General features: G+C 46.7%; 57 protein-coding genes and 4 pseudogenes (2 of these 61 cut by a window edge). 31 read left to right on the top strand and 30 right to left on the bottom strand.

Annotated elements, in window-relative coordinates:
* A protein-coding gene (locus tag K6V30_RS21210; RefSeq protein WP_010538784.1) for an AraC family transcriptional regulator crosses the window boundary here: on the bottom strand, positions 1-245 show its 5' portion. 595 nt of this gene lie to the left of the window's left edge; the window shows 245 of its 840 coding nt (coding positions 1-245); the start codon lies at positions 243-245; its stop codon lies off the left edge, out of view.
* Between the two features lie 2 nt (positions 246-247).
* Positions 248-730: a cytidine deaminase gene (gene cdd / locus K6V30_RS21205; RefSeq protein WP_010538783.1), complete on the bottom strand. Its 483-nt coding sequence runs from the start codon at positions 728-730 to the stop codon at positions 248-250.
* A 111-nt stretch (positions 731-841) separates the two neighbouring features.
* Between cdd and K6V30_RS21200 the strand changes: the two genes are divergently transcribed.
* From K6V30_RS21200 to K6V30_RS21110, 19 genes are all read left to right on the top strand, one after another.
* Positions 842-1,747: a glucosaminidase domain-containing protein gene (locus K6V30_RS21200; protein ID WP_010538782.1), complete on the top strand. Its 906-nt coding sequence runs from the start codon at positions 842-844 to the stop codon at positions 1,745-1,747.
* A 198-nt stretch (positions 1,748-1,945) separates the two neighbouring features.
* A complete protein-coding gene (locus tag K6V30_RS21195) occupies positions 1,946-3,337 on the top strand; it encodes an NAD(P)/FAD-dependent oxidoreductase (protein WP_055270804.1) in 1,392 nt (463 codons plus the stop codon).
* A gap of 241 nt (positions 3,338-3,578) precedes the next feature.
* Positions 3,579-4,826: an efflux RND transporter periplasmic adaptor subunit gene (locus K6V30_RS21190; protein WP_055270802.1), complete on the top strand. Its 1,248-nt coding sequence runs from the start codon at positions 3,579-3,581 to the stop codon at positions 4,824-4,826.
* Between the two features lie 71 nt (positions 4,827-4,897).
* On the top strand, positions 4,898-5,563 hold the full coding sequence (locus K6V30_RS21185) for an ABC transporter ATP-binding protein (protein WP_010538779.1): 666 nt from the start codon (positions 4,898-4,900) through the stop codon (positions 5,561-5,563).
* A 31-nt stretch (positions 5,564-5,594) separates the two neighbouring features.
* Positions 5,595-6,221 (top strand): GIN domain-containing protein, encoded by a 627-nt coding sequence (locus K6V30_RS21180; protein WP_055270800.1) that lies wholly within the window; start codon positions 5,595-5,597, stop codon positions 6,219-6,221.
* Between the two features lie 37 nt (positions 6,222-6,258).
* Entirely contained in the window at positions 6,259-7,548 is a 1,290-nt protein-coding gene (locus tag K6V30_RS21175) for an ABC transporter permease (RefSeq protein WP_010538777.1), read from the top strand.
* A gap of 32 nt (positions 7,549-7,580) precedes the next feature.
* On the top strand, positions 7,581-8,834 hold the full coding sequence (locus tag K6V30_RS21170) for an ABC transporter permease (RefSeq protein WP_010538776.1): 1,254 nt from the start codon (positions 7,581-7,583) through the stop codon (positions 8,832-8,834).
* A gap of 84 nt (positions 8,835-8,918) precedes the next feature.
* Entirely contained in the window at positions 8,919-11,528 is a 2,610-nt protein-coding gene (locus K6V30_RS21165) for a sensor histidine kinase (RefSeq protein ID WP_055270798.1), read from the top strand.
* Positions 11,529-11,659: 131 nt separating this feature from the next.
* On the top strand, positions 11,660-13,138 hold the full coding sequence (locus K6V30_RS21160; protein ID WP_010538774.1) for a TolC family protein: 1,479 nt from the start codon (positions 11,660-11,662) through the stop codon (positions 13,136-13,138).
* A gap of 68 nt (positions 13,139-13,206) precedes the next feature.
* The gene (locus K6V30_RS21155) at positions 13,207-14,556 is read left to right on the top strand and encodes a sigma-54-dependent transcriptional regulator (protein ID WP_055270796.1); all 1,350 of its coding nucleotides are present in this window, start codon (positions 13,207-13,209) and stop codon (positions 14,554-14,556) included.
* Between the two features lie 15 nt (positions 14,557-14,571).
* Positions 14,572-15,864, top strand: coding sequence for a sensor histidine kinase (locus K6V30_RS21150; RefSeq protein WP_055270794.1), 1,293 nt, complete (start codon positions 14,572-14,574; stop codon positions 15,862-15,864).
* Between the two features lie 100 nt (positions 15,865-15,964).
* Entirely contained in the window at positions 15,965-18,517 is a 2,553-nt protein-coding gene (locus K6V30_RS21145; protein ID WP_055270792.1) for a DUF5686 and carboxypeptidase-like regulatory domain-containing protein, read from the top strand.
* A gap of 108 nt (positions 18,518-18,625) precedes the next feature.
* Positions 18,626-19,915, top strand: coding sequence for an inositol-3-phosphate synthase (locus K6V30_RS21140; RefSeq protein WP_008762240.1), 1,290 nt, complete (start codon positions 18,626-18,628; stop codon positions 19,913-19,915).
* A gap of 86 nt (positions 19,916-20,001) precedes the next feature.
* Positions 20,002-20,481: a phosphatidylglycerophosphatase A family protein gene (locus K6V30_RS21135; RefSeq protein WP_010538770.1), complete on the top strand. Its 480-nt coding sequence runs from the start codon at positions 20,002-20,004 to the stop codon at positions 20,479-20,481.
* A gap of 14 nt (positions 20,482-20,495) precedes the next feature.
* On the top strand, positions 20,496-20,960 hold the full coding sequence (locus tag K6V30_RS21130) for a GtrA family protein (protein ID WP_010538769.1): 465 nt from the start codon (positions 20,496-20,498) through the stop codon (positions 20,958-20,960).
* A gap of 40 nt (positions 20,961-21,000) precedes the next feature.
* Complete coding sequence (locus K6V30_RS21125) at positions 21,001-21,669, top strand: CDP-alcohol phosphatidyltransferase family protein (protein WP_010538768.1); 669 nt, start codon at positions 21,001-21,003, stop codon at positions 21,667-21,669.
* Between the two features lie 36 nt (positions 21,670-21,705).
* Positions 21,706-22,623 (top strand): phosphoinositol dihydroceramide synthase, encoded by a 918-nt coding sequence (locus tag K6V30_RS21120; protein WP_029425630.1) that lies wholly within the window; start codon positions 21,706-21,708, stop codon positions 22,621-22,623.
* Positions 22,623-23,615, top strand: coding sequence for a lysylphosphatidylglycerol synthase transmembrane domain-containing protein (locus K6V30_RS21115; RefSeq protein WP_022301944.1), 993 nt, complete (start codon positions 22,623-22,625; stop codon positions 23,613-23,615). Before K6V30_RS21120 ends, K6V30_RS21115 begins: the two co-directional genes overlap by 1 nt.
* A 106-nt stretch (positions 23,616-23,721) precedes the next feature.
* Complete coding sequence (locus tag K6V30_RS21110) at positions 23,722-24,894, top strand: iron-containing alcohol dehydrogenase (RefSeq protein ID WP_010538765.1); 1,173 nt, start codon at positions 23,722-23,724, stop codon at positions 24,892-24,894.
* Between the two features lie 517 nt (positions 24,895-25,411).
* Here K6V30_RS21110 and K6V30_RS21105 read toward each other — a convergent pair.
* Positions 25,412-25,675, bottom strand: a complete 264-nt coding sequence (locus K6V30_RS21105) for a hypothetical protein (protein WP_025813562.1) — start codon at positions 25,673-25,675, stop codon at positions 25,412-25,414.
* A 295-nt stretch (positions 25,676-25,970) separates the two neighbouring features.
* On the opposite strand from K6V30_RS21105, the gene K6V30_RS21100 reads away from it, so the two are divergent.
* The 9 genes and pseudogenes from K6V30_RS21100 (at position 25,971) to K6V30_RS21060 (ending at position 30,542) form a co-directional block, all read left to right on the top strand.
* Positions 25,971-26,186: a hypothetical protein gene (locus K6V30_RS21100; RefSeq protein WP_004348429.1), complete on the top strand. Its 216-nt coding sequence runs from the start codon at positions 25,971-25,973 to the stop codon at positions 26,184-26,186.
* A gap of 11 nt (positions 26,187-26,197) precedes the next feature.
* Complete coding sequence (locus tag K6V30_RS21095) at positions 26,198-26,419, top strand: hypothetical protein (RefSeq protein ID WP_004348431.1); 222 nt, start codon at positions 26,198-26,200, stop codon at positions 26,417-26,419.
* A 13-nt stretch (positions 26,420-26,432) separates the two neighbouring features.
* Positions 26,433-26,849, top strand: a complete 417-nt coding sequence (locus tag K6V30_RS21090) for a PcfK-like family protein (protein WP_007487599.1) — start codon at positions 26,433-26,435, stop codon at positions 26,847-26,849.
* Positions 26,846-28,177 (top strand): annotated as a pseudogene (locus K6V30_RS21085) (PcfJ domain-containing protein). Before K6V30_RS21090 ends, K6V30_RS21085 begins: the two are co-directional and overlap by 4 nt.
* A 24-nt stretch (positions 28,178-28,201) precedes the next feature.
* Positions 28,202-28,459, top strand: a complete 258-nt coding sequence (locus K6V30_RS21080; protein ID WP_007487603.1) for a hypothetical protein — start codon at positions 28,202-28,204, stop codon at positions 28,457-28,459.
* Positions 28,460-28,478: 19 nt separating this feature from the next.
* Positions 28,479-28,709 (top strand): DUF3873 domain-containing protein, encoded by a 231-nt coding sequence (locus K6V30_RS21075; protein WP_007487606.1) that lies wholly within the window; start codon positions 28,479-28,481, stop codon positions 28,707-28,709.
* A complete protein-coding gene (locus tag K6V30_RS21070; protein ID WP_004348437.1) occupies positions 28,706-28,951 on the top strand; it encodes a DUF6956 domain-containing protein in 246 nt (81 codons plus the stop codon). Before K6V30_RS21075 ends, K6V30_RS21070 begins: the two co-directional genes overlap by 4 nt.
* A gap of 52 nt (positions 28,952-29,003) precedes the next feature.
* On the top strand, positions 29,004-29,312 hold the full coding sequence (locus tag K6V30_RS21065) for a hypothetical protein (protein WP_004348438.1): 309 nt from the start codon (positions 29,004-29,006) through the stop codon (positions 29,310-29,312).
* A gap of 159 nt (positions 29,313-29,471) precedes the next feature.
* Positions 29,472-30,542, top strand: coding sequence for a hypothetical protein (locus K6V30_RS21060; RefSeq protein ID WP_004348439.1), 1,071 nt, complete (start codon positions 29,472-29,474; stop codon positions 30,540-30,542).
* Between the two features lie 297 nt (positions 30,543-30,839).
* On the opposite strand, the gene K6V30_RS21055 is transcribed toward K6V30_RS21060, so the two are convergent.
* The 22 genes and pseudogenes from K6V30_RS21055 to K6V30_RS20950 form a co-directional block, all read right to left on the bottom strand.
* Positions 30,840-31,367 carry a glycoside hydrolase family protein gene (locus K6V30_RS21055; RefSeq protein ID WP_004348440.1) on the bottom strand — a complete coding sequence of 176 codons (528 nt, stop codon included), beginning with the start codon at positions 31,365-31,367 and terminating at the stop codon, positions 30,840-30,842.
* Complete coding sequence (locus tag K6V30_RS21050) at positions 31,364-31,867, bottom strand: DUF3872 domain-containing protein (RefSeq protein WP_004348441.1); 504 nt, start codon at positions 31,865-31,867, stop codon at positions 31,364-31,366. Before K6V30_RS21050 ends, K6V30_RS21055 begins: the two co-directional genes overlap by 4 nt.
* A 28-nt stretch (positions 31,868-31,895) precedes the next feature.
* Positions 31,896-32,765, bottom strand: coding sequence for a toprim domain-containing protein (locus K6V30_RS21045; protein ID WP_004348442.1), 870 nt, complete (start codon positions 32,763-32,765; stop codon positions 31,896-31,898).
* 7 nt (positions 32,766-32,772) lie between these two features.
* The gene (locus tag K6V30_RS21040; RefSeq protein WP_004348443.1) at positions 32,773-33,348 is read right to left on the bottom strand and encodes a conjugal transfer protein TraO; all 576 of its coding nucleotides are present in this window, start codon (positions 33,346-33,348) and stop codon (positions 32,773-32,775) included.
* Positions 33,349-33,350: 2 nt separating this feature from the next.
* On the bottom strand, positions 33,351-34,340 hold the full coding sequence (traN, locus tag K6V30_RS21035) for a conjugative transposon protein TraN (protein WP_004348444.1): 990 nt from the start codon (positions 34,338-34,340) through the stop codon (positions 33,351-33,353).
* 48 nt (positions 34,341-34,388) lie between these two features.
* The gene (traM, locus tag K6V30_RS21030; RefSeq protein WP_004348445.1) at positions 34,389-35,735 is read right to left on the bottom strand and encodes a conjugative transposon protein TraM; all 1,347 of its coding nucleotides are present in this window, start codon (positions 35,733-35,735) and stop codon (positions 34,389-34,391) included.
* Positions 35,716-36,003: a TraL conjugative transposon family protein gene (locus K6V30_RS21025; RefSeq protein WP_004348446.1), complete on the bottom strand. Its 288-nt coding sequence runs from the start codon at positions 36,001-36,003 to the stop codon at positions 35,716-35,718. The genes traM and K6V30_RS21025 overlap by 20 nt, the downstream gene beginning before the upstream one ends.
* A gap of 39 nt (positions 36,004-36,042) precedes the next feature.
* A complete protein-coding gene (gene traK / locus K6V30_RS21020; RefSeq protein WP_004348447.1) occupies positions 36,043-36,666 on the bottom strand; it encodes a conjugative transposon protein TraK in 624 nt (207 codons plus the stop codon).
* Between the two features lie 31 nt (positions 36,667-36,697).
* Complete coding sequence (gene traJ / locus K6V30_RS21015) at positions 36,698-37,702, bottom strand: conjugative transposon protein TraJ (RefSeq protein ID WP_002560977.1); 1,005 nt, start codon at positions 37,700-37,702, stop codon at positions 36,698-36,700.
* Positions 37,703-37,706: 4 nt separating this feature from the next.
* Positions 37,707-38,120, bottom strand: a pseudogene (locus K6V30_RS21010) (DUF4141 domain-containing protein); the annotation flags it as partial.
* 115 nt (positions 38,121-38,235) lie between these two features.
* Positions 38,236-40,041, bottom strand: coding sequence for a reverse transcriptase/maturase family protein (locus K6V30_RS21005; protein ID WP_025066979.1), 1,806 nt, complete (start codon positions 40,039-40,041; stop codon positions 38,236-38,238).
* A 565-nt stretch (positions 40,042-40,606) separates the two neighbouring features.
* Positions 40,607-40,819: pseudogene (locus K6V30_RS21000) on the bottom strand (DUF4141 domain-containing protein); the annotation flags it as partial.
* 23 nt (positions 40,820-40,842) lie between these two features.
* Positions 40,843-41,223: a DUF3876 domain-containing protein gene (locus K6V30_RS20995; RefSeq protein ID WP_004348448.1), complete on the bottom strand. Its 381-nt coding sequence runs from the start codon at positions 41,221-41,223 to the stop codon at positions 40,843-40,845.
* A 266-nt stretch (positions 41,224-41,489) separates the two neighbouring features.
* A complete protein-coding gene (locus tag K6V30_RS20990; RefSeq protein ID WP_055270625.1) occupies positions 41,490-43,313 on the bottom strand; it encodes a reverse transcriptase domain-containing protein in 1,824 nt (607 codons plus the stop codon).
* A 581-nt stretch (positions 43,314-43,894) separates the two neighbouring features.
* Positions 43,895-46,282, bottom strand: a pseudogene (locus K6V30_RS20985) (TraG family conjugative transposon ATPase); the annotation flags it as partial.
* Positions 46,279-46,611: a DUF4133 domain-containing protein gene (locus tag K6V30_RS20980; RefSeq protein ID WP_004291514.1), complete on the bottom strand. Its 333-nt coding sequence runs from the start codon at positions 46,609-46,611 to the stop codon at positions 46,279-46,281. The pseudogene K6V30_RS20985 and the gene K6V30_RS20980, both read right to left, overlap by 4 nt.
* 10 nt (positions 46,612-46,621) lie before the next feature.
* A complete protein-coding gene (locus K6V30_RS20975; protein WP_002560983.1) occupies positions 46,622-46,939 on the bottom strand; it encodes a DUF4134 domain-containing protein in 318 nt (105 codons plus the stop codon).
* 201 nt (positions 46,940-47,140) lie between these two features.
* On the bottom strand, positions 47,141-47,869 hold the full coding sequence (locus K6V30_RS20970) for a hypothetical protein (RefSeq protein WP_007487622.1): 729 nt from the start codon (positions 47,867-47,869) through the stop codon (positions 47,141-47,143).
* 15 nt (positions 47,870-47,884) lie between these two features.
* The gene (locus K6V30_RS20965) at positions 47,885-48,238 is read right to left on the bottom strand and encodes a DUF3408 domain-containing protein (protein WP_004348451.1); all 354 of its coding nucleotides are present in this window, start codon (positions 48,236-48,238) and stop codon (positions 47,885-47,887) included.
* A 2-nt stretch (positions 48,239-48,240) separates the two neighbouring features.
* Positions 48,241-48,681, bottom strand: a complete 441-nt coding sequence (locus K6V30_RS20960; protein WP_004291503.1) for a DUF3408 domain-containing protein — start codon at positions 48,679-48,681, stop codon at positions 48,241-48,243.
* Between the two features lie 2 nt (positions 48,682-48,683).
* Positions 48,684-49,445 carry a ParA family protein gene (locus K6V30_RS20955; protein WP_004348452.1) on the bottom strand — a complete coding sequence of 254 codons (762 nt, stop codon included), beginning with the start codon at positions 49,443-49,445 and terminating at the stop codon, positions 48,684-48,686.
* Between the two features lie 36 nt (positions 49,446-49,481).
* Positions 49,482-49,733: a hypothetical protein gene (locus tag K6V30_RS20950; protein WP_009037593.1), complete on the bottom strand. Its 252-nt coding sequence runs from the start codon at positions 49,731-49,733 to the stop codon at positions 49,482-49,484.
* 420 nt (positions 49,734-50,153) lie between these two features.
* Between K6V30_RS20950 and mobA the strand changes: the two genes are divergently transcribed.
* From mobA to mobC, 3 genes are read left to right on the top strand one after another with little or no spacing between them, the layout of a single operon-like run.
* Positions 50,154-50,582, top strand: coding sequence for a conjugal transfer protein MobA (gene mobA / locus K6V30_RS20945; protein WP_004291488.1), 429 nt, complete (start codon positions 50,154-50,156; stop codon positions 50,580-50,582).
* Entirely contained in the window at positions 50,561-51,808 is a 1,248-nt protein-coding gene (gene mobB / locus K6V30_RS20940; RefSeq protein WP_004348454.1) for a conjugal transfer protein MobB, read from the top strand. Before mobA ends, mobB begins: the two co-directional genes overlap by 22 nt.
* Positions 51,809-51,838: 30 nt before the next feature.
* Positions 51,839-53,848 carry a conjugal transfer protein MobC gene (mobC, locus tag K6V30_RS20935; protein ID WP_004348455.1) on the top strand — a complete coding sequence of 670 codons (2,010 nt, stop codon included), beginning with the start codon at positions 51,839-51,841 and terminating at the stop codon, positions 53,846-53,848.
* Between the two features lie 52 nt (positions 53,849-53,900).
* Here mobC and K6V30_RS20930 read toward each other — a convergent pair whose 3' ends face one another.
* The 5 genes from K6V30_RS20930 to K6V30_RS20910 all read right to left on the bottom strand — a co-directional run.
* Positions 53,901-54,656, bottom strand: coding sequence for a hypothetical protein (locus K6V30_RS20930; protein WP_004293874.1), 756 nt, complete (start codon positions 54,654-54,656; stop codon positions 53,901-53,903).
* Complete coding sequence (locus tag K6V30_RS20925) at positions 54,625-55,104, bottom strand: Panacea domain-containing protein (RefSeq protein WP_004293873.1); 480 nt, start codon at positions 55,102-55,104, stop codon at positions 54,625-54,627. The genes K6V30_RS20930 and K6V30_RS20925 overlap by 32 nt, the downstream gene beginning before the upstream one ends.
* A gap of 103 nt (positions 55,105-55,207) precedes the next feature.
* Entirely contained in the window at positions 55,208-55,813 is a 606-nt protein-coding gene (locus K6V30_RS20920) for an RteC domain-containing protein (protein WP_004293872.1), read from the bottom strand.
* A gap of 238 nt (positions 55,814-56,051) precedes the next feature.
* Positions 56,052-56,474 carry a dihydrofolate reductase family protein gene (locus K6V30_RS20915; RefSeq protein ID WP_004293871.1) on the bottom strand — a complete coding sequence of 141 codons (423 nt, stop codon included), beginning with the start codon at positions 56,472-56,474 and terminating at the stop codon, positions 56,052-56,054.
* Positions 56,475-56,753: 279 nt separating this feature from the next.
* Positions 56,754-57,671: the 3' portion of a sigma-54-dependent transcriptional regulator gene (locus K6V30_RS20910; protein ID WP_004293870.1), read on the bottom strand. The gene runs 405 nt beyond the window's last position; the window shows 918 of its 1,323 coding nt (coding positions 406-1,323); the start codon falls outside the window, past its right edge — the gene reads right to left on this strand; it ends in the stop codon at positions 56,754-56,756.

The following is a 57,671-nucleotide window of genomic DNA, read 5'->3' as shown; positions in this document are numbered from 1 at the left end:
TTGAATAGCAAAGTCATATATTCACCTTCTATTGATTTAAATTCAAGATGTTGCAGATGAGTCAGTGAGATTACATCGTCTTTTGAAAGCACCATTTCCTGATGGTCAATTTCTACAGTGATGCTTCCTTGCCGGACCCATATAAACTTATAGAGTCCTTTTTCTTTTTGCAAAGCCTTCTCTGTCAGATATGAATCTGTGAGTGCGAGTGTTCCTTTTAGTTTGGTGTGATACTGTTGTAACATATTTATTCCTCCATAGCTGATGCGTCAAATGATAGTGGCAGTAAGTCGCCGATGCTTTTTACTTCGTAGATACATTCTTTGCCATATAGCAGAATGCGGATCGGTTGTCCGTAGCGTTTCTCCGTCTCCAGAATAACCTGGCGGCAGGCGCCGCAAGGAGGAATAGGTTTTTCTATAAAATCCTTTTCGGTTCTTGCTGCAATAGCGAGGGTCTTGATCGGTTGGTCGGGATACTGCGAGTTAGCATAAAACAGGGTAGTACGTTCCGCGCAAAGCCCTGACGGATAAGCTGCATTCTCCTGATTGGTTCCTGTCACAATGGTCCCGTCGTTCAGCAGTGCGGCGGCGCCTACTGAGAAATGTGAATAGGGAGCGTAGCTGCGGGCAGTTGCTTCCATGGCTGTTTTCATTAATGACTGGTCAGCCTCATTCAGTTCATCGTATTGATATACTTTAATTATAGCGGTAATTGTGAGGTCCTTCATATAGGTAAATAGGTTAGTTCTACATTATTAATGTTACAAAGTTAGAAAAGAGATTGATAATCCCAATTATTTTTCAGATTTTTGTGACCAATAATCCACATATCAATCAAAATGGAGAACAAATTGTATAGACTGGTCTTTTTAACTGTCCTTATTTTCTTTGCCGTAGGGGTACAGGCGCAAAGACGGAATGCACGTTATGTAGAATATATAAATAAGTATAGTGACTTGGCTGTGGAGCAGATGAAACTCCATAAAATTCCCGCAAGTATCACGCTGGCACAAGGATTGCTGGAGAGTGGGGCTGGAAACAGTCAGTTGGCACGTAAGAGTAATAACCACTTTGGTATAAAGTGTGGTGGCAGTTGGCGCGGGCGCACCGTTCGTCATGATGATGACGCGCGTAATGAATGTTTTCGGGCATATAGCCATCCCCGTGATTCGTACGAAGACCATTCTGATTTTTTGCGGAGAGGCGCTCGTTATGCCTTTCTTTTTAAACTGGACATCACTGATTACAAGGGATGGGCACGCGGACTGAAAAAAGCGGGATATGCCACCGATCCTTCCTATGCCAATCGTCTGATTACGATTATCGAAGATTACGATTTATATAAATATGACAGCAAAGGCGTTTACTCGGAGCGCAAACTGCGAAAGAACCCTTGGCTGCTGAGTCCGCATCCGGTATATATTGCCAATGATATCGCTTATATCGTAGCCCGTAGCGGAGATACCTTCAAAGATTTGGGTAAAGAATTTGATATCAGCTGGAAGAAATTGGTGAAATATAATGATTTGCAGCGTGATTATACACTCGTGGACGGAGATATTATTTACCTGAAGAGTAAAAAGAAGAAGGCGTCCAAGCCTCACACCGTATATATTGTAAGAGATGGAGACTCCATGCATGGCATTTCGCAGAAATATGGTATCCGTCTCAAAAATCTGTATAAGATGAACCGTAAGGACGGAGAATATATTCCGGAGGTAGGAGATCGTCTGCGTCTTCGCTAGAAGGCTGTTATATCCGTTTTTCTCCGGCACCGATGAAGCTATGCTCCGGCACCGGGGAACACCCCCTTCGGCACCGATGAGGAGGTGCTTCGCCACCGGGGAAGAAATTGCTGCCTTTTTTCTTTGCAAAAGTACTGCCGTATGAAAACTAAATGTCCTGCCCGTATGTTATTATGTATGATAAAACATGATTAATATATGAGTCTTAATATTGCAAAGGACAGTAAGAAACGTGTCGTCATAGTAGGCGGTGGTTTCGGTGGCTTGAAACTGGCTAATAAGCTGAAAAAATCAGGCTTTCAAGTGGTGTTGATAGATAAGAATAACTATCATCAGTTTCCTCCGTTAATTTATCAGGTGGCTTCGGCAGGTATGGAACCGACTTCCATTTCCTTCCCTTTCCGTAAGATATTCCAGCATCGGAAAGATTTTTATTTCCGGATGGCGGAAGTACGTGCCATTTTTCCCGAAAAGAACCTGATACAGACTTCCATAGGTAAGGCAGAATACGATTATCTTGTGCTGGCGGCAGGTACTACGACCAATTTCTTCGGTAATAAGCATATTGAAGAAGAAGCCATGCCTATGAAAAATGTATCCGAGGCTATGGGATTGAGAAATGCTCTTTTGGCCAATCTGGAACGTGCGGTAACTTGCTCCAACAAACAGGAGCAACAGGAATTACTGAACGTTGTGGTCGTTGGTGGCGGAGCTACAGGGGTGGAAGTTGCAGGAGTACTTTCGGAAATGAAGAAATTTGTATTGCCGAATGATTATCCCGATATGCCCAGTAGTCTGATGCATATTTATCTGATAGAGGCCGGTCCACGGTTACTCGCCGGAATGTCGGAGGACTCATCGAGCCATGCGGAACAGTTCCTGCGCGAAATGGGAGTCAATATTCTTTTGAATAAGCGTGTTACGGATTATCGTAACCATAAAGTGACACTTGAAGATGGCAGTGAGATTGCTACCCGTACTTTCATTTGGGTAAGCGGAGTCACCGGAGTTTCTTTTGGAAATATGAATGTAGCTGCTATCGGTCGTGGAGGCCGTATCAAAGTAGATGCTTTTAACAGGGTAGAAGGTACGGATAATATATTTGCGATTGGTGACTTGTGTATCCTTTCCGGTGACGAAGATTATCCGAACGGACATCCCCAATTGGCACAGGTTGCCATTCAGCAGGGAGAATTGCTGGCAAAGAATCTGATCCGTCTTGAAAAAGGAAAAGAGATGAAGCCTTTTCATTATCGCAATTTGGGCTCGATGGCAACCGTTGGCCGTAATCGTGCCGTAGCTGAATTCAGTAAAGTGAAAATGCAAGGATGGTTTGCTTGGGTGATGTGGCTGGTAGTCCATCTGCGTTCTATTCTTGGAGTACGAAATAAAGTCGTGGTATTGCTGAACTGGGTATGGAATTACTTTACGTACGATCAGTCTATGCGTATGATAGTCTATGCCCGTAAAGCGAAAGAAATCCGCGACAGGGAAACAATAGAAGCTACAACTCATTGGGGCAAAGAACTCATACAAGAGCCGCAACCGGTAAAACAGGAGCCGCAGTCAGCCGAACCGAAAAAGGAATAATGCCGTTTTGCGATGGTGACGCTATCTAGTCGTGATAGTGACGCCATCATAAGAGGATAGTGACGCTATGATAACAGGATGGCGTCACTATATTTTTGAGCGGTGAATTCGTACAGGGTGTCCGATATCGGACACCCTGTTTTTGTTACTATCCATTGTTAATCAGATGATTATGATTTTGGCATAGATTTGGTATAATAAAAGGCAAAACAACTGAATGTGAAATTGTAAATACTTAGATATGGACAGAGAAATTCCGAAAGAGGTGCGCAATAAAGAACGCAATAAAAAAATCATCCGTTATTCATCAATAGGAGCAGCAGGTATTATTCTTGTCGGCGTACTTATATCAATCATGCGGACAGGAGTGGAAAAGAAGGATCTGGTACTTTCTACGGTTGACAAAGGGATGATTGAAGTTAGTGTCAGTGCATCCGGCAAAGTAGTTCCCGCATTTGAAGAAATTATCAATTCACCTATCAACAGCCGCATCGTCGAGGTGTACAAAAAAGGTGGGGACAGTGTGGAAGTAGGTACTCCGATTTTGAAACTCGATCTTCAGAGCACGGAAACAGAATATAAGAAACTGCTTGACGAAGAGCAGATGCGCCGCTATAAGCTGGATCAGCTCCGTGTTAATAATCAGACGAAACTTTCTGATATGGCGATGCAGATTAAGGTTTCCGCCATGAAGTTGAGTCGTATGAAAGTAGAACTTCGAAATGAACATTATCTGGATAGTCTGGGAGCAGGAACCACAGATAAAGTGCGTCAGGCAGAATTGAGTTATAACGTAGCACAGCTGGAATACGAGCAGCTTCAACAGCAATATAAGAACGAAAAAGAAGTAGCGGCAGCCGAATTGAAAGTACAGGAACTGGATTTCAATATCTTTCGTAAAAGTCTTGCCGAAATGAAGCGTACACTGGACGATGCCCAGATTCGTTCTCCGCGTAAAGCTATTCTTACCTATATTAATAATCAGATTGGTGCCCAGATATCCCAAGGCGGACAGGTAGCTGTCATTTCAGATTTAAGCCATTTTAAAGTAGAAGGTGAAATAGCTGATACGTATGGCGACCGGGTTGCTGCCGGAGGAAAAGCGGTTGTGAAGATAGGTAATGACAAACTGGAAGGAACGGTCAGCAGTGTGACACCTTTGTCTAAAAACGGAGTTATTTCCTTTACAGTGCAGTTGAAAGATGATAATAACCATCGTTTACGTTCGGGGCTGAAAACGGACGTTTATGTGATGAACGCCGTGAAAGAAGATGTAATGCGGATGGCGAACGCTTCTTTCTATGTAGGACGTGGTGAGTATGAGCTTTTTGTTCAGACGGCAGACGATGAGTTGGTGAAACGTAAAGTTCAACTAGGAGATTCAAACTTTGAATATGTGGAAGTGGTGAGTGGTTTGCAGCCGGGAGATGTAGTGGTTGTCAGTGATATGAGTTCTTACAAGAACAAGAATAAGCTGAAAATGAGATAAAACGGATAATAGGTTTCGTATGGGTTGGGTATAATGAAATATGGTATAGAATAAATTAAATACTTATAATTATGATAACATTGACTTCTCTTTCCAAGATTTACCGTACGGACGAGATCGAAACGGTCGCATTGGAAAATGTGAACCTGACAGTAGAACGCGGGGAATTTCTGAGTATTATGGGACCGTCCGGATGTGGTAAATCCACGTTGTTGAATATCATGGGGCTGCTTGATGCACCTACAACGGGGACGATTGAAATTAATGGTACGCACACCGAGGGAATGAAAGATAAGCAACTGGCGGCTTTCCGTAACAAAACGCTGGGTTTTGTATTCCAGTCCTTCCATCTGATTAACTCGCTCAATGTGATGGATAATGTTGAATTACCGTTGCTCTATCGTCGTATCAGCAATAGTGAACGTAAACGTCTGGCAAAAGAAGTACTGGAAAAAGTCGGATTAAGTCATCGTATGAATCACTTCCCTACGCAACTTTCCGGTGGTCAGTGCCAGCGTGTGGCAATAGCACGTGCAATCGTTGGCAATCCGGAGATCATTCTTGCCGATGAGCCTACCGGTAATCTGGATTCTAAGATGGGAGCGGAAGTCATGGAACTTCTCCATCGGCTGAATAAGGAAGACGGGCGTACGATTGTGATGGTGACGCATAATGAAGAACAGGCTAAACAGACCTCCAGGACTATTCGTTTCTTTGACGGTCGCCAGGTGCAGTAATCTCTAGTTGAAAATTCTAAAACAGATAATCATGACGAAGAATATTTTTATAACAGCAGTGGCCGTATTGTTAAGTGTGGCACTTTGTCCGCTTTGGGCACAAAATGTGAGTGAAGACTGTAAAGTGGGCGAATTTTCCGCAATCAATCTTCAGTCTGTAGGTAACATTGTTTTTACTCAGTCGGACACATATTCCTGTAGGATGGAAGGACCTTTTGAGTATGTTGATAAGACCAAAGTAACCGTAAAGGGAGAAACATTAGTTATTGAATATAAGCAGAAGAATGTAAAAAACGTCAAGAACCTGACATTTTATATAACAGCTCCGGATTTGAACAACGTCAAGATAGATGGTGTCGGTAACTTCAATGCCAGAGAATCTTTGAAACTGAAAAACATTACTTTTAAACTTGATGGAGTAGGAAATTGTGAGGTGAAAAATCTTCGTTGTGATGAGGTGCAATTAATAGTAGACGGAGTAGGGAATATGGAAATGAATGTAAACTGTAATACTGTAAAAGCCAAGGTGGATGGGGTGGGGAATATCACTTTGTCCGGCAAGGCAGACAGGGCTTCTCTGAAACGTGACGGAGTGGGGAGAATCAATCATAAAAAGTTGAAATGTCCGGATGTGAGCACTAAAGGCTGGCGATTCTGATAAGTATGAAAATGAATGAGAAGATAATGCAACAACAATGATAAAACTCTATTTCAAACAAGCATTTCACCTGTTGAAGGAGAATAAGTTACTTTCTTCTATCTCCATCATAGGTACGGCATTGGCTATCGCTATGATTATGGTGATCGTAATCACATTGCGTGCTACCATTGCACCTTTTGCTCCGGAAAGTTACCGTGACCGCATGTTGATTTTCAGGTATGCAGGTTTTCAGTATAAAACTAATGAGAACTGGCAGAGTAACGGCCCTGTTTCTTATAAGACAGCGAAAGCTTGTTTTAAAGATATGACTACGCCCGAGGCCGTTTCTATCACTAGCAGTTTTGCGGAAACGATGTTGGCCGCCAAGCCTGCGGGTGAAAAGGTTAGTTGCAGCGTATTGCAGGTCGATGATGATTTCTGGAAAGTATTCCAGTTCGATTTCCTTTCGGGGTATCCGTTTGATAAGGCAACTTTTGATGCCGGTGCAACAAAGGCAGTGATAACTGAGGATATAGCCCGCCAATTGTTCGGAACGACGGATGTAGTCGGAAAAACATTCCTTTTAAATCATTCTGCTTATATGATTTGTGGGGTAGTGCGCCCTGTTTCCAAACTGGCACGATATGCTTATGCCCAGATATGGATTCCTTTGAGTTCTACGGATGCGTTTACTGCCAGTTGGGAAAACTATGGAATTATGGGAATGGTGAGTGTTTACATTCTGGCTAAATCGCAGGATGATTTTCCGGCGATCCGTATGGAAGCCGAACGTCTTAGGGACAAATATATGGAAGGTTATCCGGATTATAAATTACTTTATCGTGACCAGCCGGACACTTATTTCGTAGCGGCACAACGATATTCGGCCAATAATCCTCCGGCTGTGAAGCAGGCTGTCCGTCAGTATGTAATAACTTTAATCATTTTGTTGATTGTTCCTGCTGTCAACCTTTCCGGACTGACATTGTCGCGTATGCGCAAACGCCTTTCTGAAATTGGTGTTCGAAAAGCTTTTGGTGCACCTAGACGCGAACTGATGATGCAGGTGCTTTCTGAAAATATGCTTTATTCACTGTTGGGTGGAGTGCTCGGATTAGTTTTGAGCTATGCCGCTACCTTCTTTTTGGGAAGTATGCTGTTTTCTATAGACTTTATGGATAATGGTGTGACGGATTTGCGTGCAATGTGTATGGATCTGTTGTTCGATCCTGCTGTATTCTTGCTGGCGTTCTTTGCCTGCTTCACACTTAATTTATTGAGTGCGGCAATTCCGGCATGGAGAGTGACACGGACCAATATTGTGGATGCCATCAATGAGAGATAACCGGAACATTCAACAAACTAATTTTAAAAAAGATGCAACTGTTAAAACAAATATGGAATGAACGCCGTTCGAATGGGTGGCTGTGGGCAGAATTGCTGATTGTTTTCGTTGTACTGTGGTACATTGTCGATTGGACTTATGCAACAGCGCGTACTTATTACGAACCGTTGGGATATGACATTACCAATACTTACTATCTGGAACTCAGTCTGAAAAATAATAAGAGTGATTCTTATATCCCGAAAGGACAGAAAGAAACGACGACAGGGCAAGACATTATTGAGCTGACTAACCGCCTGCGTCGTTTGCCGGAAGTGGAGGCAGTCTCCATATCAGTGAATGCACGTCCGTATATAGGAAGTAATTCCGGTATCAGATTTCGCCTTGATACGTTGGTACGTAGTCCGTTGAAACGTCCGGTGACGCCGGAATTCTTTCAGGTATTCCGTTATCAGAGCGCGGATGGTCAGGGCTATCGGCCTTTGGTGCAGGCTATAAAGAATGGAAATTCGGTTATTGGTGAGAATATATGGCCCGACGATTATAAAGGTGACCGCACACTACTCGGAAAAGAAGTAATAAATGTGGATGATTCTACCAATGTCTATAAAATAGCCGCCGTATCTACCAAAGTACGTTACAATGACTTTTGGTCTAATTATGGTGACCGATATATGGCTGTACCTTTTACAGAGACAGAGTTAGCCGAGAATAATGACGACCTGTATCCAGTCAATGTTGAAGTTTGCCTGCGTGTAAAGCCGAATACCGCTGCCGGTTTTTCGGAACGTCTGATGGAACTCTCGGATACTCAGTTAAGTGTAGGAAACCTCTTCATACTGAAAGTACACGATTACGAAGCGATACGCGAAATCTACAATCGTAGCAATGTCAATCAGATGCAGACGCGGTTCTGGATGATGGGCTTCCTGCTAGTTAATATACTCTTGGGCATTGTCGGTACGTTTTGGTTCCGCACCCAGCACCGTCGTGGAGAGCTCGGACTTCGTATTGCAGTCGGTTCCACCCGTATGGGGATTTGGCACCGTCTTAATAAAGAAGGATTGTTGCTGTTGACTCTGGCTGCTGTTCCTGCTGCTGTTCTTTGTTATAATATAGGATATCTGGAACTGACAGAAGGTGGTATAGAATGGAGTATCCTTCGTTTTCTTATAGCGTTCTGTGCGACCTGTTTTTTGATGGCTTTGATGATACTCATAGGCATTTGGTTCCCTGCCCGGCAGGCCATTCGCGTGCAGCCGGCAGAAGCCTTGCGGGAGGAATAAAAAACTGGAGCTATTTGCATTGTTTTCAATATAATAACTTATCTTTGTAGGCAAAATGTTGAAAACAATGCAGCTTCTTAGCTTATGAACCGACAATATTACTGTTTGTTTGTAGTTTTGCTCTTTGCTGTTTTTGCCCGGGTGGCGGCAGCGGAACACACATACAACGTACTTTTTATTCAATCATATACCTCTCAAACTCCCTGGCACAATGAGCTGAATGAGGGGTTGGCAAAGGGGTTCAGAGAGAATGGACTGACTGTGAATATTACTACTGAATATCTGGATGCGGATTTTTGGTCATTCAACTCAGAGAAGGTGATTATGCGCCGTTTTTGTCAGCGCGCCCGTGACAAGAAAACGGATCTGATTATCACAGCAAGCGATGAGGCTTTCTACACACTTTTTTCTTCCGGCGATTCGTTGCCTTATCAGGTTCCGGTTGTGTTTTTTGGAATCAAGTATCCCGATAATGAACTTATAGCGAGCCTCCCTAATGTATGTGGATTTACCGCCAATCCTGATTTTCATGTAATTTTAAAGCAGGCACGAAAGGTATTTCCCCAGCGGAAAGAAGTGATATGCGTGATTGACAACAGCTTTCTGAGTAACAAGGGGCGTGAGGACTTCAAACAAGAGTGGTTGCTTTTTCAGGAGGAAAATCCGGATTACAACATGAAACTCTACAATACCCAGCACGAGTCAACCAATCATATTATTGCAGCTATCTGCTATCCCCGCAATAGTTATGCGCGTATTGTTGTTGCCCCGAAATGGTCACCATTCCTTTCATTTGTTGGGAAGAACTCCAAAGCTCCCGTCTTTTCCAGTCAGAATGTGGGATTGATGAACGGTGTATTTGCTGCGTATGATGCGGATGCATATACTTCTGCGGTATCTGCTGCAACGAAGGCATCGAGAGTCTTGAAGGGTGAATCTCCATTGGAGTTGGGAGTGACGGAGACAAAGCAAGGATTTATTTTCGACTACAAGCAGCTGGACTTTTTTCACATAGATCCGGATAAGGTGTCTTCCAGCGGTGTCATTGTCAATCGCCCGTATTGGGAAAGATACAAATTATTATTTATTTTCCTCTATCCATCTATTCTGGCATTGCTGATAGCCTCTATTGTGTGGCTGATTCGCGTTAACCGACGTGAAGCCAAACGGCGGATACATGCCCAGACTCGCTTGTTGGTACAGAATAAACTGGTGGAGCAGCGTAATGAATTTGATAATATCTTCCATTCCATACGTGACGGTGTGATTACGTATGATACCGATCTTCATATCCACTTCACGAACCGTTCTCTGCTGAAGATGCTTCATTTGCCATCGGAATCGGGAGGACGGAATTATGAAGGAATGATGGCGGGCAGTATTTTCAAGATATACTATAATGGTCAGGATATCCTTCACAATATGTTGAGGAAGGTGGAAGAAACCGGGCAAAGTATTATTATTCCTGATGGTTCCTTTATGAAAGAGGTCCACAGTGAGCATTATTTCCCGGTTTCCGGAGAGATTGTTCCGATCCATTCCGGAGGACAGATTACAGGCATGGCTCTTTCAGCACGTAACGTATCAGATGAAGAAATGCAGAAACGTTTCTTTAACATGGCTGTGGAGGAGAGTGCCATCTACCCCTGGCAGTTTGATGTGGAGAGTAACAGCTTCATTTTTCCGCAAGGATTTCTTGTGCGCTTTGGGTATGACGGATCGATCACTTCCATTACCCGTGATGAAATGGATCGTATGGTTTATCCGGAGGATTTGAAGGAAATGCGTATTCTCTTTGATAAAACATTGGCGGGAAAAGAAACCAATACCCGTTTGAATTTCCGTCAGCGTAATGCCAATGGAGAATATGAATGGTGGGAATACCGTTCCTCTGTCATTTCCGGTCTGACAAGAGACTCGTTGTATAATATATTAGGTGTATGTCAAAGTATCCAGCGTTATAAAACAGCGGAACAGGAGATGCGGGAGGCACGTGATAAAGCGCTCCAGGCAGATAAACTGAAATCGGCTTTCCTTGCCAATATGAGCCATGAGATCCGTACGCCGTTGAATGCTATTGTCGGTTTCTCCGACTTACTGAGTGATACAAGTGGCTTTACCGAAGAAGAAATAGCACAATTTATAGCAACGATCAATAAGAATTGCGGGCTGTTGCTTGCATTGATTAACGATATTCTTGATTTATCACGTATCGAGTCGGGAACAATGGAATTTATGTTTGCCAATCATAATTTGCCTCTGCTGCTGAAGACTGTGCATGATTCGCAACGGCTGAATATGCCACCGAGAGTAGAGTTGGTTCTTCGTATGCCCGACAATGAGAAAAAATATCTGGTGACAGATAATGTCCGTTTGCAACAAGTCGTAAATAATCTGATAAATAATGCTGCTAAGTTTACGAGTTACGGCTCCATCACTTTCGGATATGAGGAAGATGAAGACCCCGGATACACCAGAATCTTTGTAGAAGATACAGGAGTCGGTATTTCCGAAGAGGGTATCCGGCATATCTTCGAACGATTCTATAAAGTGGATAACTTTACTCAGGGGGCAGGGCTGGGATTAAGTATCTGCCAGACGATCGTTGAACGTCTGAAAGGTACTATCTTTGTGACCTCCGAAGTAGGCAAGGGAACTCGTTTCACAGTACGTATCCCGAATTTCTGCGAATAAAACAGAACGTTCATTTTTGTGCATAGTGTCCGAAAATGAACACTGGCGTCTTTTTATAAACGATTGATAGTAAATGTATTATTCTTTTGGCACATGGTTTGATTCTATCTGAATGGAAAATACCGTGTACAATGAAAAAGAAAAGTATATTGTTTGTTTTGGCTGCAGTTTGCCTGCCTTTGGCAGTGTCGGCACAGAAGGAGAGGGAAATCACCTTGAATGAAGCTATCGCTATGGCGCGTGTGCAGTCTGTTGACGCTGCTGTTGCCTTGAATGAGTTAAAAACATCTTATTGGGAATATCGGACCTTCCGTGCCGATCTTCTTCCGGAAATTAATCTGAAAGGAACATTGCCTAATTACAATAAGTCTTACGGTTCCTATCAGAATCCTGACGGCTCTTATAGTTTTGTCCGCAACAGTGCTTTAGGGCTTTCCGGTGAACTCTCCATCGACCAGAATATCTGGCTTACCGGTGGGCAACTTTCATTGACCTCCTCTCTCGACTACCTGAAGCAGTTAGGTAATAATGGTGACCGTCACCTGATGTCTGTTCCCGTCACTTTGAAACTGACGCAACCGATTCTTGGCGTGAATAACGTGAAGTGGAACCGGCGTATAGAACCTGTACGCTATGCCGAAGCGAAAGCAGAGTTTATCACGGCTACCGAAGAAGTAACGATGCGGACTATTACCTATTATTTTGATCTGCTGTTGGCGAAAGAGACTCTTGGAACTGCACGGCAGAATCTGACGAATGCCAATCAACTTTACGAGGTTGCTATAGCTAAACGCAAGATGGGGCAGATTTCAGAAAATGAGCTTCTTCAATTAAAACTTTCGGCTCTGAATGCGAAAGCCGCATTGACTGAAGCGGAAAGTGATCTGAATGCCAAAATGTTTCAGCTCCGTGCTTTTCTGGGAATAGGAGAGGATGAAGTCCTTTGTCCTGTGGTTCCCGAGACCGTAGACGGTGGCAAGATGGAATATAATATGGTATTGAATAAGGCACTGGAACGTAATTCCTTTGCTCAGAATATTCGTCGCCGCCAGCTGGAGGCCGATTATGCGGTAGCTACGGCGCGTGGCAATCTGCGCAGCATTAATTTGTTTGCCAGTGTGGGGTATACGGGGGAGAGTCGTGAACTTTCCAGTGTTTATAAAAACTTGCAGGACAATCAGATTGTGCAGGTAGGTGTTCAGATTCCGATTCTGGACTGGGGAAAGAGACGTGGAAAGGTACGGGTAGCGAAAAGCAACCGGGATGTAGTGCTTTCGAAAATCCGGCAGGAACAGATCAATTTCAACCAGGATATTTTCTTGCTGGTAGAGCATTTCAATAACCAGGCACAACAGTTGGCAATAGCCAAAGAAGCGGACGGAATAGCACAGCAACGTTACAAGACCAGTATTGAAACCTTCCTGATTGGTAAAATCAACACGCTGGACTTGAATGATGCACAGAACTCCAAAGATGAAGCGCGCCGGAAACATATCTCCGAACTTTATTATTACTGGTATTACTTTTATCAGATTCGTAGTCTGACTCTTTGGGATTTTCAGGCTAACACAGAATTAGAGGCTGACTTTGAAGAAATAGTACGGCAATAGCTATTAATCAGAGAATCTGTTGCCGGTGTTGAGTATTTGCGATATCTTTGTCATAAGAAATATAAGCTATGATTTTAATAATAGACGACGACAGTGCAGTGCGTTCTTCACTCAGTTTTATGCTGAAGCGGGCCGGTTATGAAGCACAGGCAGTTCCCGGTCCCCGGGAAGCTATGGAGGTGGTACGTTCCGTAGCGCCGGATTTAATCTTGATGGATATGAACTTCACCCTTTCTACTACGGGCGAAGAAGGTCTGACACTGCTAAAGCAAGTGAAAATATTCCGTCCGGAGACTCCGGTGATACTGATGACTGCATGGGGAAGCATACAGCTGGCAGTGCAAGGTATGCAGGCAGGAGCTTTCGATTTTATCACCAAACCTTGGAATAACGCGGCATTATTGCAGCGTATTGGGACAGCTTTGGAACTGGCGGGCTCTTTCAAAGAGACAACGCAGGAGCAGAATGAAACTTTTGACCGTCGGCATATCATCGGTCGCAGTCAGGGGCTGATGGAAGTACTGAATACCATTGCCCGTATAGCGAAGACGAATGCTTCCGTATTGATAACCGGAGAAAGTGGGACAGGTAAGGAACTGATAGCTGAAGCGATACATATCAACAGTCAGCGTGCCAGACAACCTTTTGTTAAAGTGAACCTGGGAGGAATATCCCAAAGCCTGTTCGAAAGTGAAATGTTCGGTCATAAGAAAGGAGCTTTTACAGATGCTTCCTCCGACCGTATCGGACGTTTTGAAATGGCGAATAAAGGGACGATTTTCCTGGACGAAATCGGAGATCTCGATCCTTCCTGTCAGGTAAAGCTCTTGCGGGTGTTACAGGATCAGACGTTTGAAGTATTGGGAGACAGCCGTCCGCGTAAGACCGATATTCGTGTTGTCTCTGCTACCAATGCTGATTTGCGCAAGATGGTGAGTGAACGTACTTTCCGGGAAGATTTGTTTTACCGTATCAATCTGATAACAGTCAAACTGCCGGCTTTGCGTGAACGTCGGGAGGATATTCCTTTGCTGGCACGTCACTTTGCCGATCGTCAGGCAGAAGCCAATGGGCTTCCCCGCACTGAATTTTCTGCGGATGCTATGCAGTTCCTGAGCCGTTTACCCTATCCGGGAAATATCAGGGAGTTGAAGAATCTGGTAGAGCGTACGATTCTGGTCAATGGGAAACCGATACTTGATGCTGCCGATTTTGATGCTCAATATATCCGTCATGAAGATCAGAAAGTTGCCGAAGGCGCTTCTTTGGCAGGTATGACGCTGGATGAAATAGAACGGCAGACAATTCTGCAGGCTTTGGAACGTCATAAAGGAAATCTGAGTCAGGTAGCCACGGCACTTGGTATCAGTCGCGCTGCACTCTATCGGCGTCTGGAGAAGTTTGGAATCAGTGTTTAGCAGATAACTATCATTATGCGTATAAAAGGATTCTTTGGTATACTCGTTTTCCTGCTTCTGTTGTTGGGGGGTGGATTACTTTTCCTTTCAAGCCGGTTGAACCTGATCTATTTCTATGTAGGGGAGGGGCTGATCCTTTTTATCCTGTGCTATCTCCAGTTTTTCTATCGTAAGATTGTAAAGCCGCTGAACTCTATCGGAAGCGGTATGGAATTGTTGCGTGAACAGAATTTCAGCAGTCGGCTAAGTCCTGTGGGACAATATGAAGCCGACCGTATCGTGAACGTCTTTAACCGGATGATGGAACAACTTAAGAACGAACGTCTTCGTCTCCGCGAACAAAACAACTTCCTTGACTTGCTGATTAAAGCTTCTCCGATGGGAGTTATCATCACCTCTCTGGATGATGATCTTTCAGAACTTAACCCGATGGCACAGAAGATGCTGGGTGTCCGTCAGGAAGATGTTCAAGGTAGGAAAATGAGCGAGATAGACTCTCCGCTTGCTGTCGAACTGGCAAATGTTCCAAAAGGAGAGACAGTGACCGTCCGCCTGAATGACTCGAATATTTATAGATGTACGCATTCTTCTTTTATTGACCGTGGATTTCAGCATCCTTTCTTCCTGATAGAAAGTCTGACGGACGAAGTAATGAAGGCCGAGAAAAAAGCCTATGAGAAAGTGATCCGCATGATTGCCCATGAGGTGAACAATACCACAGCCGGAATCACCTCTACACTGGATACAGTAGAGCAGGCGCTTTCTACCGAAGAAGAGATGGATGATATATGCGATGTCATGCGTGTATGCATCGAACGCTGTTTCTCGATGAGCCGTTTTATCACTCGTTTTGCCGATGTAGTGAAGATCCCCGAGCCAACGCTTACTTCGGTCGACCTGAATGACCTCGCATTTACGTGTAAGCGTTTTATGGAGGGCATGTGTACCGACCGGAATATAACCCTTCGTCTGGAGATAGACGAAACGTTGAAAGAAGTAAAAATGGATGCCTCTCTTTTCGAACAAGTACTGGTGAACATCATCAAGAATGCTGCGGAAAGTATCGAAAAGGATGGAGAAATTATTGTCCGTACCCTTTCTCCCGCCACTATCGAAGTGGTAGATAATGGCAAGGGAATCAGCAAGGAAACAGAGGCAAAGCTGTTTAGCCCGTTCTTTTCCACTAAACCCAATGGGCAGGGAATCGGACTGATCTTTATCCGTGAGGTTCTGATGCGTCATGGCTGTACCTTCTCTTTGCGGACGTATACCGACGGATTGACCAGATTCCGTATTCTTTTTCCCTGATCAAACGTCAAAGGAGAACAGTTCTTCCGCTATATAGACCTTTTTTTGTTCTAAAATCCCTCATACCTTTGCCCCGCTCAATTCAATAGGATATCAAGGTATGAGATTAATAATCAAAGGTGCATTATCGCTCTTTCTTTTATTGGCTGTCAGTGTTCCGCTAAATGCCCAGTACATAGTGCAAGGCGTGGTGACTGATTCTCTGACAAGAGAACCTTTATCTTATGTATCCGTACGCCTGAAAAATACGACCGAAGGAACAACTACCGGAAGTGATGGCCGCTTTTACTTCAAGACACACCGTTCCGAAGGAACCCTTGTTATTTCGACCGTAGGCTATAATGAATACAGCCGTTTGATTCATCCGGCCCGTAACCTTTCGTATAAGGTAGCTCTTTCTCCTGCTACGTATGCTCTCAATGAAGTACTGGTAAAACCCAAGCGGGAACATTACAAGAAGAAAGACAATCCTGCCGTGGAGTTTGTCCGCCGGATGATAGAACACCGTGACGACCATTCACCCAATGAAAAGGATTTCTGGCAACGGGAGCGTTATGAGAAGACAACCTTTGCCCTGAATAATTTCGACGAGGAGAAACAGAAGAAATGGTTATACCGTAAATTCGACTTCCTGACAGAGTATGTGGATACTTCCGCCGTAACCGGAAAACCTATCCTGACTGTATCTGCACGGGAACTGCTTGCTACCGACTATTACCGTAAATCCCCTCATTCCGAAAAGCAATGGGTAAAGGGGCGCAAACAGGCGGGGGTAGATGAATTTCTTTCCAAACAAGGAATGCAGGCTGCTATCAATGAAGTTTTTAAAGACGTAGATATTTACGAGAACAACATTTCTCTGTTCACTAATAAGTTTGTCAGTCCTTTGTCCCGTATCGGTACAGGATTCTACAAATATTACCTGATGGATACTTTGCAGATAGGTGGTGAAACATGTGCAGACCTTGCCTTCACTCCTTTTAATTCCGAGTCTTTCGGCTTTAACGGACACCTCTACGTGACACTCGACTCCACTTATTTCGTCAAACGTGCCGTGCTGAACTTCCCAAAGAAGATCAATCTGAACTTCGTAGACTATATGTTGCTCGAACAAGAGTTCAAGCGTGCGGAAGACGGTACCCGTTTGCTCGACCACGAAAGCATCACCGTAGAATTTAAACTGACTGAAGGACAAGACGGTATCTTTGCCCGTCGGGTAGCAGATTACAGTAACTATTCTTTTGCTCCGACCGCAGAAGCTGATAAAGTTTTCGGCAAGCCGGAACGCATCATCGAAGAAACCGAAGCCTTGTCACGTCCCGAAACCTTCTGGGCGGAGAATCGTCCGCAAGCAGCCATCTCCCAACAGGAGAATTCGGTAGATTGCCTGATGACACAGCTACGTGGCTATCCGGTTTACTATTGGACGGAGAAGATATTATCCATTCTTTTCACCGGATATATTCCTACTTCTAAGGAAGCGCCTCTTTTCTATATCGGGCCGATGAACGCGACAATCAGTGGTAATACCCTCGAAGGACCGCGTATTCGTGGTGGTGGGATGACGACCGCATGGCTTAATCCCCATCTGTTTGGCAAAGGATATATTGCTTACGGATTTAAAGATGAAAGAGTAAAAGGGTTGGCGGAAATTGAATACTCATTCAAGAAGAAGAAAGAATATGCCAACGAGTTCCCCATTCATTCGTTGAAAGTACGCTATGAGTCGGACGTTAATCAATACGGTCAGAACTACCTTTATACAAGTAAGGACAACGTATTCCTTGCCTTGAAACGTGAGAAGGATGACCGTATCGGTTATTATCAGCAAGCAGAAATGACTTATACCAATGAGTTCTATTCCGGCTTTTCTTTCCAGCTCACGGCACGCCGGCGGACAGACGAATCTACCTATCTTATCCCTTTCTTGAAGAAAGAGGGGGAGGTCTATTCTCCGGTCAAAGACTTCTCTACCAGTGCGGCAGAATTAAAACTGCGTTATGCGCCGAATGAAAAATTTTTCCAGACGCAGTGGAACCGCTTTCCCGTATCGCTGGATGCTCCGGTGTTTACGCTGTCGCATACCATTGCCGGAAAAGGAGTGCTAGGAAGCGACTATACTTATAATCATACTGAAGCAGGCATACAGAAACGTTTCTGGTTTTCCGCTTTCGGTTATACAGATATTATATTGAAAGCCGGGAAGGTGTGGGACAAAGTACCGTTTCCGCTGCTCATCATGCCCAATGCGAACCTTTCTTATACCATTCAGCCGGAATCTTATTCATTAATGAACGCAATGGAATTCATGAATGACGAATATTTCTCATGGGATGTGACGTATTTCCTCAACGGATGGTTGTTCAATCGCATACCTTTGTTGAAAAAACTGAAGTGGAGGGAAATAGTTTCCTGTCGTGGACTTTATGGGCATTTGAGTGATAAAAATAATCCGGATATGACCGATGGTTTGTTCGCTTTTCCGATAGCAAACACCCGTACAATGGGAAAAACACCTTACGTAGAAGCGGGTGTGGGCATTGAAAACATTTTCAAGGTATTACGTCTGGACTATGTCTGGCGGCTTACATACCGGGATTCTCCCGATGTTGATAAGTCCGGCTTGAGAATAAGTCTCCACATGACCTTTTAAAAGTTAAATCCTGCTAATTGCAATGTTTATATAGCAAACAAAGGTCGTATTAGTAATTAATTAATCTTATTTTTGCATCAATTTTAGTTTAATTTTAATAGAATAGAAATGAAACAAGAAATTAAACCCGCTACCGGACGTCTGGGCGTGTTAGTAGTTGGAGTAGGTGGTGCGGTAGCTACCACAATGATTGTAGGTACACTAGCCTCTCGCAAGGGACTGGCAAAACCGATAGGATCTATTACACAGTTAGCCACAATGCGCATGGAAAACAACGAAGAAAAACTCATCAAAGACGTTGTGCCTTTGACTGATTTGAACGACATTGTTTTCGGTGGTTGGGATATTTTCCCGGATAACGCATACGAAGCTGCCATGTATGCTGAGGTTTTGAAAGAAAAAGACCTGAATGGTGTGAAAGATGAACTGGAAGCTATCAAGCCTATGCCGGCAGCTTTCGATCACAACTGGGCGAAACGTCTGAACGGTACTCATATCAAGAAGGCTGCTACCCGTTGGGAAATGGTAGAACAACTCCGTCAGGACATCCGCGACTTCAAGGCTGCCAACAACTGCGAACGTGTGGTTGTATTGTGGGCTGCAAGTACCGAAATCTACATTCCGCTGTCTGACGAACACATGTCACTCGCTGCTTTGGAGAAAGCAATGAAAGATAACAATACAGAAGTTATCTCTCCGAGTATGTGTTATGCATATGCTGCTATTGCAGAAGATGCTCCGTTTGTAATGGGTGCTCCTAACTTGTGTGTAGATACTCCTGCAATGTGGGAATTCTCTAAACAAAAGAATGTACCTATTTCAGGAAAAGACTTCAAGAGCGGTCAGACACTGATGAAAACAGTATTGGCACCGATGTTCAAGACCCGTATGCTGGGTGTGAACGGCTGGTTCTCTACTAACATCCTGGGTAATCGTGACGGTGAAGTACTGGACGATCCGGACAACTTCAAGACAAAGGAAGTTAGTAAGCTGTCAGTAATCGACACTATCTTCGAACCGGAGAAATATCCGGACCTCTATGGAGACGTTTATCATAAAGTACGTATCAACTACTATCCTCCACGTAAGGACAACAAAGAAGCATGGGATAACATCGACATCTTCGGATGGATGGGCTATCCGATGGAAATCAAGGTAAACTTCCTTTGCCGTGACTCTATCCTTGCTGCTCCTATTGCACTCGACTTGGTGTTGTTCAGTGATTTGGCTATGCGTGCCGGCATGTGTGGCATCCAGACATGGTTGTCATTCTTCTGCAAGAGCCCGATGCACGATTTCGAACATCAGCCGGAACACGACCTGTTCACTCAATGGAGAATGGTAAAACAGACATTGCGTAACATGATTGGTGAAAAAGAACCTGATTATTTGGCTTAATTCGGGAAAATGTTCCTAATAAATATATAAACTTTCCCCTTTTCAGTAAGGGGAAAGTTTTATTATTCTACACGCTATTGGAAATAATGAAGAGACCCTCCTTTCTACCTGTTTTTATAGGCACGGGCTTTGGCTCCGGTTTTTCTCCTTTTGCTCCCGGTACGGCTGGGGCGTTGCTGGCTTCTATCATTTGGATTGCACTCTATTTTCTGCTTCCTTTCACTGTTGTATTATGGGCGACTGCCGCTTTGGTGATTGTATTTACCTTTGCAGGCATTTGGGCTGCCAATAAGCTTGAATCTTGTTGGGGGGAAGACCCGTCACGCGTGGTGGTGGACGAGATGGTAGGAGTGTGGATTCCGTTGCTGGCTGTTCCCGATAATGGACACTGGTATTGGTACGTGACAGCTGCTTTTGCTCTGTTCCGCTTTTTCGATATTGTCAAACCATTGGGAGTACGCAAGATGGAGAGCCTCAAAGGAGGAGTAGGAGTGATGATGGATGATGTATTGGCGGGCGTGTATAGTTTTATCTTGTTAGCGGTGGCACGATGGGTGATTGGCTGAAAAGAGTTGCGCGGATGATCTCGCAGAAGGGTGGAGTCTTCATGTTTTTGAGGGCGCAGCTTTCGGCTCAGATGGCGACTATTGCAGACTTTCTGGTGACTATCCTTCTGGTAAGGCTGTTTGATGTCTACTACGTATATGCTACTCTGGCAGGAGCTATTTACGGGGGGATTGTCAACTGCGTTATCAATTATAAATGGACTTTTAAATCTAAAGGAAAGAAAACACATATTGCTGTGAAGTTCATTATTGTATGGATTTGCAGTATTTGGCTGAATACTTGGGGAACGTATACTTTGACGGAATCGTTAGCGAGAATTCCATGGGTACGCGATACACTCAGCCAGTATTTCGGAGACTTTTTTATTATCCCTAAAGTGATAGTAGCAGTCATTGTAGCGTTGTTCTGGAATTATAATATGCAGCGCCTCTTTGTTTACCGGAATATAGATATAAGGAATTTATTCAAAAGGAATTGAAATAAAAACAGAAGATTTAGATAAAAACAGATTAAGGTATATGAATTATAGAGATTACTTACAGCAGGTGATTTATAAGATAATCAATCCTCTGATACATGGAATGATTAAAATAGGAATTACTCCCAACTTTATCACTACTACCGGGTTCATTCTGAATGTAGTGGCGGCAGGAATGTTTGTCTATGCCGGTATCTATGGCGGACAAGACGATTTGGCTATTATCGGATGGGCGGGAGGCGTTATCCTGTTTGCCGGATTGTTCGATATGATGGATGGCCGTGTGGCACGTCTGGGAAACATGAGTTCCAAGTTCGGTGCACTCTATGATTCGGTGCTCGACCGTTACAGTGAGTTGATGACTTTCTTCGGTATCTGCTATTATCTGTCGATGAAAGATTATTTCTTTTATGCGATTATCGCTTTTGTGGCCCTGATCGGCTCGTTGATGGTGAGCTATGTGCGTGCCCGTGCCGAAGGTCTGGGAATTGAATGCAAAGTAGGATTTATGCAACGTCCGGAACGTGTGGTGCTGACGAGTCTTGGTGCTTTGTTCTGTGGCGTATTTAAGGATATAACGGCTTTCGACCCGATGCTGATATTGATCGTGCCTTTGTCCTTTGTAGCCCTTTTCGCTAACATTACCGCTTTTGCGCGTGTAAGACATTGCTATAAAGTAATGATGGCGGACGAACGGAAGAATGCATAACTGAAAATATAAGTCGTGATGATACAAACAACTAAAATGCCATCGAAGAAAGAAACCTTGACGGTTCTTGTGATCATGGCTCTTTTTTTGCTGCTGACAACAGTCTTTATCGGACTTCGTTCCGAACACCTGCTGATAGCGGCACTCTATTTGATTTTATTCTTTGCCGGGCTGCCTACCCGGAAGCTGGCAGTAGCTCTTCTTCCCTTTGCCCTATTCGGTATTTCATATGACTGGATGCGCATTTGTCCTAACTACGAAGTGAATCCGATTGATGTAGAAGGACTTTATAATCTGGAGAAATCTCTGTTCGGAGTGATGGACAATGGGGTACTGGTGACTCCGTGTGAATTTTTTGCCGCGCATCATTGGGCGATGGCAGACGTCTTTGCAGGTATCTTCTATCTTTGTTGGGTTCCTGTTCCCATCCTGTTCGGGCTTTGCCTCTATTTCAAAAAAGAACGGAAGACGTATCTTCGCTTTGCGCTGGTCTTTTTATTTGTAAATCTGATCGGTTTTGCCGGTTATTATATCCATCCGGCTGCTCCGCCCTGGTATGCCATCAACTACGGTTTTGAACCGATACTGAATACTCCGGGCAATGTGGCAGGACTGGGCCGTTTCGACGAGATTTTCGGAGTGTCTGTCTTTGATTCCATTTATGGACGTAATGCGAATGTCTTTGCGGCGGTCCCCTCTCTCCATGCAGCTTATATGGTAGTTGCATTGGTGTATGCCATCATCGGCAAGTGCAGATGGTATGTGATTACTCTTTTTTCTATCATCATGGCGGGTATTTGGGGAACAGCTGTTTATTCATGCCATCACTACATCATTGACGTGTTGCTTGGAATTTCTTGCGCATTGACAGGCTGGTTGGTGTTCGAATACGGATTAATGAAAATCCGGGGATTCAGAAACTTCTTTGAACGATATTACCAGTATATTAAATAGTGAAGAATAAGTACCGCAATATATTCCTCGCATTCGGCATTGTTGCCGTCCTGATTATGATGTTCACTTTCGATATGGATTATCAGGAACTTTGGACGAATCTGAAACGTGCGGGAATATATTTGCCTTTGGTACTGATCTTGTGGCTATTGGTCTATCTGATTAATACAGTATCGTGGTATATCATCATCCGTAGCGGCGGCAAACCGGGATTCTCGTTTGCCCGTCTCTACAAATTCACCGTTACCGGCTTTGCTCTTAATTATGTGACTCCCGTCGGACTGATGGGAGGGGAGCCTTACCGCATCATGGAGCTGAAACCCTATATCGGTGTAGAAAGGGCGACCTCTTCTGTGATCCTTTACGTGATGATGCACATTTTTTCTCATTTTTGTTTCTGGCTGACTTCCGTACTGCTTTATATCTTCCTGTATCCGGTAGGATGGGGAATGGGGATTATATTGGGTGCTATTACAATCTTCTGCCTGCTGATAGCATTGTTGTTTATCAAAGGTTATCAGCACGGGATGGCAGTCGCTTTTGTCCGTTTGGGCAGCCGTCTTCCTTTTCTGAAAAAGAAGGTGATTCACTTTGCCGAAGTGCATCGGGAGCAATTGGAGAATATAGATCAACAGATTGCCCTTCTTCACCGGCAAAAGAAACAAACGTTTTATGCAGCCCTTTCCTTAGAGTACATGGCGCGTGTGGTCAGCTGTCTCGAAATATGGCTGATTCTTAATGTGCTGACAACCCATGTCAGCTTTGCCGACTGTTGCCTGATTGCCGCTTTTTCTTCATTATTGGCTAATCTTTTATTTTTCTTGCCGATGCAGCTGGGAGGTCGTGAAGGTGGTTTTGCCCTTGCTGTCGGTGGTCTTTCCCTTTCCGGAGCTTACGGAGTGTATGCCGCGTTGATTACCCGTGTACGCGAAATGGTTTGGATCGTTATCGGGCTTGCTCTTATGAAGGTAGGGAATAAGGTAAAAGAGTAGTGGTATCCGGAAAATATTACCCTAATTTTAATTGCGGATAGAACGGATTATTACATAAATTTATAACTTTGTGAGGCTTATATAAAGACTTACTAAAAGTACGACAATGAACAATTTTATCTTTTATAGTCCTACCGAATTTGTATTCGGGCGGGATACGGAAACTCAAACGGGAGCACTGGTACAGAAGTACGGTGCACGAAAAGTAATGATTGTCTATGGAGGCGGTTCGGTAGTGCGCAGCGGTCTGCTTGCCCGTGTGGAAGACTCCTTGCGGAAAGCAGGCATTCCTTATTGTATGCTGGGTGGAGTACAGCCTAATCCCATAGATACGAAAGTATATGAAGGTATCGACTTGTGCCGGAAAGAAAACGTTGACATGATGCTTGCGGTAGGAGGCGGTTCGGTGATTGATACAGCGAAAGCCATTGCTGCCGGAGTACCTTATGACGGTGACTTCTGGGATTTCTACATAGGAAAATCCATCGTGGCCAAAGCACTGAAGGTTGCTGTCGTGCTGACGATTCCCGCTGCCGGAAGTGAAGGTTCCGGCAATACCGTGATCACTAAAGTCGACGGATTGCAGAAATTAAGCCTGCGTGCGCCCGGCGTGCTGCGTCCTGTATTTGCGGTGATGAATCCTGAACTGACTTATACACTTCCTCCCTTCCAGACTGCCTGTGGCATTGCCGATATGATGGCGCACATTATGGAGCGTTACTTTACCAATACAAAAGAAGTAGAGATAGGCGACCGCCTGTGCGAAGGCACATTGCTTGCCATTATCAAAGAAGCGGCAACGGTGATGAAAGAACCCGAAAACTACGGTGCCCGTGCCAATCTGATGTGGTGTGGAACCATCGCCCATAACGGAACATGCGGGGTCGGTTGCGAAGAAGACTGGGCTTCCCATTTCCTCGAACATGAAATCAGTGCTATCTACAATGTTACTCATGGAGCCGGTCTGTCTGTGATCTTCCCTGCCTGGATGACATGGATGACAGAACACAATGTAGATAAAATAGCCCAATATGCTGTTCGTGTGTGGGGAGTGGAAGAGTCGGACGATAAAAAGAAAGTGGCACTTGAAGGGATTGCCCGCTTGAAAGCTTTCTTCAAATCGATTGGCTTACCTGTAACCTTCAAAGAACTGGGTATAGAAAATCCGGATATTGACCGCCTTGCAGATAGTCTGCATCGCAATAAAGGTGAATTTGTGGGTAACTATGTGAAGCTGACAAAGAAAGACAGTAAGGAGATCTACCGCCTGGCATTATAAAAAACGGTCATACGCCGGAATGATTATAGTTTTGGATAGTTCGTTCAAATAATTATCTTTGTTATGCGAAGTTACGAAAAGAGTGTAATTTATTGGAAATGAGCGTAGGTTAATTGCTCTTGATAGTAATAGGTTACGATTTAGTTAGTTATCTACTGCATTATCTTTCTGCGCATTGCGTAACCTTCAAAGAACTCTTCCTATGCAAAAGTAGCTATTTAATTCGAGATTTTGATATAAACTCCCGTTTTTTATCCCCTCATTCATAAGATTTTTCCGTAAAAGCGGTTTTGTTTGTCGGAACACCATTGCCAAAAACGAGTTTTGAACAATCGTGTGCCGACTACCGCATAGCCGGAGAAAAGGGCATTGCCTCACGCCTAAACGATGTTTAGACTGATGACGCAATGCCCCTTTCTTTTGCGTCTATGCCAAGAGGTGCTTTTACGGGCTACCAGATGATTTTTCTTTTTTTGCTGTCCCTTTTGCCGGAAGCGGAAAGTGAATGCAGAGTGTGTCAGCCTGCCTCATGAATGAAACAGGCGGTCACACACAGCCGGACAAACCGGGAAGAATGATTGTTGCCGCCCGGCTGGACAAGTTCCGTCGGAACGGAAACAATCATACTTCCTTTGTCGTGGTTTGCCCTTTTCACGCTTCCGGTGATGTCTTTTTCTTTCAGACGGTTTCCTCTTTTTACGGATTTTCCCCTAAAGTTTTTTCTACCTAATCTGCCTCTGTTTTCGTTTACCTCCATTTTGCGCCTTTCAGTAAGCCGCATCAGTCAGTCATTTTCGTTCTGGGCGCAAAGGTAATTCCGGGATTGGACGGGAAAGCAAGGTCAAGCCTCCTGTTTTCTGCGGAAATCTCCAGCCCTTCGGGTAGTATTTCCCCGAAAAACCTTGCATTCCCTAATCCCTACCTTTTCAAGCACCCGAAACGAAAACGACCGATGCGACAGAAAGACGCATAAAAAAAATGTCGGATAAACGAGAGGCAGATAAGATAGTTTGAAACTCAACTCCCTCAGCTCTTGAATCCGCATAAAAAACAAAAAAATTAAAAACAGCGAAGATATGACAGCAACGGCAAATTTCAGACAAGTGGCGCAATACATCGGGTTGGCGATATGCGGCTTGATGATGCGCACCGCCTTCGGGGTGTTCGGCATCCTTTGGGGCATCATCAGAGAGATTGTAAACGGAGTGTTCCGAGTGGCGATAGGTGTAATCGTGGCTATCCTTTCCACCATTGCCTACTTCGGCTTCATCCTTTGGTCATTAACTCTTTAACCCTTACCGACATGACAAAGAGAAACAGCAAGACGGTAGCGCAGCAGTGCAGATATTACGAGGTGGACAACATCTTCGTGTATATGGTGGAAACGTACATCAACGGCAATTTTGAAACGTTCCGAAGATTGTACCACGAACTAAACAAAGACGCACGGAGGGACTTCATGGACTTCCTTCTCAGCGAGGTAGAGCCGACCTATTGGAGAGAGATACTTAAACAGACAATCTAAAAACGACAGCGATATGAAAGGAACAGACCATTTCAAAAGAACGATACAAATGTATCTGGAACAGCGGGCGGAGGAAGATACGCTCTTTGCGAAGAAGTACCGCAACCCTGCCAAGAACATAGACGAGTGCGTGACCCACATTCTGAACCATGTGCAGAAAAGTGGTTGCAACGGCTTCACGGACGGAGAGATATTCGGGCAAGCCATCCACTACTATGAGGAAAACGAGATAGAGGTGGGCAAACCTATGAACTGCCAAGTGGTGGTGAACCATGTTGTGGAACTCACGGAAGAGGAAAAGGCGGAGGCACGTCAGAATGCAGTCCGCAGATACCAAGAGGAGGAACTCCGCAAGTTGCAGAACCGCAACAGACCGTCAGCGAGAAAAGAAAACCACCCCCAACCCTCATTATTTGATTTAGGCTTATGAAACCGAAGACCAAGATACAGAAAGAGGTGGCAAGACTTTCAGCCAACCTCCGCCCCATATCAACGACACAAATTGAATGGGCATACCGCCACTGCGTTGAACATATCGGCTACCGCACCAAGAAAGGGAACATTACCTGCTCCGACTGCGGTCACGAGTGGCACAGTGACAGTGGACTATGCGACACCCTTGAAGGTTGCACCTGTTCCCAATGCCATGCCAAACTCAAAGTGCAGGACACACGCAAACGTATCTACAAGGAAACGCAATATTTCAGCGTGATAACCATCTGCAAAGGCTATCAGGTAATCCGTGTGGCGCAGGTCAGATGCGAAAGCAGGAAAGGCGAGCCGATGCAATTCTACTGCCACGAGGTTGTGCAGCGTTGGATTTCACCCGACGGTAAGGTTACAGACATGGCGTTGCTCCGTGGCTTCACATTCTATTACTGCGATGTATGGGCATTGTGCAGCGCGATGGAGATAAGACCGCACAACAGCCTATACGATGATGTTGTGGCAAGAAGCTGTGCATATCCCAAAATGAGGGTATTACCTCAACTCAGACGTAACGGCTTCAAGGGCGATTTCCACGGCATTTCCCCCGTGCGTCTTTTCAAAGCCTTGCTTTCTGACCCAAGAATTGAAACCCTTATGAAAGGCGGTGAGATTGAGGTTATGAAACACTTTATTTTCAATGCCCGTACTGCCGATGAATGCTGGGCATCATATCTGATTGCCAAGCGTCACAAGTATCTGATAGACAACTTCTCCATGTGGTGCGACTATTTGCGTATGCTCAACAAACTCGGTCAAGACCTCCGCAACCCGAAGAACATCTGCCCCGAAGATTTCATGGCGGCACACGACAACGCAACCCGAAAGATTGAAACCATACACGAGAAGGAATGAGCAGAGCAACGCCGCCGCTGGGAGATTGAAAGGCGTGAGCGTGAGCAACAGCGGCAACTGCAAAGGGAAAAAGATGCGGAGGATTTCATCGCCAACAAATCCAAATTCTTCGGATTGGTAATCACGGACGAGGAAATAATCATCAAGGTGCTTGAAAGCATAGACGAGTATTACAGCGAGGGCAAGGCACAGAACATCTGCGTGTTCGGCAGTGAATACTACAAGAAAGCCGACACCCTCATACTCTCGGCAAGGATTGGCGGTGAGATAATTGAAACCGTAGAGGTGGATTTGCGGACACTCAAGGTGGTGCAGTGCCACGGCAAGTACAACCAAGACACCGAATACCACGAACGCATCATAGACCTTGTGAACAAGAACGCCAACCTTATCCGTGAGCGGATGAAAGCGGCATAGCATAAACCCTAAAACAACATTGATATGGAAGTAAGAATCGAAAGCATGATTTGTGTGTGGGATGATGCAATTCCCACGATGTTCATTGAATTTGTAAATCTCCTCACTCTCACAACGAGTGAGGAGGGATTGAGAAGGAGTGTGAAGGAGTTTGCCGAGAAGCACGAACTTGACAAGTTTTTCCTTTACGGCTTCGGCTCACACCATTTCTACCTGCATCAACGCTACACGAGCAACCCCGAAATGGTGATGAAGGACAGAGTTCTGTCAGTACATTTTTAATCATCTAAAAAGCAACATTATGGCAACACGAATGACCATCAACGGAGTAAGCACCTGTACGGAAGCAGGTACGGAGAAATATGAGCGTTTCCAATCGGGTATCGGCAGACGCAAGCGGACACTTGTGCAGTACGACTACCGCCATACGGACGGAGAACTGTTCGCTTGTGTCAAACCCACATTGGACGAGTGCCGAACCGCAAGGAACAAGTGGCTGAACGCAAAGCAGGGAAAGGAGGGCAACCGATGAACACGACCTATCAAACGCTGATAGTCAAATTCAGCGAACCTATCACGGCATTGGACGGTATCTTTGACGAAGCCCAAGCGTGGGGAACGAACACCCTCAAAGGGTGGATAGATGATTACGAAAGCACACGTTTCACCGCCACCGACAGCCATACGGCAGTCATCACGAGCGAGTATAATATGGAGTGTGTGAAAGAGTGGCTGCAACGACAGACACCCATTGCCGAGATGCGAGAATTTTGAACAAGTTGGCGGTGTCCGCACCGCCAACACTTAAAACCCTAAAACAACGGATATGATAGCACAGACGATATTACAGCAGATAGGCGGAAGACGCTTCACCGCCATGACGGGAAGCCGTGACTTCATAGATATGGGCAACGGCTTACGGATGAGCCTTGCAAGGAACAAGACAAGTGCCAACCGCCTTGACATCATCTATGATGCAGGGGCAGACCTCTACAATATGCGTTTCTACCGCAGGACATTCAGCAAAAAGACATTCGAGAGCAGAACAAAGGACATTGCCATACACGAGGGCATCTATTTTGATATGTTGGAGGAAATGTTCACGATGGTGACGGGACTTTACACACGCTTTTGAGTGGAGGGGCGGCGAGAGCCGCCCTACTTTCTTTCAGTGAGCATGATGGCGGACAAAGAAAGTAGCAAAGAAACCTTTGTTTCAATCGCTTGTTAGCGATATATAAAATATTATGAGTATCTTTGTAAAAGTATTGATACTCATAATCATAGTAATATTATGTGTGAATTAACAATAAGTCAAAAGCACATCATAACAGAACGAAATAATAGTAAAGGTGAATATCAGCCGGCGTTTATGCAGATTCGTATTCACAATTCTTTTGATGGAAACATCGATGAACTTGATGTCCCAACATTAGGAACTCTTGTTCATGAATACATCCACTTTCTTCAAAATGTATCAACTCCGTGGGGACTATATGATAGTATGGTTCGATATAATATAATGGCGGAAACATATGCTTTTGTAGAAAATGCTACATCTACTATCACTCTCCCATTAAATATTGATTATTCTCAAGGATTGAAGAATAAAATGGATATTGTAGAATGTGGAACAGGATATTGCCCACTTTCAGATACACGGAGAAATAATTTTAAAATAGATGTAAGTGAACGGATTTGCATCCATAGAAACTATAAAAAGGTAAATAATAGAAATTTACCAATAATAACATTAGATATCAGTTTTACGGATGGTTCAAAACAAACCATTGTTTTGGGTGCTAACATTATTAAGGAGAGTATGGCAGCATTGTATCAAATGCTCATAGATGAAACTGCAACTCATGAAGAATTTGACCTCCCATATAATTTAATTAAGATTATTGCAGAACAACATTTTTCTGCAATAGCATCTGATAATATAAAACTGATAACTATTTGCTATATATCTTTGTTTAGCCTTTCTCCTGCTGAAGTTCTAATAGATAACTTAGCATACGCGAATGAAAATCCGGATTTATCTGCAATAGAATTGTTTGAACGGTTCGTCAATGAAGATAAAATATACATCAAGGGAAAAGCAATGTCAGTTTGTGACTTTTTTGATACTCTTATAGACACATTCAAACAAGTCTTTTTTAAAAGTGTCCGAGTCGGAATCGATTATATTGGCGAAGTTTTGGAACGAATTCGTCCTGCCAAAGGATTTGTTCCTATCTTAACTTTGATTACTGATTACCAACCCTTATCTAAGGAACGAATTAAAACGTTAATAGATTTTTTAGGAATGCCTTATAGCTATACAGACAGTGGCGATTTTAATCCACACCTTCATCCTCAATAGATTCCGAAAAATTATCTGATGATATGTTGGCACTAATAGGGCACAATGCATTATTTTCATATTTAACGAGATTGCACAAATATGGTTATGTATGCCCATTGCATTCGTTTTGTGAAAAAGAAAAGTATGATAAAGATGAATGTTATGATGAACCTTGGAATGGGAAAATGTGCCCTATGACGATTATGGGAGATGTGATACATATTAAAGAGAAAGAAGTAAAAATTCAATTTTAACAAACCGGAAAACCTCCGATGAAGTTGTGGTTTCATCGGAGGTTCTTTTGTCTATTTACATTTATGGGATATACAACAGCGCAAACTCCGCTTTTCTCCGTTTGAGCAGCATGGCGTGGCGTTTACCCTTGTAGTTGCAGAAGGCGATATACTCACGGTAAATGTTCCTGTCGCCAGCTTCCAATTTCTTGATTAAGGTACTTTTGGGGAGTGTCTTGCTGCCTAACAGCTTCGCCGGTCCCACATTGTAAGCTAACGTGCCAAGCAAAGTCGAATCAACTCCGAATTTACGGAACATGGCGACAAATTTGCGCAGGTCTTTCCGCAAAAGTTCATCCGCGTCCCATTTTGTCATGGTTCGTGCTGAATACTTCTCGTTTGGCAAAAGTTTGTGACCCCAACCCACGTATGGATGGTGTTTTTCTGAGTGCCAGCCCTCAAAATAGCGACAGCATAAAAAAGCCCGTTCCATAAGTGGCAGACGGTAGATTGCCGCCTGCCCGTCCGTTTCCTCTTGGCGGCTGGTCCGTGCAGATACGGAACAGACCGCCAGAAGCGAACAGAGCATTATCATGAATACACGCATCATTTCAACAAGGGGCTGAAGTTGCCGATGGGAACGATGGTCAAACCGTCATCCTTTACATTCCGGTTGTTGAAGTCAAATTCCAACTCGAAGGAGTTGCCGAAGTTGTCCTCCACCACCACGATGAAGTTGTGTGCTTCTTCACCCTCCGCCGTGTAGTACAGACGGAACTTCCCGTTCTCCAGCAGGTAGCGGTCGTTGGGCAGGAAGGTGATGCCGTTGTCCATTTTCAACTTTCCTTCTCCCTCAAACTGAAAATAGCGGATAGTGTAAAGCGTGTTAGCGAAGTCGCCCTTCTTTTTCAGCTCACAGCGGATTTCCACCGTCTGCCCCTTTGTCACCTTGTTCGGCACGGGCATGACCTCCACCGTGAAGGGATAGGACTGTTGAATGTCCATGTCGTCGTCGCACGATACGAGGGTGAATGACACGGCGGCTATCAGGCATAACGCCACCGCCTTGAAGATGGATGTTCTCTTGTTTCTGTTGTTCAGTATGTTCATTGTTCTTCGATTTTTAGATGGTTGTTTTTTAATTTTTCGTTGTCAGTTGCAGGTACTTGTTCAAGTCCTTGCAACCGTCATAGAGGGAGGAACGGTCGGTGACACGCTCCCCGTATCGCCCCACAAGTGCGGCAAGCGTCCGCCGTCCGGCTTCGTCACGGTCAAGGAAACAGTCGATGCGCCCGTAGCCGTCCAGCAATCCCGCCGCCTTCTCCACGTTGGCGACGGAGTTCAGCACAAGGCAGTCAGCGTTACCGGTTACGCCAAGCGTCACCGCAGAAAGGAAGTCCATGAAGCCCTCGAACACGAGGCATTCGTCAGCCGGAATTTCTTTAGCCATTACCAAAGACATATCTTTTGGCGGGATGCAACCCTTGAAATATCGGCTTCTGACTTCATAGCCACCTGCCATGTTCGGGAAGCCGACGGCAAAATACCGTTTCCCACGAACGCCGTAGTTAAGACGGCAACAGTGACGGGATGCGATGGCGTAAGGGATGCCCCGTTCTGCCAGATACTCCGTCAGCGGTGAACGAAACAACGGAACTGCCTCCACATCCTCAAAGACGGGTTCAATCGGCTTCGGGAGATAGGCGGGTTTTTCCCATCCGGTCACCGTCATGTTGGCGGCTTCCGCTATGAACTTCGCCTGCGTCCTAAAGTCATCGCTTTGCAGAAACTCCCCGGCAAGCGTGAAGATGTCGCCGCCCTTGCCCAAACCGAAGTCGTACCAGAGCTGTTTCGCCACGTTCACACGGAAAGAGGGTGTGCGCTCGCCCCTGTACGGGGCAAGATACCACAGCTCGTTACCGCTCCTTCTAACAGGCTCATGCCCCAGCCGTGCGAGAAAATCCGCAAGCGGCATCCTTCTGACAGCATCTATTTCCGTCCTTTCCATGCCCGTGTCAGTTGATGATGAACTTGATACCGACCCCGAACTGCGTGTGAAACTTCCGCGTGTCGCCACCCCAAAGGCAACGCTCCCGCAGATTGGCAAGCAGGGCTATACGGTCTGCCACGTAGCATTCCACATCGAGCGTCAGCGCGCCGCCGTAGATGAAGGCGTCCCGGTCGTGCAGCGTGGAGCCGTCATGCAGCATTTTCTTCCCCCAATTCACAGACTCATATCCGGCGAGAGCCGAAGCCCCAGCATAGACGAACACGATTTTTCGGGCGTCCGACAGTATCTTGAAGTAATATCCGCCATCCGCCGTGAACTGCGCCACGGGTATCTTGGTGTCCTTATAGGGGTTGTTCTTCAGGAGGTATTCGCCACCGAACACCCACTTGTTCCCCTTCTTCGTGTAAGTGGAGAGTGCCGCCCCGAAACTGTACCCGCCATCCTTGCCGCCGGGATTAAAGCCATCCGCCATATCCGCCCTCACCTCGATACCCTGCATTTTCGGCAGGCATCGCTGGGCGTGCGCCTGCCCCGTGAAAAGGGCAAGCGACGCGATGATTATTGCGATGTACTTTCTCATGGTCAGCGTACTTGAAGTTCGTTGATGGTACCCGCGCGTACCAAATCCTCGTTCTCAATCACGAAGGACTGGTGACGGCCGCCGTTCTTCTCGTTCAGTTCCACCACAAGGCATTTGTCGTCGGGGATGGTGAACTTAGCCATCGTGAAGACCGTGCGTTCACTTTTCTTGCCCGGCACGAGGGTGGCGTAGTTCTGCGCTCGGAGCGGCAGGATGATCTGCTCCTGCATGGCGGTACGCTTCGCCACCTTCTTGTCCACGATTTTCCATGTGATATAGTCCACATCGAAAGGCACGTTGCTCTGGTTCTTTATCTCCGTGTGGAAATAGAGCAATCCGTTATGCGTGTAGATGCCTTTGAGAAGATACTGGATGCCGAAACGCTTGCAGCCGATATGCTTCACCTCCCGTTTGTTCTGTTTGTGGATGGACTTCATGATAAGGCGCACCAGCATCGGGCTTTCGCTGCCCAGCTCTTTCAGATAGATTTCCTGCGCGTTGTTCGGGCGGTTCACCGTGCTGCCGTCATGGATGAAGTCGCACATCTCCACGTTGAGCAACAGCGGTTCGGCGGCGTACTTCACGTTGAAGGTGTAGAAACTGCCGTCTTCCGTGATGACGGACATATTCGTTTCGTTGGGAAAATTTCTCACGGTAGCCTTCACGCGGATGACGTTCTCCGCTCCGTCGGCTTTCCCGGCAATCAGGTCGGGCGAGCCTAAATCGACATAGCGCACCTCCGCCGGAAAGATGACGTGGACAGTCTTGTCGTAGGTCACTTCCAGACCGTGCGGCGGTATCATGCGGTCGAAGGTCAGCTTGCGTGACAGCCCGTGATACAGGTCGCCGTCCGCCTCCTTCTGCGGATAGACCTCCTTTGTCAAGGTCGGCTGTTCATTACTTCCGTTGGTTGTTTCAACGGTTACATTCTCCTGCGCGTGGGCAGATGCGATGCCCATAGCGAGGGCAAACATGATGATTACTTTTCTCATTACTTTTGGATTTTTAGTGGTAAATGTTTTTTTGATTGATTATTGTTTTCAGTCCTTTTCCTGATAGAGCATAACCCTGTACCCGGCTTTCAGATGCACCTTTACGGTTCGCATTTTCTTGGCTATGTACTGGCTTGTGCCTTGTATCAGCCCCTTGCCCAAGTCGGAGGCGAGCTGCGCCCCGGCATTGGTGGAGATGTTGATGCTGCTACCCAACGAACCTCCCATGTTGGCGGCGACCTCCCTGACGGCGTTCATCTCCATCGAGTTCGGGATGAAGATGCCGGGCTGTCCGTCCGTGTCATAGACCGCAAGCTCCACGGGGATAATCGTACCGTCATATTCCAGCGAGGTAATCTCGATGTCGAGCCGTTCCCCCTGTATCTTGCCCGTGCCGACCACCACCGCATTGCGGGGGATTGTCCTGCCCGCCACCGCCATAGGCTCCAGCAGGCGAAGCCTTACTGTCTGCCCATCCGTCACGCTCTGCGCCCCATGCACACACGCCGGTATGGTGTTCCGGTCCGATACCTCTGTAGTGCCGACAGCCGTGTTGAACCCCCGGTTGCGTTCCTGCGAGAAGGTGGCGACAAACTCCGCGTTGCTCATGGGCTGTGCAAGGAAGGAAACGATTTGGCGGGTCACTTGCCTTACGGGTGTCGCCGTGTTCTTCTTTCCCTTCTGCACGGTGGAAGGCTCTGCCGCCTGTTCCGGCTTTCCTCCGTTCTGACCGCCCATGTACTTTGCCGCCAGCTCATAGGACTTCTCCATAAGTGCCACCTGTTCGTCCATAGATGAAGTCCTGCCTTTTTCGCTTTCCAGTTCCGATTCCAGCGAGGCGATGCGCTCCAACAGCTCATCCATCTCGGCATTGTCGTTCTTCGGCTGTTCGTAGAAGTTGCCGAGGGTGGCGTTCAGGTCACGGTAGGCGGCAGCGGAGGATTGGATAGTCTGCGGTGCGGCAGGCTGTGCCTTTTCCTCCTTGCCGCCCGGATTGGCGAGGTCGAAGTTCGTTCCGTCCTCCGTTCCCGCTATCTCGCGGTCGAACATGTCGCTCAACTGCCCGATGGTACGGTTGCGGCTCTCCTGACGCTCTTCCATCTCCCCATGCTCGTAGGCTTTCAACTTGTCGCCGATAATCTGCTTGTTCGCCTTGTCAGCGTCGGGCATTTCGGTGTTGTATCCGTCCGTTCCCGGCGGTTGTTCCTTGCCGGAGGACGGGGCGAATATCAGCCACATCGCCCCAATGAAGACCAGCACCATAGCGGGCAACACGATCATCTTCTGCCGTTTCAGCCGCTGAGCCTCTGTCAGCGGTTCGCGCCCCTTTTTCGGCTTTCCCGTGTCGGGAGCGGCTTTGTTCTCTTTCGTCGGTTCATTCTTCGTCTGTTCCATATGAATAAGGTGTTAAGTGATTGTCTGTTTCCACCGGGGTCGGCAGTTCCACCCGTCCGGCGTGTCCCGTTTCCATGCGTGAGCCGTCGTTTCTGCCGATGTCATAGACGGCTCTGCCGAAGGTATAGAGGGCAAGCACCGCGAAGGCGGCGAGCATCCCCAGCATGATGCGGCGGCGTGTTTCCGGCGGCAAACCGTCCAAATACCCTTTGAGCCTTGCCACCAGCCGTTTCCGTTTGTCGTGGAGCTTCCAGTATGCGCCCCACATTGTTTTTCTGATACTTTTTACTTTCCGTTTCATAATCCGTTACCGTTTGATTGTCTGTAAATCCTTGTTCTCGATGATGGTGAAGCCCTCGATGGTGAAGCCATTGGGGTTGTCGTCCGACCGCGATGCGTTCAGCAGGCGGCAGGTAGTCACGAGGCTGCGCTCGGTGACGTTGCTCTGCCGGATGATTTTCTGCGTGGCGTAAGTCACGGCACGGTAGGGATAGGCGTTGAAGTCACACACCACGCTGTCCACCTTCAACACTTGGTTGATGTTCCCGGCGATGATGCGGTTGTAGTACCCCTTCTCGGCGAAGTCCGAATAATAGTGGTACACGCTCTTGTCTGCCAGCAGCAAGGCACGTTTTACGTTGTGTTCAATCGCGCTTTTTTCAGGTGACAGCGTGAAGAAAAGCTCGTGGAAGCGGCGCACATGCTCCCGTGCCTCCGCTGGACGGTTCTGCGACAGATCCTGCGACAGCGCAAGCATCAGCGATTTGCCGTTGTCCAACACATAGATTTTCTCCCGTTGCTTCTCCGCGAAACGGTAGGAGTTCCACACGCTCCACACCGTCACCACGGCGCACAGCGAGAGGAAGACGATACCGAACAGGCGTATCTGCCTGAACGATGATTCGATGTTTTTAAGTGACTTAAATTCCATTGTTGTTTATTCGTTTTTAATTGTCAGTTGATTATTTCAGCAGTTTCCCGGCACGTCCGACCACGTTTCCTGCGGCTGCACCCGCCACGCTGCCCGCCATGCTTCCGGCTCGTCCCGCCATCTGGTTCACGTTGCGACCGTAACCGCCCATGCCTCCGGCTTGGATAATCCAGCCGGCAACGGTGGGAATGGTGAAGTAGCCGATGATGCCGATGCAGAGGAACACGATATACACCCCGTCGCTCGAATCCAGCGAGAAGTTCGGGTCTGCCTGCATCCGCTCGATGTCGCTTTGCAGCATCAGCACCTGTATCTTCGCCAGTATGGTGCTGAACATGTCCGACACCGGAAGCCACAGATAGACCTGTATGTAGCGGCATATCCACTGCGTGAGCGTGCTTTGGAAACCGTCCCATACCGACAGGGCGAAGGCTATCGGACCGAGTATCGCCAGCACCACGAGAAAGAAGGTGCGGACGGTGTCTATCACGAGGGCGGCGGCTTGGAACAGCAGTTCCAGTATCTCGCGGAAGAAGTCGCGGATGCTCTTCTTCATATTGTACATTCCCCGGTCGATATACATTCCCGCCATCGTCACCATGTCGGAGGGCGACCAGCCGAGTTCCTCCAGTTGCTTGTCAAATTCCTCGTTGGACACGAGGTAGGCGGTTTCGGGGTTGCGCACCATCGCCTCGTATTCCAGCTTGTCCTTCTGCTCCCTGTATCGGTTCATGTCCAGCGTTTCCGCCTCCAGCATCTTTGCCGTGCCCTGTACAACGGGTGAGAGGATGCTGTTTATCGTGCCCAGCACCACAGTCGGGAAGAACATGATGCACAGACCGATGGCAAAAGGACGGAGCATCGGGAATACGTCTATCGGTTCGGCTCTCGCCAGCGACTGCCATACCCGGTAGGCGACGTAGAACAGCGCACCCAGCCCGGCGATGCCTTTCGCCACACCCGCCATGTCCCCACATAGCGGCATCATCTGCTCATAAAGTGAGCGTAAAATCTGATGAAGGTTATCGAACTCCATAGGCTTACCAGTATCTTTCGTTCATGTTCCCGTACAGCCCCATGATGCGGTCGAGGTCGTTCTTTTTCTTTGCACGCAGATAACTCACGGAGATGTTCTTGTTGGTGTAATAGCTCACAAGGTTGCGGTAACGCTTCATTTTGGAGTAGCAGCGTTCCACCACGTCCATGCGCTCCTTGTCGGTCATGGAGAGCGTGGTGATGTTCACCACATTCTTCAGTTCCGTCAACACTTCGTTGCTCTCTTCCAGCAGTTTCGTGTAACCGAAAGCGATTGCCGACAGCTCTTCTGGTCTGAAATTTCCATCACGGAGCATCCTTTGGAAACTGTTTACATAAATGTCGGTGATGTCGCCTACCATCAGGATGGTCTGCTGCACCTTGCGGGCGTCCTTGACGAGATTGTTCACCGATTTGAGGGGTAGGCTAAGCATCCAACGCCCTGCCGTATTACTACGGTGGGTTTTCGGAAGCTCGCCCCCAAACCGGACGTACACGTCTCCGCGTATCCGGCTTTCTACTAATAATATCAATCTATTCATTGTTACTGAGTTTTTTGTAACACTTACCACATATGGCAATAGTCTTTCGTTTGCGAGCCATCATTTGTTTTTCGCAGGTAGTTTTCCCTTGAAGATTTTTTAATTTTCTCACATGGTGCATCACTAACTTATCGACTACTCCACATAATTCACATTTTTCCGCTTTCAGCCTATCTATAAGACTTGTGTTTGTAGGATGATATGTGAATTTGGGCAAGTTGTCTAAATCCTTAATGTTCATTGGATTTTTCTTTTTGAACCCACCATGATAAAAGGTCAAGTCTTTGGCAGTACCGTTCTTTAAATAGTATCTAACTGAAAAAAGTCCATTCTTGGTGTACTTTTTTCGGATTTGCGACATCGTTGTCCGATATTTCTGCGCAAATGTTTTGTACATACTATATTTCATGATATACCCAAGTTTTGACAGACTACTACAATTATTAGCCAAACAATAGTAATTGTAAATGCCCTTTATTTCCTTGTTGTACCTGTCAAGTATCTCAAAGTCATTGTTGTTTGAAAGTTTGGGACGGGATTTTGCTTTCCAATACTCCTTGCCGTTGTGTATCTTTATTTCTAAAACACGATATTCGAGCAACTTTTTCTTAAACGTATCCTTTCCAAGTGCCAATTGTATCCTCTTATTGAAGACACGTCTTAGTACTCCGTATTTGCTTCTTTTGGTGTCATTGGATTTCCTTACAAAAATCTCATATCCGAGAAATTTTGCAGCGTTTTCAGCATGGGTGATAAGTGTTTTCTCATCGGACAGTGTAAGAGCCAACTTTTCATAGAGGAAGTTCTTTATGTCCTCTTTGATGATGATAGCATCTTGTTTACTGCCAATGATTCCAATTAGAAAATCATCCGCATATCTCACGTATTTGAGTTTTCTGTAGTTCATATCCATTTCGTCACCATCAGAATACTGCAAACCTTCTTTTTGATAAGCCTTATATTGTCTTATCAATTCTGACCTTTCATTTTTGTCTTTTACCACTTTCAACTTTTTCAGAATACGGTGTCGTTTGCCTTCAAGTGATACTGCCTGTTTGGTTCTTTTCCGTTCTTTCCCCTTATCAAATTTTTCAGTGTATTCCTTCATGAATTTATCCAACTTATCAAGGTATATGTTTGCCAAGATAGGGCTGACAATTCCGCCTTGCGGTGTTCCGCTGTAGGAGTTATGAAAGTTCCAGTCTTCGATATATCCTGCATTCAGAAATTTTCTAATCAAGCGAATAAATCTTTCGTCAGCGATACGTTCTTTCAGAATACCTATCAGTATCTCATGATTGATATTGTCGAAAAATCCCTTAATATCACCTTCTACGAACCATTTCACGCCCGAAAATGTCTTCTGAATATCAGACAAGGCAGTGTGGCAGCTTCTTAGGGGTCGGAAGCCATGCGACGTTTTTTCAAACTGTCTTTCATAGATGGCTTCCAATATCATTCTGACCACTTCCTGCAATAATTTATCGTTAAAAGCTGGTACACCTAATGGACGCATTTTCCCATTTTTCTTTGGGATATACACCCGTTTTGAGGGTTGGGGCTGATAACTCTCATCTTTCAACGATGTTATCAGTTGTTCAATTCGGTTCAGGCTCATTTGGTCAATGGTTTTCCCATCTGCACCTGCTGTCATATTGCCCGGTTTCGCATATATGCGTTGGTAGGCAACGTAATACATTTCCTCATTGAAAAAGATACGGTACAAGCGTTCGAACTTGTAATTCAAATTTTCACTGTGTTCCGTTAGACTGTTTAATACATACTCTGGACTTCTCATAATGTCTCTCACATTTTCCGTTATTTGCATTAAAATTATTAGCTGCTTCCCTTCGCCATGTACAGGGCTTTCCCCTGCTCAGACTACTACGGAAGCTCCGTTGCCTTGTCGGATTTTCATAGGTCTGTACCTAATAGCCTTGCGGCGTTCCGATTTAGGCAATCCCCGTTTACGATATAATAACATGGCTATGATAGATTATCGGATATGACTTCCGCCCGTTACCGCTTACTGCGGTTGTGCCGTAATTTGTTCCTGCCTCTACTACACGACGCTCGCAACAGAGGTATTACGGTATAGCGAGTTAAGTTATCTTTCACTATAAAACATACTGGGTTCACTTGGACTATCATTCAATCAGTTTGGATTTTATCCTCGTATCTATCTGTTTCATCTCACCATTCAGTTGCAATTTGATAACTAATTGACTTATGGCTTTCCAGCGTGCTATACTCCCTGCCGTCCTTTCGTGGGCAGATAAGCTGGTGATGATAGGTAAATATTGGAACACTTACCTAATAGCTTGCCAATGCTATATTTATTATATCGCCTATACGGGCGCACCATCGTAATACTTTTTGCCCTGCTGATAGATTTTCACCGTTTCCTGAAAGTTGCTCACCATGTTCGTGGCAGTCTTGGAGGTATGGATGATGTTTTTGGAGGCATTGATGATACCCTGCGCCAGATTGCCCGGATCGCTTACGACCCACTGTGCGCTTGCCCTGCCTGCGAAAAGCAGGCACAGGCAGATAATCATTGTTATTCTTGTTCTCATGTTACTTTGGATTTTAGTGGTTGTTATTCTTCTGTCGGGTGTCCCGGCTGCGGTTTCACCCGCACATAGTCGCCGCCCGGCGAGAAGGTCAGCACGTCCGTGGCCTCGTTGTAGGACACGTCGATGCGGAAGCCGGTGTTCATGAACAGGTTGCCGTTTTCCTCCTGCAAGAGATAGGTTTCCGGTTTCAGCTTGCGGCGCAGACCGCTCCGGCGGAACACCGTCACCTTGTAGGCTTCGCCCTCCTTGTAGATAAGCACATCGGGCTTCCCCTCCACGCTCTCCCAGTTCCCGCACAGCATATCACGGAGGTTGTCGGCCACGTCGCAGGATTGCAGCATCATGACCGCCAATCCGATCAGACACTTGCTGACTTGCAGCATTTTCACTGTCTGTAAATTCATACGCATTTTTCTTTTTTCGTTGATAAATTCATTTTTAATTGTTGGTTGTTTCCTTGTTTCTCCGCTTCTCGGCAAGTTGCCGGATGGCGGCTTCGATGTCGCCGCCCAACTTCTCCGCCAGATGGTAAACCTCCACTTTCTCCGTTTCCTCGGTGGTGTACGCGTAGGCTAAGCACCCAGCGCCTTGTCATATTTCTATGATAGGTTTCCGAGTACTCGCCTCCGAACCGGACTTACAAGTCTCCCTGTATCCGGCTCTCCACTAATTAATTCAGTCTGATTCTTCGGTCGGGGTCTATCTTTGCATGACACTTTGAGCAGACAGCCAAAGTTTTTCGTCTTCGGGCTATCATTCTCTTTTCCCAGTCGGATTTACCTTTCAGGTCTTTAAGTTTGCGAACGTGATGCATTTCGAGTTTATCGGTAGCACCGCATAATTCGCAGACTTGGAGTTTCAGCCTTTCCATAAGGCTGTTACGTCCACCTGTTATGGAAACTGTCCGTGGAATAGTGTCACAGTAAATATTACCTGCAACCTTTTTGCGTTTGAAACCATCATGATAAAATGATTGGTAAAGTGTCTTACCCTTGCTATTTTCATATGCCACTTGGAAAACCTTATTCTTTTTATATTTCAGAAGGATTTTCTTTACAGATGATTTGTATTTGTTCGCAAATACCTTATACATACTGTATGACATAATGTGATAGAAAGAATTGATGACATAGCTATTATTGGCTATTGAGTAGTAATTATAGAACCCTCGGATTTCGGCATTGAACTGACTGACTATTTCCAAGTCATCCAAGTTCAGCATGTACGTTCTGACGATAGATTTCCAAACCTCTTTACCATTGACAACCGCTATTCTTGCGACCTTGTAATCAAAGAGTTTCTTCCGCATCGTTTCAAAATTCAGATACAAGACAGGCTTGTGTCCGAATGCCCTAACCGTTCTACCGAACTTATCCTTGCGTAAATCATTACACCTGCGGATAAATACGTCATATCCGAGAAATTTTGCTGGCTTTTGCGCATTGGTTATCAGTGTCTTTTCGTCTGACAGTTCCAGTTTAAGAGCTTCATTCAAATAGTTCTTAATATCCTCTTTTACTGTTTTACAGTCTTCCAGACTACCGGTAATTCCAATCAGAAAATCATCTGCGTATCTCACATATTTTAACCGTTTGATACTGCTGTCCATTTCATTACGTGCCGGATAGTTGTTCCGTTCTTCTCGTAGCCGCTTAATTTCAGCGGTCATCTGTTCCCTTACCTTTACATCTTTCTCATTCTTTTGCTTCTTTGCCAGTCGGTATCTCCGCTGTTCGTAGAGCTTGTATCGAGCATCGCCTTTTCTCGTTACCCCTTTATTAAACCGATTGGTGTATTCCTTGATGTACTTGTCGAGCTTGTCAAGGTAGATATTAGCCAGTATTGGGCTGATAATCCCGCCTTGTGGAGTTCCACTGTACGTTCTATGAAATACCCAGTCTTCCACATATCCGGCATTCAGGAACTTTCGGATAAGCCGCAAAAATCTTTCGTCAGCGATACGTTCCCGAAGAATATTAATCAATACGTCATGATTGATATTGTCGAAGAATCCTTTAATATCGCCTTCAATAAACCATTTCACGGCAGTGAATGTCTTTTGTATATCTATAAGAGCAGTATGACAACTTCGTTTGGGACGAAACCCATGTGAAGTATGTTCAAAACTGCCTTCATAGATTGCTTCAAGTATCATTCTAACTACTTCCTGTACCAGCTTATCATCAAAAGAGGGTATGCCAAGCGGACGTTTTTTCCCGTTTTTCTTAGGTATGTACGTCCTTTTGGACGGATTAGGCTGATAAGTCTCATTTTTGAGACTATCAATCAATTGTTCAACTCGGTCAATGCTCATTCCGTCAATGGTTTTACCATCGGCTCCTGCCGTCATGTTGCCTGTCTTGCTGTAAATATTCTGATAGGCTACATAAAACATTTCCTCATTAAACAGCACTCTATACAGCCGCTCAAACTTATAGTTCAAGTTACCGCTGTGTTTACTCAGACTGTTCAACACATTTTCTGGATTTCTCATGTCTCTCACATCTTCCTTTAAATTGTTAAACTTAATTAGCTGCTCCCCTTCGCCATGTACAGGACCTTACCCTGCTCAGACTACTATGGAAGCTCCGTTGCCATGCCGGATATTCAGGGGCAGACCCCATAGCCCTACAACTGGCTTTCCGGTTTAGGCAATCCCCGTTTAGAAATTTGACGACTATTTGGCTCGATAGATTGTCGGATACGACTTTCGTCCTTTACTACTTATGGTAGTTGCCTTGCGGTAAGTTTATGCTACTCCTGCTACCTGTCATCAGTGTAGTACCGCAACATAACGGTATAATTCCGAAGAATTATTCAACTGTCTTCCGTCATTGCCCAAGGATACGACTGCTCGGACTATCGTTCAACCAATACAGGCTTTATCCTCATATCTATCATTTTAACTTGCCATTCGGTCGCAGCCTGACAGTTGGCTGACTTATGGCTTTACCAACGTGCTATGTTCCCTTGTGGGGTTTTCCCCTCCGGTTAGCGGTTGTTAATAGGCATTCTAAACACTTGCCCAGTCGCTTGCCAAAGCGACATTCGTCAAATTCCCTTTTACGGGCGCACCAGATACTCTTCTGCACTGACCTCGGTGGCATAGACCGCCGATTGTGTGCCACCCAAGCCTATCCACACCTCTTTGTAGAGCCGTGAAGGGTTGTTCGCCATGTTGATGGAGAGTATCTGCGACTTCTCCTTTTCCGTCAGTCCGAGCAACGCCTGTATCTGGTCGAACTTGTTCATATATTTCCTTTGGTCAAGCAGGATTTTACAATCCGAGTTGTTGATGATGCTCTCTTTGACCACCGGAGAACTGATGATGTCGTCCACCTCCTGCGTCACCACGATTGCCTCGCCGTAATATTTTCTGACTGTCTTGTACATATAGCGCAGATATTCAGCCATGTTCGCTGAAGAGAGAGCCTTCCAAGCCTCTTCCACAATAAGCTGTTTCCGTACCCCTTTCAGTCGCCGCATCTTGTTGATGAAGGCTTCCATGATGATGATGGTCACGACGGGGAACAGTTCGCGGTTTTCCTTAATCGAATCTATCTCGAAGACAATGAACCGCTTGCCGAGCAGGTCGATGTTCTCCGTGGAGTTGAGCAGGAAGTCGTAGCGTCCGCCCCGGTAATACTGCCGCATGGTGGTGAGCATGTTGTCGATGTTGAAGTCGGACTTCTCCACCTTGATGTCACGCTGTGCCAGTTCCTTGCGGTAGTCGTCACGCATATACTCGTAGAAGGTGTTGAACGACGGCACGATGCTACGGTCGGATTGGATGCGCTCAATATAGGCACTCACGGCACTGCCCAGCTCGCCGCTCTCCGTCTTTGTCACCTTGTCGTCCTCCGACTTCCAGAGCGTCAGCAGCAGGGTCTTGATGCTGTCCTTCTTCTCCACGTCGAAGATGTAATCGTCGGTGTAGAACGGGTTGAAGCTGATGGGCTTATCTTCCGTGTAGGTGAAATACACACCGTCCGCTCCGCCTGTCTTGCGTCGGATCATGCCGCACAAGCCCTGATAGGAGTTTCCCGTGTCCACCAATACCACATGTGCGCCTTGCTCATAATATTGGCGCACGAGGTGGTTCATGAAGAAAGACTTGCCGCTGCCCGAAGGACCCAGCACGAACTTGTTGCGGTTGGTCGTGATACCCCGCTTCATCGGAAGGTCGCTGATGTCGAGGTGCAGCGGTTTCCCCGTGAGCCTGTCCACCATCTTGATGCCGAAGGGCGAGAGCGAGCTGCGGTAGTTGGTTTCCTCTGTGAACAGGCACACCGCCTGTTCGATGAAGGTGTGGAAACTCTCTTCCGCCGGGAAGTCCGCCGCATTGCCGGGTATCGCCGCCCAGTAGAGTGTCGGGCAGTCGATGGTGTTGTGGCGCGGCACGCATTCCATGCTTGCCAACTGGCTGCCCACGTCGTTCTTGATATGCTTCAGTTCCTCCGCATCGTCGCTCCACGCCATGACGTTGAAGTGTGCCCGTACCGAGGTCAGTCCGTAGGAATGGGCTTCGTTCAGGTATTGGTCTATCCACTCGCGGTTGATGCTGTTGCTCCTTGAATAGCGAGATAGCGACTGCATGTTACGGGCGGACTTCTCGAACTTCTGCAAGGTTTCCTCACTGTTGTCTATCAGCACATACTGGTTGTAGATATGGTTGCAGGAGAGCAGAAGCCCCACCGGGGAGGCGAATGACAGTCGGCAGTCACTCCGGTCGGTGGAGAGCTTCTCGTAACGGGTGTCGGTAGCCACCTTGCCCGGCAGGTCTTCCGCGTCGGAGAGGGTGTGCAGACACAGGCGGTTGTCGCCGATGCGCATCTCCCTTGCCGAAAGCTCGATGTCCTGCAAGGTGGTGTCACCTTCTGGCATGAGCGAGAAGTAGCGTTCAATAAGTCCCGCCTTACCCTCCGTCCCCACGATCTCGTCGGTGGAGAAGCGGCGCAGCCTGACAAGCCCGCTGTCGTTCATGATACGCTCGAACTGTTCGCAGGTTTCCAAGAACTTGGTCGTGGTTTCCCTGTCCAGCTCCATCGGGATGATATGTCCCCGGCACAGCGTGCTGAAATTGCTCTGCATCCGGTTACGCTCCTTTGTTGTCTTGGTCAGGTAGAGGTAGCAGGTGTGTTTCAGGTACGGACGCTCGTTGAAGTGACGCTCGAAAGAGCGGCTTAAAAAGCTCATGTCGTCCTTCTGAAGCTCCGGTTTGTAGCGTTCCTTGATGAACCAGTCCTGTTTGTGTACGACGGAGTAGTCCGGCAGCACCTTGATAGCCTTGCACCAGCAACTGTGTATCGCCTCGTACTCCGCACCCGTCACGGTGTAAAGTTCCGGTAGTTCCACCTCGAAAGCCACCGTGATGTCGGCGTCCTTTGAGATGATGCAGCCATGCTCCACCGCTAAAAGTGGGAACCTGTTTTCCAGTGTTGTCATTTTCGATGTATTCCTCATTGTCTTTCTTCCTTTCGTTGTCGTTTGAACAGACGGGTTATCCGCCGCCGGTTGATAAGGTATCGGGGATGGCTCCGTGCCGCTCCTAATTTCATCAGCCCGTGTTCGCCGTACCGGGCGTTCAGCGCGAAGGTCTGCCATACAAGGAGGGAGGACGATGCCGCGCCGAAGCCGATACATATCCACTGGTCGATACCGACCATGTAGAGGATGACGAACAGGACGAAGAGAGCCAGCAGACCTCCGCAGAAGATGAAGAGGTACTGTGCCTTCAAGCCCTTGAACTCTACCGGACGGCCGATACCCTTGTTGATTGGGTATTCAGCCATACATTATTTATTAAAGGAAGAATGAGCGCAGGATGGTGGCGGCAACAATCAGGAAGATGCACGCGCCGAACCACGAGGCGGCTGTCTTGCTGGTGTCGGGGTCGCCCGATGAAAACTTGCCGTACACTTTTACGCCCCCGATAAGCCCGACGACTGCACCGATGGCGTATATCAGTTTAGTTCCGGGGTCGAAATAAGAACTCACCATAGAGGTGGCTTCGTTGATGCCCGCGATGCCGTTTCCCTGCGCGAAAGCGGAGGCGGTTGCGGCGATGACAAGTGCCGCGGAGAGGATTGCTTTTCTGTTTTTCAAGATGTTCTTGTTCATAAACTGTTCTTGTTTTTTGCCGTCAAAAGGGTGGATGGTCCTTTGTCGGGCGGTTGATACTTTGTTTCTTTACTTTGGTTTTAGTGGATGCCCGTTTGTTTCCACGGACGTGGGCGTGTCCGTTGCGGATGGGGATGCGCCTTGCGTTTCCTCGCCGCGTGGGTTGATGTCATTCTTTCATGTTCATTTCTTTTATTGTTGTCATACATAGTTGCGAATGTCGAACTCCTCGATGTTGTCCGGCACGACGAACTCCTTTTCAGATTTCTTCAGCCGAATCTCGATAAGCCCCTTGATGCGGATGCCTATCTCCGAAGAGCCTTCCATCATTTTCTCGTACAACTCCGTGCCCTCCATGTCGGTGAACACCTTCGCCGCCTTTTCACGTTCCGCCTGTGTCGCGTCCGGGTTTTTGGCGGTCTTGCAGGCGTCGTCAATCTCGTCAAAGCTGCTGCCCGAAGCCCGTGGCGTGTCCGAGGCGTCCTCTTCCGGTTCGTCGTCCCCGTATCCCAGTTCCTCCGGCGGTATGCTCGTGAAGGTCTCATCGAGTTTTTCCTCCGGGACTTGTGCCGGGCGGGATGCGTTTCCCGTTTTTCCGTCGTCAAAAGTAGCCTCTTCCTCCGACAGCTCAATGCCTTTTTCCGAAGTGGCGGCTTCTTGCGTCGGTATGGCAGCGGTTGTCCGGGTGGATGCCATCCTGAAACGGCTCTCGCCGATGATGTCCGCCTTTTCCGCAGGGACTTCCTCGTGTGCCGCTATGCGTTTAGCCTCATTCCCGTCCAGTGACCGCCATAATCCGGCAATGCCCTTGAAGAAGCGGACAATCCGCGTGTCCATGATGCGCTCGTAAAGGAGCAGGAACAGGAACCAGAGGTTGCAGCCGACCGATACCGCCAGCAGAATGTCTGTCATGCTAATTGTGTAATTCATATCCTTCCGTTTTGGTTAGAATACTGAATTGTAATTTCGGGCATAAAGGCTCTTTATCGCATCCTCGCACTGGTTGAAATGGTACGTCAGCACATGGTCGATATAGGCGGACAGCGTAAGCCGGTCATGCCCGATTACACGGGTGATGCGCATGATACGCTCGTGGTACTCCGGGCGCACATACGCCATTTTCCCCTCACGTGCCTTTACTTCCGGGTCGCGGATGAACAGACGTTCATAGTCCTTCTCGCAGCATTTGTCGGTTACCGGGACAGGCGACAGTATTTCCACACTCGCCTGCACTTGGGCAAACATACCTCCGCAGTCTTGCTGTGGTCTTTTTTCATTCGGTGTCATTTCTTTTTCCATTTTCAAATCAGATCTTCACGTTGTTTCTTGTACAGTTCGTTGATTCTCTCCTTGTGCTGTTCCAGATGCTGGCGCAGCACGGTATCCACATATCCGCCTACTGAGATTTCCCCTCCGGCGATGTCGTTCACGATTCTGAGGATCTTGCCGTGGACGTCACGGCTGATATAGACACATTGGCGGGTCTTTATCTCGTTGCGGCGCAGGAACAGCTCGTTGTAGTCCTCGTCCTGCCTTTTCCGGCGTCCACTTTCCCTCTGCGCTTTTTCCCGTGTTACGGGTTGCACAGGAGATGGTTCCGGTGCGGCGGTGTCCTCTTCGGTCGGTGCAGCTGCGGGTACTTCCTGTGCGGGGCGCAGTGTCCCGTCCTGTGTGCGCCGCCCGATGGAGGCTAACAGCAGTTCCTCGTCGATGCCTTCCGTGTTCACTTTCCTGCTGCCCATGCTCACTGCGGTCTGATGATGTCGCTTATCTCTTCGGAAAACTCCCGGATGCCACTCCCTTTCAGCAGTGCCGTGTCCATCGGGAAGATGGTGGAGCGGAAAACGCTCTTGCGCTCTTCCGAAAGGTCACGGCGGAACTTCTTGCTGTCGGGCAAGCGGGTGGAAAGTACCGGAAAGCCCATTTCGGCTATCACTTCCTCGTAGATGCCGTACAAGTCGTTCCTCTCCCTGCCGTCCACCATCGTCCAGAACAGATGCAGCCCCTTTGTTTTCGCCTGTCCGGTAGTCATCAGCCTGTCGCGGAACATCGTGACGAATTTCAGGGTACTCTCCACGACAAAGCGGTCGGCACTCAGCGGAGTGAAGATGTAGTCCATCTGCGAGAGCGTCTTTATCACGCCGTTACTACGGAGCGTGCCGGGCATGTCGAAGAACACCACGTCGGGTTTCATGTCCTCAGTGGCAATCATCCTCTCGGCATCGTCGAGGGCGTTCACCGCATTGCTCTTGACGATGGTGTAGGCGTTCTTTTTGATCCGGCGGAAATGGTCGCAAGCGAGAGCCTTGAAGTAGGTGCTGCTGTCGATAAGCCCCATTTCGTGTTCGCGCAGCCCGTGGATGCTGTGCTGCGGGTCGTCGCAGTCCACGACGGCGACATTGTAGCCTTTCACGTTGTGCAGGTAGCTGGCGGCAAGTGCCGTGACAGTGGATTTGCCGATGCCACCTTTCTGTGTTGCGAATGCAACGAAGATTTCCTTACTCATAGTTCCATTTATTTTAATTGTTGAAGATTTCTTTTTCTATTTATATGCGGATTTGGTTGCTACATTATCCGCTTCAGTGAACAGACACACGGGCGGGTCATCGCGTATCCGGTTCTGTGGTGAAGCGGTGCGGCGAACAAGTGATGAATGACGACACTGCGTCATGAAGTCATTGAATCCGTACTTCACCGGATTGTCGGATAACCGGGGTTCCGACGGTTCGGGTATCCGCTTCGGCAAGTGTCCGAAGAAGCGGTTTTCCGGGTATTTGAATGTTCCGTTTCTCATATCTTCAAATCGTTGGTTCCTTGAATCATGCTGCAAATAAACAAGTATATTTTGGAACTTGTATCACTTCCCAAGCAATTGGCAGCACGTTGCGCCGGTTGGCAGTCATTGACCGGGTCAAGCGTCTGTCCGATACCGCTTTAAGGACGTAACTTTGCCCCCGGACAGCAGGGTTCGCCGATGGTGGCACAGCCGGAGTCCTGAAAGGTATCTTCCCATCCGTCCCCTGACGGATTTTTATGTTCACCTGAACATAGCAAGGTATGTTTTCAGCCGCTCAAAATATTTTGAGCATCCCGGAAAACGCCTTGCCCTTGCAGGGGGCGGGCTTTCCCTCCGAAGTCGGGAAGCCTTTCAAAACTGCGGTGCTGTAATCCGAAGCGGCGGCTTATGCCGTCAATCCGCTAAATCCAAAGTAATATGAAAGAGAAAAGGAAAAGCAAATCAGGGAGAAATCCCAAACTTGATCCGGCGGTGTACCGTTACACCGTCCGTTTCAATGAGGAGGAACACAACCGTTTCCTCGCCATGTTCGGAAAATCGGGTGTCTATGCACGGTCGGTTTTCCTCAAGGCGCACTTCTTCGGACAGCCGTTCAAGGTGCTTAAGGTGGACAAGACGCTGGTGGACTATTACACCAAACTGTCGGATTTTCATGCACAGTTCCGTGCCGTGGGTACGAATTACAACCAAGTCGTGAAGGAACTGAGGCTGCATTTTTCAGAGAAAAAGGCGATGGCGTTGCTCTACAAATTAGAGCAACACACCGTCGAACTCGTGAAACTGAGCCGCCGGATTGTGGAACTTTCAAGGGAAATGGAGGCGAAATGGTCGCAAAAATCAGTGTAGGAAACTCGTTGTACGGCGCGATTGCCTATAACGGGGAGAAGATTAACGAGGCGCAGGGGCGGTTGCTTACGACCAACCGCATCTACAATGACGGTTCGGGAAAGGTGGACATCAACAAGGCGATGGAGGGTTTTCTCACCTTCATGCCGCCACAGATGAAGGTGGAGAAGCCGGTGGTGCATATTTCGCTCAACCCGCATCCGGAGGATGCGTTGACCGATGCGGAATTGCAGGATATAGCCCGCGAGTATCTGGAAAAACTCGGTTTCGGCAACCAGCCTTATCTTGTTTTCAAGCACGAGGACATCGACCGCCACCACCTGCACATCGTGACGGTTCGGGTGGACGAGAACGGGAAATGTATCAGCGACAAGAACAACTACTATCGTAGCAAACAAATCACCCGTGAGCTGGAGAAGAAATACGGGCTGCACGATGCGGAGCGCAGGAACCGCCGTCTTGACACGCCGCTAAGCAAGGTGGACGCATCGGCAGGCGATGTGAAGAAACAGGTAGGCAACACCGTGAAAGCTCTGAACGGGCAGTACCGTTTCCAGACGATGGGCGAATACCGTGCGCTCCTTTCCATCTATAACCTGACGGTGGAGGAAGCGAGGGGTAACGTGCGCGGACGGGAATATCACGGGCTGGTCTATTCCGTCACGGACGGCAGGGGCAACAAGGTGGGCAACCCGTTCAAGTCCTCGCTCTTCGGGAAGTCCGCAGGCTATGAAGCCATGCAGAAGAAGTTTGTACGTTCCAGATCGGAGATTAAGGACAGGAAACTGGCAGACATGACGAAACGTACCGTTCTTTCCGTGCTGCAAGGCACTTATGACAAGGATAGGTTTGTTTCCCAACTTAAAGAGAAGGGCATCGACACCGTACTGCGCTACACGGAGGAAGGGCGCATCTACGGGGCTACCTTCATCGACCACCGCACGGGGAGTGTGCTGAACGGTTCGCGCATGGGCAAGGAGCTTTCGGCGAATGCCTTGCAGGAACACTTCACCCTGCCATACGCCGGACAACCGCCGATACCGTTATCCATCCCTATGGATGCTGCGGACAAGGCACACGGACAGACCGCATACGACCGTGAAGACGTATCGGGCGGAATGGGCTTGCTCACTCCCGAAGGTCCGGCGGTAGATGCCGAGGAAGAGGCTTTCATCCGGGCGATGAAGCGCAAAAAGAAGAAAAAGCGCAAGGGCTTGGGTTTGTAATCGGAGTATCAACAATTAAAAAATCAATGTATGTCACAACAAGAAGACGATTTGAGGGCATTGGCGAAAATCATGGATTTTCTGCGTGCCGTGAGTATCATTTTAGTGGTCATGAACGTGTACTGGTTCTGCTACGAAGCCATCCGGCTATGGGGCGTGAACATCGGTGTGGTGGACAAAATCCTTCTGAACTTCGACCGCACGGCGGGGCTGTTCCATTCCATTCTGTACACGAAACTGTTTGCCGTCCTGCTGCTTGCCCTGTCCTGTCTGGGTACGAAAGGGGTCAAGGGCGAGAAAATCACTTGGGGAAGAATATGGACGGCACTCGCCGCCGGATTCGTGCTGTTTTTCCTCAACTGGTGGATACTGGCTCTGCCGCTGCCGGTTGAAGCGGTGACGGGCTTGTATATCCTTACCATCGGCACGGGCTATGTCTGTCTTTTGATGGGCGGGCTGTGGATGAGCCGCCTGTTGAAACACAATCTGATGGAGGATGTTTTCAACAACGAGAATGAGAGTTTCATGCAGGAAACGAGGCTCATCGAAAGCGAGTATTCGGTCAATCTGCCCACACGCTTCTATTACAAAAAGCGTTGGAACAATGGCTGGATCAATGTGGTGAATCCCTTCCGTGCGTCCATCGTGTTGGGTACGCCGGGCAGCGGCAAGTCATACGCCGTGGTAAACAATTTTATCAAGCAACAGATTGAAAAGGGCTTCTCGATGTATGTATATGACTTCAAATTCAGTGACTTGTCCACCATAGCCTACAACCATTTGCTGAACCACCCGGAGGGCTACAAGGTGAAGCCGAAATTCTATGTGATCAATTTCGACGACCCGCGACGCTCACACCGTTGCAATCCCATACACCCGGATTTCATGGAGGATATTACGGACGCTTACGAGAGTGCCTACACGATAATGCTTAACCTCAATAAAACTTGGGTGCAAAAGCAGGGCGACTTCTTCGTGGAGTCACCTATCATTTTGTTTGCCAGCATTATCTGGTATCTCAAAATCTATCAGAACGGGAAGTATTGCACGTTTCCCCATGCCATCGAGTTTTTGAACCGCCGCTACGAGGATATTTTCCCGATACTGACCTCTTACCCGGAGCTGGAAAACTACCTTTCCCCGTTCATGGATGCTTGGCTCGGAGGGGCTGCGGAGCAGCTCATGGGGCAGATAGCGTCGGCGAAAATCCCGCTTTCGAGGATGATTTCCCCGCAGCTCTATTGGGTGATGTCGGACAGCGAGTTTACGCTGGACATCAACAATCCCGAAGAGCCGAAAATCCTATGCGTGGGCAACAATCCCGACCGTCAGAACATCTACGGGGCGGCTCTCGGATTGTATAACTCCCGTATCGTGAAACTCATCAACAAGAAGGGAATGCTGAAGTCATCGGTCATCATCGACGAGCTGCCCACGATATACTTCAAGGGGTTGGACAACCTTATAGCCACCGCCCGAAGCAACAAGGTTGCCGTGTGTCTGGGATTTCAGGATTTCAGCCAGCTGGTGCGCGACTACGGTGATAAGGAGGCGAAAGTGGTGATGAATACGGTCGGTAACATTTTCTCCGGGCAGGTGGTAGGTGAAACGGCAAAGACACTATCGGAACGGTTCGGTAAGGTGTTGCAGAAACGGCAGTCTATCTCCATCAACCGGCAGGATGTTTCCACCTCCATCAACACGCAGATGGATGCGCTCATTCCGCCGAGCAAGATTTCCGGTCTGACGCAGGGAATGTTTGTCGGTTCGGTGTCCGACAACTTCAACGAACGTATCGAACAGAAAATTTTTCACTGCGAGATTGTGGTGGATGCCGAGAAGGTGAAGCGGGAGGAACGTGCCTACAAGAAAATTCCGGTCATTACCGATTTCACGGACGAGGACGGCAACGACCGCATGAAAGAAACGGTGCAGGCGAACTACCGGCGTATCAAGGAAGAGGTGAAGCAGATTGTGCAGGAGGAACTGGAGCGCATCGCGGGCGATGATAACCTGAAATATCTGTTGCAGCAGAAGTAAATAAAAAAATGAAGAAAGGCTTACCATAAACCTTTCTTCATTTTTTTAGAACTTAAGCATTATCCATACTTACTAAGATTCCGTTTTCCAAAATTTTTTGCAATGGAATTTTCTTTAAGATTTCTTGATAAGTGCTATAGAAGTCATTATCAAGTCCTATATAAACAATATTGTCATGTAATTCTTCTATAACACTAATATGTGAATGCAATTTGCACTTTTTATCAGAACAATCTGATACGATACTTTTAATTCGTTCCAACTTATTTAATAAATCATCATATTGAGATAACCCTTTTGTAGTTGGTTGTATTTGATAATTAGTTTTCTTTGCCGGTTGTATATTATGTTCAGGATCTAATAATACTATGTGAAATATAGAAGAATCCCGATCAAAATAACCTACAATACGCCCCGTACTTTTTGTTATCGAAAATTGCATTATTGGAAAATCTGTCTCATTGTCCAATATTTCTTTTGGTAGCCAATCTAAATCTTTTCGTTGAATAGGAATGTTTTTAGCACTCCAATCTATTGGATGACATCTTAATGCAATACTACCTCTATTTTCTTCTAATACTTCTTGCGGTGTCATAGTACCCAAAGCACCTAATCTTTCAAGAAGCCCAATATGCCATCCCTTAGAACACTCTCCAATCTGAAAATTAGGTATCTGCTTAAAGTAAGAGAAGGAAAAAGTTATCTTCCTTCTCTTTAACTCATTTTCTTGTTCTTTGGTAACTAATGATTTGTTTCCGTATTTAGGAGAATCTGAATTAAGATTTAATAGTTTCCCATTTTTTCCCATAATACTCAATCATTAGTTCTGGAGTAATAACCTTGTCACAACGCTCATTTACATTTAAATCTCCACGTGTTTCAATCCAAGGCATCTCATTGTGGGACAATCGTTCTAATTCAGCACCGCTATATTTAAGATAATTCTCCAATATAAAGTCAATGAATTCAGCGTCTTCTGATGATAAACTCACATTGTGATTCATGCAATCATCAATATTGATTTCTGAATAGAGATATTTTGTAGAATTAAATCGATTGTAGATTTCTCGATTTACCGGACCATGAATCCATGCTTCAAACTCGCCGTCAAACATAGGTTTTTTATTGATACCATAAGACCATGCTTGAACATAATACAATAACTTCTGCAACTTTAAATTTATTAAAGACGCAAATCTATCTTCCGATTTTACTCGTAAGATAATGTAGTCTGTTATATCGTGTATTGAGTTCATCTGAATTATGACTATATCAATTTCAATGCAAAGTTAATATCTTTTTCTAATATAACAAAATAATGAATTGAATTGATGTGATTTATTCTAATGAATTTGTTTTTTATCTCCTCATACGATCCAACTCATCATCGCGCAGCATCCTCTCGTTCAATTTCTCCTGCATTCTGTCAAGGAAGTAGGTGCGGCTTTCGTTCTTCCGGCGTTTGATATCGGTGTAGAAACGGTAGCAGTCCTTCGACTCAACCCCGAATATCTTGTAAAGGAGCGGGGCAAGCTGTTTGAGCGGCATGTTGCCGTTGTTGATGCAGCCCATCTCGTCGATGCCGTAGATAAGTTCCACGAGGTCGATGGCATTGCCCGTCCATTGCAGGAGGCTGGTGGCGGTTTCTGTTGTGTTGTTGGCGGATATCAGTGGCGGCACTTGGGGCGTGGCAAGGAATTTCTGCATCTTCCTCACGAAAGACAGGGCCTTGCTGACATAGGCGGCAATCTCTCTCTTTTCTTCTGACAGGTTGCGCACGGGATGGTGCTGCAACTCGATTTCGATGTAGGCAAGCGCGATGACGGTAAGGTTCGCGTCCATGCTACCGTTACACAGTTCGATCACTTGGGTGGCAAAAGCCGTGTATGCCGTTTCCATATTGCAGTCACCGGCTTCGTTTATCAGGCGGAAAAAGTCGGTTTCCGCCAGCAAGAAATAATTCATGGTTCTGTCAATTTTGAAAATTACACTTTGTTTTCTGCGTGCGCACATGAATATAATTGGCAAAAAACGCGGCAGAAAATAAAAAATCCAACACTCAATTTTACAAAGTACTGGATTTCAGAGGTATAAAATTCAATATTTTTTCACAAGGACAAATTATCTCCGACTTAAATTGTTTGTAATCAGAACATTTATTCTATTCCTGAAAATAGAAATGTATGCTTGCCGCACATTTTGGCTATCTTGCTTTTTTATCAAGGATATAGATAATGCGACATACACCGTTGGAATAGCTTTTCAAGGAGGAAAGCGTCCAGTGTTGCTCTGGCAGAGCCGACTTAAAAAAATGTCGTCCGCTTCCGGATATGAAAGGAACGGTGTATAGTATGATTTCATCCACAGCGTGCATACGCAGTAGTCCGTTTATATAATCTGCCGTATCCAGTGTGGCTTCCGCGAGGTAACGGATGTTTGTGCCGTCTTTTCTCCATTCGTGCAGCATTGAAATGGAATAGTCCGGTGTCACACGGTAAAGGGCTTTCTTCCTGATTTCATCAAGACCGCAACGGTCAAGGCACAAATCCTGATGTGCTTTATCATATAACTCTGAAGAAAGACATCCGTCCATCGTCAGTACGGCGAGAATCTGAACTTTACCCATAATCGTTTCCTTTCGTTAGGCAAGGGTAAAAAAGTAGCGTGCAATTCACACTACCTTCAAGCGATGGCTCTGGTAAAGCCTTTACGGAGAGTACGTGAATGCACGCTATGCGTAAGCATAGCATAAGCATCACGCAATCGTCTCCGTAGTTCCAATTTACCAGATTTTCGCTTGAAACGCCTTGCGGTCTTATCCTATATGTTGGCGGCGAAAAGCTCCTGCCAATCGCCGTTTTTCTCAAATGTTATGCAAAGATAGCCAAATTCAGTGAATTACGGGCTATGATTGCTTGAATTTATATTTAAGTCCATACTCTTCAAGTTTGCTGTATAGTGTTGTCCTGCCTATGCCGAGCAGTTCTGCGGCGACACTCCGGTTGCCGTTTGCCTGTTTCAACGCACGCAATATCCGCTCCTTATCCTCCGCGTCATTGCGCAAGGCGAAGCTGACAGTAGAGGTCGGTTTCGTCACGGCAAGTTCCAGATGCTCTTTCATGACAACACCTTCCTGCGCCTGCAATACAGCACCCATAACTTTCTGCCGAAGTTCCCGCACGTTGCCCGGCCATGCGTGTGTCAGCAACGCTTTACGTGCTTCGGAACTGAACCCGCTCACGCTACACTCCAGCTCTCTGTTTGCCATATCACGGAAGAACTCTGCCAGCGGCATGATGTCTTCCTGACAGTCACGCAACGGAGGAACGGTTATCCCGAAGTCGTGCAGGCGGTACAGAAGATCCTGCCGAAAACGCTTTTCATTCACCGCTACTTCCAAATCTTCATTGGTAGCAGCGATGATGCGGACATTGAAATTCCGGTCTGCCTTGTCTCCGACCGGGCGATACCGCCTCTCCTGTATGGCGCGGAGCAACATCTGTTGGGTTTCCAACGCGAGGTTTCCTACCTCGTCCAGAAAAAGCGTGCCGCCTTCCGCCTCATGGAAATATCCTTTCTTGGCATTGTCCGCACCTGTAAACGCTCCCTTGACGTGTCCGAAGAAAGCCGACGGTGCAAGCTCTTTGGAGAGTGAACCGCAGTCCACCGCCACAAATGGCTTGCCTGCACGTTTGCTCTTGTCATGCAACAGATGGGCAATATGCTCCTTACCCGTGCCGTTCTCACCAAATATCATCACGCTCATGTCGGTGGCGGCTACCAGCCTTATCCGGTGCATGATTTTCTGAAAAGCGGAACCTTC

It is taken from the genome of Bacteroides faecis (assembly GCF_020091505.1).
In the GTDB taxonomy this organism is placed as follows: Bacteria; Bacteroidota; Bacteroidia; order Bacteroidales; family Bacteroidaceae; genus Bacteroides; species Bacteroides faecis.
This window is presented reverse-complemented; position numbering and strand designations above follow the sequence as displayed.

Bases quoted from the DNA above. Each gene is read 5' to 3' on its own strand.
- cdd (WP_010538783.1), bottom strand. From the start codon at position 730: ATGAAGGACCTCACAATTACCGCTATAATTAAAGTATATCAATACGAT.
- K6V30_RS21200 (WP_010538782.1), top strand. From the start codon at position 842: ATGGAGAACAAATTGTATAGACTGGTCTTTTTAACTGTCCTTATTTTC.
- K6V30_RS21195 (WP_055270804.1), top strand. From the start codon at position 1,946: ATGAGTCTTAATATTGCAAAGGACAGTAAGAAACGTGTCGTCATAGTA.
- K6V30_RS21190 (WP_055270802.1), top strand. From the start codon at position 3,579: ATGGACAGAGAAATTCCGAAAGAGGTGCGCAATAAAGAACGCAATAAA.
- K6V30_RS21185 (WP_010538779.1), top strand. From the start codon at position 4,898: ATGATAACATTGACTTCTCTTTCCAAGATTTACCGTACGGACGAGATC.
- K6V30_RS21180 (WP_055270800.1), top strand. From the start codon at position 5,595: ATGACGAAGAATATTTTTATAACAGCAGTGGCCGTATTGTTAAGTGTG.
- K6V30_RS21175 (WP_010538777.1), top strand. From the start codon at position 6,259: ATGATAAAACTCTATTTCAAACAAGCATTTCACCTGTTGAAGGAGAAT.
- K6V30_RS21170 (WP_010538776.1), top strand. From the start codon at position 7,581: ATGCAACTGTTAAAACAAATATGGAATGAACGCCGTTCGAATGGGTGG.
- K6V30_RS21165 (WP_055270798.1), top strand. From the start codon at position 8,919: ATGAACCGACAATATTACTGTTTGTTTGTAGTTTTGCTCTTTGCTGTT.
- K6V30_RS21160 (WP_010538774.1), top strand. From the start codon at position 11,660: ATGAAAAAGAAAAGTATATTGTTTGTTTTGGCTGCAGTTTGCCTGCCT.
- K6V30_RS21155 (WP_055270796.1), top strand. From the start codon at position 13,207: ATGATTTTAATAATAGACGACGACAGTGCAGTGCGTTCTTCACTCAGT.
- K6V30_RS21150 (WP_055270794.1), top strand. From the start codon at position 14,572: ATGCGTATAAAAGGATTCTTTGGTATACTCGTTTTCCTGCTTCTGTTG.
- K6V30_RS21145 (WP_055270792.1), top strand. From the start codon at position 15,965: ATGAGATTAATAATCAAAGGTGCATTATCGCTCTTTCTTTTATTGGCT.
- K6V30_RS21140 (WP_008762240.1), top strand. From the start codon at position 18,626: ATGAAACAAGAAATTAAACCCGCTACCGGACGTCTGGGCGTGTTAGTA.
- K6V30_RS21135 (WP_010538770.1), top strand. From the start codon at position 20,002: ATGAAGAGACCCTCCTTTCTACCTGTTTTTATAGGCACGGGCTTTGGC.
- K6V30_RS21130 (WP_010538769.1), top strand. From the start codon at position 20,496: ATGATCTCGCAGAAGGGTGGAGTCTTCATGTTTTTGAGGGCGCAGCTT.
- K6V30_RS21125 (WP_010538768.1), top strand. From the start codon at position 21,001: ATGAATTATAGAGATTACTTACAGCAGGTGATTTATAAGATAATCAAT.
- K6V30_RS21120 (WP_029425630.1), top strand. From the start codon at position 21,706: ATGCCATCGAAGAAAGAAACCTTGACGGTTCTTGTGATCATGGCTCTT.
- K6V30_RS21110 (WP_010538765.1), top strand. From the start codon at position 23,722: ATGAACAATTTTATCTTTTATAGTCCTACCGAATTTGTATTCGGGCGG.
- K6V30_RS21105 (WP_025813562.1), bottom strand. From the start codon at position 25,675: ATGCGGCTTACTGAAAGGCGCAAAATGGAGGTAAACGAAAACAGAGGC.
- K6V30_RS21100 (WP_004348429.1), top strand. From the start codon at position 25,971: ATGACAGCAACGGCAAATTTCAGACAAGTGGCGCAATACATCGGGTTG.
- K6V30_RS21095 (WP_004348431.1), top strand. From the start codon at position 26,198: ATGACAAAGAGAAACAGCAAGACGGTAGCGCAGCAGTGCAGATATTAC.
- K6V30_RS21090 (WP_007487599.1), top strand. From the start codon at position 26,433: ATGAAAGGAACAGACCATTTCAAAAGAACGATACAAATGTATCTGGAA.
- K6V30_RS21080 (WP_007487603.1), top strand. From the start codon at position 28,202: ATGGAAGTAAGAATCGAAAGCATGATTTGTGTGTGGGATGATGCAATT.
- K6V30_RS21075 (WP_007487606.1), top strand. From the start codon at position 28,479: ATGGCAACACGAATGACCATCAACGGAGTAAGCACCTGTACGGAAGCA.
- K6V30_RS21070 (WP_004348437.1), top strand. From the start codon at position 28,706: ATGAACACGACCTATCAAACGCTGATAGTCAAATTCAGCGAACCTATC.
- K6V30_RS21065 (WP_004348438.1), top strand. From the start codon at position 29,004: ATGATAGCACAGACGATATTACAGCAGATAGGCGGAAGACGCTTCACC.
- K6V30_RS21060 (WP_004348439.1), top strand. From the start codon at position 29,472: ATGTGTGAATTAACAATAAGTCAAAAGCACATCATAACAGAACGAAAT.
- K6V30_RS21055 (WP_004348440.1), bottom strand. From the start codon at position 31,367: ATGATGCGTGTATTCATGATAATGCTCTGTTCGCTTCTGGCGGTCTGT.
- K6V30_RS21050 (WP_004348441.1), bottom strand. From the start codon at position 31,867: ATGAACATACTGAACAACAGAAACAAGAGAACATCCATCTTCAAGGCG.
- K6V30_RS21045 (WP_004348442.1), bottom strand. From the start codon at position 32,765: ATGGAAAGGACGGAAATAGATGCTGTCAGAAGGATGCCGCTTGCGGAT.
- K6V30_RS21040 (WP_004348443.1), bottom strand. From the start codon at position 33,348: ATGAGAAAGTACATCGCAATAATCATCGCGTCGCTTGCCCTTTTCACG.
- traN (WP_004348444.1), bottom strand. From the start codon at position 34,340: ATGAGAAAAGTAATCATCATGTTTGCCCTCGCTATGGGCATCGCATCT.
- traM (WP_004348445.1), bottom strand. From the start codon at position 35,735: ATGGAACAGACGAAGAATGAACCGACGAAAGAGAACAAAGCCGCTCCC.
- K6V30_RS21025 (WP_004348446.1), bottom strand. From the start codon at position 36,003: ATGTGGGGCGCATACTGGAAGCTCCACGACAAACGGAAACGGCTGGTG.
- traK (WP_004348447.1), bottom strand. From the start codon at position 36,666: ATGGAATTTAAGTCACTTAAAAACATCGAATCATCGTTCAGGCAGATA.
- traJ (WP_002560977.1), bottom strand. From the start codon at position 37,702: ATGGAGTTCGATAACCTTCATCAGATTTTACGCTCACTTTATGAGCAG.
- K6V30_RS21005 (WP_025066979.1), bottom strand. From the start codon at position 40,041: ATGAGAAGTCCAGAGTATGTATTAAACAGTCTAACGGAACACAGTGAA.
- K6V30_RS20995 (WP_004348448.1), bottom strand. From the start codon at position 41,223: ATGAATTTACAGACAGTGAAAATGCTGCAAGTCAGCAAGTGTCTGATC.
- K6V30_RS20990 (WP_055270625.1), bottom strand. From the start codon at position 43,313: ATGAGAAATCCAGAAAATGTGTTGAACAGTCTGAGTAAACACAGCGGT.
- K6V30_RS20980 (WP_004291514.1), bottom strand. From the start codon at position 46,611: ATGGCTGAATACCCAATCAACAAGGGTATCGGCCGTCCGGTAGAGTTC.
- K6V30_RS20975 (WP_002560983.1), bottom strand. From the start codon at position 46,939: ATGAACAAGAACATCTTGAAAAACAGAAAAGCAATCCTCTCCGCGGCA.
- K6V30_RS20970 (WP_007487622.1), bottom strand. From the start codon at position 47,869: ATGAATTACACAATTAGCATGACAGACATTCTGCTGGCGGTATCGGTC.
- K6V30_RS20965 (WP_004348451.1), bottom strand. From the start codon at position 48,238: ATGGAAAAAGAAATGACACCGAATGAAAAAAGACCACAGCAAGACTGC.
- K6V30_RS20960 (WP_004291503.1), bottom strand. From the start codon at position 48,681: ATGGGCAGCAGGAAAGTGAACACGGAAGGCATCGACGAGGAACTGCTG.
- K6V30_RS20955 (WP_004348452.1), bottom strand. From the start codon at position 49,445: ATGAGTAAGGAAATCTTCGTTGCATTCGCAACACAGAAAGGTGGCATC.
- K6V30_RS20950 (WP_009037593.1), bottom strand. From the start codon at position 49,733: ATGAGAAACGGAACATTCAAATACCCGGAAAACCGCTTCTTCGGACAC.
- mobA (WP_004291488.1), top strand. From the start codon at position 50,154: ATGAAAGAGAAAAGGAAAAGCAAATCAGGGAGAAATCCCAAACTTGAT.
- mobB (WP_004348454.1), top strand. From the start codon at position 50,561: ATGGTCGCAAAAATCAGTGTAGGAAACTCGTTGTACGGCGCGATTGCC.
- mobC (WP_004348455.1), top strand. From the start codon at position 51,839: ATGTCACAACAAGAAGACGATTTGAGGGCATTGGCGAAAATCATGGAT.
- K6V30_RS20930 (WP_004293874.1), bottom strand. From the start codon at position 54,656: ATGGGAAAAAATGGGAAACTATTAAATCTTAATTCAGATTCTCCTAAA.
- K6V30_RS20925 (WP_004293873.1), bottom strand. From the start codon at position 55,104: ATGAACTCAATACACGATATAACAGACTACATTATCTTACGAGTAAAA.
- K6V30_RS20920 (WP_004293872.1), bottom strand. From the start codon at position 55,813: ATGAATTATTTCTTGCTGGCGGAAACCGACTTTTTCCGCCTGATAAAC.
- K6V30_RS20915 (WP_004293871.1), bottom strand. From the start codon at position 56,474: ATGGGTAAAGTTCAGATTCTCGCCGTACTGACGATGGACGGATGTCTT.